46 protein-coding genes, 7 tRNA genes and 2 pseudogenes are annotated in these 56,169 nt (G+C 72.0%); 16 read left to right on the top strand and 39 right to left on the bottom strand.

Annotated features, from left to right (window positions below; translation table 11 throughout):
* Positions 1 to 305: 305 nt before the first annotated feature.
* Together C3492_RS33315 and C3492_RS33310 are read left to right on the top strand one after the other, a co-directional pair.
* Complete coding sequence (locus C3492_RS33315) at positions 306 to 2,507, top strand: elongation factor G-like protein EF-G2 (protein WP_103816376.1); 2,202 nt, start codon at positions 306 to 308, stop codon at positions 2,505 to 2,507.
* A gap of 223 nt (positions 2,508 to 2,730) precedes the next feature.
* Entirely contained in the window at positions 2,731 to 4,377 is a 1,647-nt protein-coding gene (locus C3492_RS33310; protein ID WP_103816375.1) for a hypothetical protein, read from the top strand.
* Between the two features lie 112 nt (positions 4,378 to 4,489).
* On the opposite strand, the gene C3492_RS33305 is transcribed toward C3492_RS33310, so the two are convergent.
* The 4 genes from C3492_RS33305 to C3492_RS33290 all read right to left on the bottom strand — a co-directional run bounded on the left by C3492_RS33305 (position 4,490) and on the right by C3492_RS33290 (position 9,078).
* Entirely contained in the window at positions 4,490 to 5,053 is a 564-nt protein-coding gene (locus C3492_RS33305; protein ID WP_103816374.1) for an HIT domain-containing protein, read from the bottom strand.
* A 153-nt stretch (positions 5,054 to 5,206) separates the two neighbouring features.
* Entirely contained in the window at positions 5,207 to 7,183 is a 1,977-nt protein-coding gene (gene thrS, locus C3492_RS33300; RefSeq protein WP_103816373.1) for a threonine--tRNA ligase, read from the bottom strand.
* Positions 7,184 to 7,297: 114 nt separating this feature from the next.
* A complete protein-coding gene (locus tag C3492_RS33295; RefSeq protein ID WP_103816372.1) occupies positions 7,298 to 8,515 on the bottom strand; it encodes a hypothetical protein in 1,218 nt (405 codons plus the stop codon).
* Positions 8,512 to 9,078, bottom strand: a complete 567-nt coding sequence (locus C3492_RS33290; RefSeq protein WP_103816371.1) for a DUF4365 domain-containing protein — start codon at positions 9,076 to 9,078, stop codon at positions 8,512 to 8,514. Before C3492_RS33290 ends, C3492_RS33295 begins: the two co-directional genes overlap by 4 nt.
* Positions 9,079 to 9,245: 167 nt before the next feature.
* On the opposite strand from C3492_RS33290, the gene C3492_RS33285 reads away from it, so the two are divergent.
* Entirely contained in the window at positions 9,246 to 9,971 is a 726-nt protein-coding gene (locus C3492_RS33285; RefSeq protein WP_103816370.1) for a 3'-5' exonuclease, read from the top strand.
* 55 nt (positions 9,972 to 10,026) lie between these two features.
* Here the strand turns inward: C3492_RS33285 and C3492_RS33280 are convergent.
* From C3492_RS33280 to C3492_RS33235, 10 genes and pseudogenes are all read right to left on the bottom strand, one after another.
* Positions 10,027 to 10,098: transfer RNA gene (locus C3492_RS33280), tRNA-Val, on the bottom strand.
* 39 nt (positions 10,099 to 10,137) lie between these two features.
* Entirely contained in the window at positions 10,138 to 10,584 is a 447-nt protein-coding gene (locus C3492_RS33275) for an SRPBCC family protein (RefSeq protein ID WP_103816369.1), read from the bottom strand.
* 137 nt (positions 10,585 to 10,721) lie between these two features.
* Positions 10,722 to 13,460: a Tat pathway signal sequence domain protein gene (locus tag C3492_RS33270; RefSeq protein WP_103816368.1), complete on the bottom strand. Its 2,739-nt coding sequence runs from the start codon at positions 13,458 to 13,460 to the stop codon at positions 10,722 to 10,724.
* A gap of 154 nt (positions 13,461 to 13,614) precedes the next feature.
* Complete coding sequence (locus tag C3492_RS33265; protein ID WP_103816367.1) at positions 13,615 to 14,205, bottom strand: hypothetical protein; 591 nt, start codon at positions 14,203 to 14,205, stop codon at positions 13,615 to 13,617.
* 3 nt (positions 14,206 to 14,208) lie between these two features.
* Entirely contained in the window at positions 14,209 to 15,087 is an 879-nt protein-coding gene (locus C3492_RS33260) for a carbohydrate ABC transporter permease (RefSeq protein WP_103816366.1), read from the bottom strand.
* A complete protein-coding gene (locus tag C3492_RS33255) occupies positions 15,084 to 16,043 on the bottom strand; it encodes a carbohydrate ABC transporter permease (RefSeq protein WP_103816365.1) in 960 nt (319 codons plus the stop codon). Before C3492_RS33255 ends, C3492_RS33260 begins: the two co-directional genes overlap by 4 nt.
* An 11-nt stretch (positions 16,044 to 16,054) precedes the next feature.
* Positions 16,055 to 17,338 (bottom strand): ABC transporter substrate-binding protein, encoded by a 1,284-nt coding sequence (locus tag C3492_RS33250; RefSeq protein WP_103816364.1) that lies wholly within the window; start codon positions 17,336 to 17,338, stop codon positions 16,055 to 16,057.
* A 511-nt stretch (positions 17,339 to 17,849) separates the two neighbouring features.
* Positions 17,850 to 18,387 (bottom strand): annotated as a pseudogene (locus C3492_RS46205) (alpha/beta fold hydrolase); the annotation flags it as partial.
* Positions 18,388 to 18,941: 554 nt separating this feature from the next.
* A tRNA-Val gene (locus C3492_RS33240) sits at positions 18,942 to 19,013 on the bottom strand.
* A gap of 84 nt (positions 19,014 to 19,097) precedes the next feature.
* Positions 19,098 to 19,574 carry a TIGR02611 family protein gene (locus C3492_RS33235; protein WP_103816362.1) on the bottom strand — a complete coding sequence of 159 codons (477 nt, stop codon included), beginning with the start codon at positions 19,572 to 19,574 and terminating at the stop codon, positions 19,098 to 19,100.
* A gap of 191 nt (positions 19,575 to 19,765) precedes the next feature.
* Between C3492_RS33235 and C3492_RS33230 the strand changes: the two genes are divergently transcribed.
* Together C3492_RS33230 and C3492_RS33225 are read left to right on the top strand one after the other, a co-directional pair.
* Entirely contained in the window at positions 19,766 to 20,179 is a 414-nt protein-coding gene (locus C3492_RS33230) for an SsgA family sporulation/cell division regulator (RefSeq protein ID WP_004002642.1), read from the top strand.
* A 318-nt stretch (positions 20,180 to 20,497) separates the two neighbouring features.
* Positions 20,498 to 21,058: a CGNR zinc finger domain-containing protein gene (locus C3492_RS33225; RefSeq protein ID WP_103816361.1), complete on the top strand. Its 561-nt coding sequence runs from the start codon at positions 20,498 to 20,500 to the stop codon at positions 21,056 to 21,058.
* An 82-nt stretch (positions 21,059 to 21,140) separates the two neighbouring features.
* On the opposite strand, the gene C3492_RS44885 is transcribed toward C3492_RS33225, so the two are convergent.
* Positions 21,141 to 21,293, bottom strand: a complete 153-nt coding sequence (locus tag C3492_RS44885) for a hypothetical protein (protein WP_014671572.1) — start codon at positions 21,291 to 21,293, stop codon at positions 21,141 to 21,143.
* A 154-nt stretch (positions 21,294 to 21,447) separates the two neighbouring features.
* Entirely contained in the window at positions 21,448 to 21,900 is a 453-nt protein-coding gene (locus C3492_RS33220) for a hypothetical protein (protein ID WP_103816360.1), read from the bottom strand.
* 209 nt (positions 21,901 to 22,109) lie between these two features.
* Between C3492_RS33220 and C3492_RS33215 the strand changes: the two genes are divergently transcribed.
* Entirely contained in the window at positions 22,110 to 22,631 is a 522-nt protein-coding gene (locus tag C3492_RS33215) for a DsbA family protein (protein ID WP_103816417.1), read from the top strand.
* 93 nt (positions 22,632 to 22,724) lie between these two features.
* On the opposite strand, the pseudogene C3492_RS33210 reads toward C3492_RS33215, so the two are convergent.
* The 3 genes and pseudogenes from C3492_RS33210 to C3492_RS33200 all read right to left on the bottom strand — a co-directional run bounded on the left by C3492_RS33210 (position 22,725) and on the right by C3492_RS33200 (position 25,471).
* Positions 22,725 to 23,547 (bottom strand): annotated as a pseudogene (locus tag C3492_RS33210) (GNAT family N-acetyltransferase).
* 50 nt (positions 23,548 to 23,597) lie between these two features.
* Positions 23,598 to 24,419: an aminotransferase class IV gene (locus C3492_RS33205; protein ID WP_103816359.1), complete on the bottom strand. Its 822-nt coding sequence runs from the start codon at positions 24,417 to 24,419 to the stop codon at positions 23,598 to 23,600.
* On the bottom strand, positions 24,416 to 25,471 hold the full coding sequence (locus tag C3492_RS33200) for a chorismate-binding protein (RefSeq protein ID WP_103816358.1): 1,056 nt from the start codon (positions 25,469 to 25,471) through the stop codon (positions 24,416 to 24,418). The genes C3492_RS33205 and C3492_RS33200 overlap by 4 nt, the downstream gene beginning before the upstream one ends.
* 178 nt (positions 25,472 to 25,649) lie before the next feature.
* Here C3492_RS33200 and C3492_RS33195 point away from each other — a divergent pair.
* From C3492_RS33195 to C3492_RS33175, 5 genes are all read left to right on the top strand, one after another.
* Positions 25,650 to 25,722, top strand: a tRNA-Gly gene (locus tag C3492_RS33195).
* A gap of 38 nt (positions 25,723 to 25,760) precedes the next feature.
* Positions 25,761 to 25,834: transfer RNA gene (locus C3492_RS33190), tRNA-Cys, on the top strand.
* 1 nt (position 25,835) lies between these two features.
* Positions 25,836 to 25,907, top strand: a tRNA-Val gene (locus tag C3492_RS33185).
* 40 nt (positions 25,908 to 25,947) lie between these two features.
* Positions 25,948 to 26,019: transfer RNA gene (locus C3492_RS33180), tRNA-Val, on the top strand.
* 29 nt (positions 26,020 to 26,048) lie between these two features.
* Positions 26,049 to 26,120: transfer RNA gene (locus tag C3492_RS33175), tRNA-Val, on the top strand.
* Between the two features lie 62 nt (positions 26,121 to 26,182).
* Here C3492_RS33175 and C3492_RS33170 read toward each other — a convergent pair.
* The 3 genes from C3492_RS33170 to C3492_RS44880 all read right to left on the bottom strand — a co-directional run bounded on the left by C3492_RS33170 (position 26,183) and on the right by C3492_RS44880 (position 28,233).
* Entirely contained in the window at positions 26,183 to 26,479 is a 297-nt protein-coding gene (locus C3492_RS33170) for a zf-TFIIB domain-containing protein (protein WP_078864800.1), read from the bottom strand.
* An 80-nt stretch (positions 26,480 to 26,559) separates the two neighbouring features.
* Positions 26,560 to 27,588 carry a phosphotransferase family protein gene (locus tag C3492_RS33165; RefSeq protein ID WP_374938401.1) on the bottom strand — a complete coding sequence of 343 codons (1,029 nt, stop codon included), beginning with the start codon at positions 27,586 to 27,588 and terminating at the stop codon, positions 26,560 to 26,562.
* A gap of 468 nt (positions 27,589 to 28,056) precedes the next feature.
* A complete protein-coding gene (locus C3492_RS44880; RefSeq protein ID WP_030654904.1) occupies positions 28,057 to 28,233 on the bottom strand; it encodes a hypothetical protein in 177 nt (58 codons plus the stop codon).
* A 603-nt stretch (positions 28,234 to 28,836) separates the two neighbouring features.
* Here C3492_RS44880 and C3492_RS33160 point away from each other — a divergent pair.
* Complete coding sequence (locus tag C3492_RS33160) at positions 28,837 to 30,312, top strand: serine/threonine-protein kinase (protein ID WP_103816357.1); 1,476 nt, start codon at positions 28,837 to 28,839, stop codon at positions 30,310 to 30,312.
* A gap of 41 nt (positions 30,313 to 30,353) precedes the next feature.
* Here the strand turns inward: C3492_RS33160 and C3492_RS33155 are convergent, their stop codons facing one another.
* The 9 genes from C3492_RS33155 to C3492_RS33115 form a co-directional block, all read right to left on the bottom strand.
* Entirely contained in the window at positions 30,354 to 31,172 is an 819-nt protein-coding gene (locus C3492_RS33155) for an RNA methyltransferase (protein ID WP_103816356.1), read from the bottom strand.
* 85 nt (positions 31,173 to 31,257) lie between these two features.
* The gene (gene cobA, locus C3492_RS33150) at positions 31,258 to 32,490 is read right to left on the bottom strand and encodes a uroporphyrinogen-III C-methyltransferase (protein ID WP_103816355.1); all 1,233 of its coding nucleotides are present in this window, start codon (positions 32,488 to 32,490) and stop codon (positions 31,258 to 31,260) included.
* Between the two features lie 140 nt (positions 32,491 to 32,630).
* Positions 32,631 to 37,247, bottom strand: a complete 4,617-nt coding sequence (gene cobT, locus C3492_RS46200; protein WP_103816354.1) for a nicotinate-nucleotide--dimethylbenzimidazole phosphoribosyltransferase — start codon at positions 37,245 to 37,247, stop codon at positions 32,631 to 32,633.
* Positions 37,248 to 37,589: 342 nt separating this feature from the next.
* On the bottom strand, positions 37,590 to 38,813 hold the full coding sequence (gene cbiE / locus C3492_RS33140) for a precorrin-6y C5,15-methyltransferase (decarboxylating) subunit CbiE (protein WP_103816353.1): 1,224 nt from the start codon (positions 38,811 to 38,813) through the stop codon (positions 37,590 to 37,592).
* Between the two features lie 91 nt (positions 38,814 to 38,904).
* Entirely contained in the window at positions 38,905 to 39,543 is a 639-nt protein-coding gene (locus C3492_RS33135; protein WP_103816352.1) for a GNAT family N-acetyltransferase, read from the bottom strand.
* Between the two features lie 161 nt (positions 39,544 to 39,704).
* On the bottom strand, positions 39,705 to 40,526 hold the full coding sequence (locus C3492_RS33130; RefSeq protein WP_103816351.1) for a MetQ/NlpA family ABC transporter substrate-binding protein: 822 nt from the start codon (positions 40,524 to 40,526) through the stop codon (positions 39,705 to 39,707).
* 20 nt (positions 40,527 to 40,546) lie between these two features.
* Positions 40,547 to 41,377: a MetQ/NlpA family ABC transporter substrate-binding protein gene (locus tag C3492_RS33125; RefSeq protein WP_103816350.1), complete on the bottom strand. Its 831-nt coding sequence runs from the start codon at positions 41,375 to 41,377 to the stop codon at positions 40,547 to 40,549.
* 119 nt (positions 41,378 to 41,496) lie between these two features.
* Positions 41,497 to 42,234: a methionine ABC transporter permease gene (locus C3492_RS33120; protein WP_181140680.1), complete on the bottom strand. Its 738-nt coding sequence runs from the start codon at positions 42,232 to 42,234 to the stop codon at positions 41,497 to 41,499.
* Positions 42,231 to 43,265, bottom strand: coding sequence for a methionine ABC transporter ATP-binding protein (locus C3492_RS33115; RefSeq protein ID WP_165951661.1), 1,035 nt, complete (start codon positions 43,263 to 43,265; stop codon positions 42,231 to 42,233). The genes C3492_RS33120 and C3492_RS33115 overlap by 4 nt, the downstream gene beginning before the upstream one ends.
* Positions 43,266 to 43,794: 529 nt before the next feature.
* On the opposite strand from C3492_RS33115, the gene C3492_RS33110 reads away from it, so the two are divergent.
* Positions 43,795 to 44,154, top strand: coding sequence for a hypothetical protein (locus C3492_RS33110; RefSeq protein WP_103816348.1), 360 nt, complete (start codon positions 43,795 to 43,797; stop codon positions 44,152 to 44,154).
* 1 nt (position 44,155) lies between these two features.
* Positions 44,156 to 44,575, top strand: a complete 420-nt coding sequence (locus C3492_RS33105; RefSeq protein ID WP_103816347.1) for a hypothetical protein — start codon at positions 44,156 to 44,158, stop codon at positions 44,573 to 44,575.
* Positions 44,576 to 44,618: 43 nt separating this feature from the next.
* On the opposite strand, the gene C3492_RS33100 is transcribed toward C3492_RS33105, so the two are convergent.
* The 3 genes from C3492_RS33100 to C3492_RS33090 form a co-directional block, all read right to left on the bottom strand.
* The gene (locus C3492_RS33100; protein WP_103816346.1) at positions 44,619 to 45,116 is read right to left on the bottom strand and encodes a GNAT family N-acetyltransferase; all 498 of its coding nucleotides are present in this window, start codon (positions 45,114 to 45,116) and stop codon (positions 44,619 to 44,621) included.
* A 45-nt stretch (positions 45,117 to 45,161) separates the two neighbouring features.
* Positions 45,162 to 45,668 (bottom strand): sigma-70 family RNA polymerase sigma factor, encoded by a 507-nt coding sequence (locus C3492_RS33095; protein WP_103816345.1) that lies wholly within the window; start codon positions 45,666 to 45,668, stop codon positions 45,162 to 45,164.
* Between the two features lie 119 nt (positions 45,669 to 45,787).
* Positions 45,788 to 46,963, bottom strand: a complete 1,176-nt coding sequence (locus C3492_RS33090) for a glycerophosphodiester phosphodiesterase (RefSeq protein WP_103816344.1) — start codon at positions 46,961 to 46,963, stop codon at positions 45,788 to 45,790.
* Between the two features lie 328 nt (positions 46,964 to 47,291).
* Here C3492_RS33090 and C3492_RS33085 point away from each other — a divergent pair, with 328 nt between their 5' ends.
* Both C3492_RS33085 and C3492_RS33080 read left to right on the top strand, forming a co-directional pair.
* Positions 47,292 to 47,981: a 1-acyl-sn-glycerol-3-phosphate acyltransferase gene (locus C3492_RS33085; protein ID WP_103816343.1), complete on the top strand. Its 690-nt coding sequence runs from the start codon at positions 47,292 to 47,294 to the stop codon at positions 47,979 to 47,981.
* A 154-nt stretch (positions 47,982 to 48,135) separates the two neighbouring features.
* A complete protein-coding gene (locus tag C3492_RS33080) occupies positions 48,136 to 49,773 on the top strand; it encodes a multicopper oxidase family protein (RefSeq protein WP_103816342.1) in 1,638 nt (545 codons plus the stop codon).
* 82 nt (positions 49,774 to 49,855) lie between these two features.
* Here C3492_RS33080 and C3492_RS33075 read toward each other — a convergent pair whose 3' ends face one another.
* From C3492_RS33075 to C3492_RS33055, 5 genes are all read right to left on the bottom strand, one after another.
* Positions 49,856 to 51,379 (bottom strand): MFS transporter, encoded by a 1,524-nt coding sequence (locus C3492_RS33075; protein ID WP_103816341.1) that lies wholly within the window; start codon positions 51,377 to 51,379, stop codon positions 49,856 to 49,858.
* Entirely contained in the window at positions 51,376 to 51,927 is a 552-nt protein-coding gene (locus C3492_RS33070) for a TetR/AcrR family transcriptional regulator (protein ID WP_103816340.1), read from the bottom strand. The genes C3492_RS33075 and C3492_RS33070 overlap by 4 nt, the downstream gene beginning before the upstream one ends.
* Positions 51,928 to 52,009: 82 nt before the next feature.
* Positions 52,010 to 52,981, bottom strand: coding sequence for an aldo/keto reductase (locus C3492_RS33065; RefSeq protein WP_103816339.1), 972 nt, complete (start codon positions 52,979 to 52,981; stop codon positions 52,010 to 52,012).
* Positions 52,982 to 53,073: 92 nt separating this feature from the next.
* Positions 53,074 to 54,507 carry an argininosuccinate lyase gene (gene argH / locus C3492_RS33060; RefSeq protein ID WP_103816338.1) on the bottom strand — a complete coding sequence of 478 codons (1,434 nt, stop codon included), beginning with the start codon at positions 54,505 to 54,507 and terminating at the stop codon, positions 53,074 to 53,076.
* 138 nt (positions 54,508 to 54,645) lie between these two features.
* Positions 54,646 to 55,839, bottom strand: coding sequence for an argininosuccinate synthase (locus C3492_RS33055; protein WP_103816337.1), 1,194 nt, complete (start codon positions 55,837 to 55,839; stop codon positions 54,646 to 54,648).
* Between the last annotated feature and the right edge of the window lie 330 nt (positions 55,840 to 56,169).

Here is a 56,169-nt window from a genome sequence, read left to right as displayed (position 1 = left end):
TTCCCGACGGTCGGTGTCGCCGCGGCCCCTGGTGGCCGCCGGCTGGCCCATCGTAGCCACGCGCGCGTGGGCGTGACGGCCGGGCACCCACAGCCGCGCCGGGAACCGGCGCCTGCCGTCGCGCGCGGGGCGTGCGTGACGTGGTCGGTGCCGCACAGGCACCCTGCGCACCCTTCGCGGTCCTTCGTATGGACGCGACGTGACGGGAGTGGAAAGCTCGAATAACCGCGGGCGTCGCCGGAGCCGCCGCACACGCGGATCCCGCGTGTCCGCGCCCACCCTCACCGTGCACGGGAGGCAGGATCATGGGCGACAAGGCACAGACACACCACCCTGGGGCCGCCGGCAGGGCTCTGGCGGCCGACCGACCCGCGTCCGTACGGAATGTGGTGCTGGTCGGCCACTCCGGCTCGGGAAAGACGACCCTCGTGGAGGCCCTCGCGCTGACCGCGGGGGCGGTGAACCGGGCGGGGCGCGTCGAGGACGGCGGCACCGTCTCCGACCACGACGACATCGAGCACCGGCAGCAGCGCTCGGTACAGCTCTCCCTGGTGCCGGTCGAGTGGGACGGCATCAAGGTCAACCTCCTCGACACCCCGGGCTACGCCGACTTCGTCGGTGAGCTCAGGGCCGGCCTGCGGGCGGCGGACGCGGCCCTGTTCGTCGTCTCGGCCTCCGACGGCGTGGACGGCTCGACCAGGATGGTGTGGGAGGAGTGCGCGGCGGTGGGCATGCCCCGCGCGATCGTGATCACGCACCTGGAGGCCGCGCGCGCGGACTTCGAGGAGATGACACGGATCTGCGCCGAGGCCTTCGGCGGTGACGACCCCGACGCCGTCCTGCCCCTGTACCTGCCGCTGCGCGGCCCCGAGGGCCCCGACGGGCACGCGCCCGTGACCGGGCTCATCGGACTGCTGTCACAGAAGCTGTTCGACTACTCGACCGGGGAGCGCAAGGAGTCCGAGCCCGGCGAGGACCAGCTTCCGGACATCGAGGAGGCCCGCAACCGGCTCATCGAGGGAATCATCGCGGAGAGCGAGGACGAGACCCTCATGGACCGCTATCTGGGCGGCGAGCAGGTCGAGGTCAAGACGCTGATCGAGGACCTTGAGCGGGCCGTGGCACGTGGTGCGTTCTTCCCCGTGCTGGCCGCCGCCCCCGCCGCCGAGGGCGCCAGGCAGGGCCTCGGCACGGTGGAGCTGCTGGAGCTGGTCACGCGCGGCTTCCCGACCCCGTTCGAGCACCCGCTGCCCGGCGTCACCACCATCGACGGCGAGCCGCGCGAGCTGAAGCCGTGCGACACGGACGGCCCGCTGGTCGCCGAGGTCGTCAAGACCTCCTCCGACCCCTACGTCGGCCGGCTCTCGCTGGTCCGCCTCTTCTCCGGGACCCTGCGCCCGGACCAGACCGTGCACGTCTCCGGGCACGGCCTCACCGACCGCGGGCACGAGGACCACGACGTGGACGAGAAGGTCGGCGCCCTGTCCATGCCCTTCGGCAAACAGCAGCGCCCGGTCACCCACGCCGTCGCCGGCGACCTGGTCTGCGTGGCCAAGCTCAGCCGCGCCGAGACCGGCGACACCCTCTCCGCCAAGGACGACCCGCTCCTGATGGAGCCCTGGCAGATGCCCGACCCGCTGCTGCCGCTCGCCATCCACGCGCACAGCAAGGCCGACGAGGACAAGCTCTCCCAGGGGTTGTCCCGGCTGGTCGCCGAGGACCCGACCATGCGCCTGGAACAGAACCAGGACACCCACCAGGTCGTCCTGTGGTGTCTGGGCGAGGCCCACGCCGACGTCGCCCTGGAACGGCTGCGCAGCCGCTACGGCGTCCAGGTCGACGTCGTCCCGCACCGGGTCTCCCTCCGGGAGACGTTCGCGAACCGGGCCAGCGGGCGCGGCCGGCACGTCAAGCAGTCCGGCGGCCACGGCCAGTACGCCATCTGCGAGATCGAGGTCGAACCGCTGCCGGGCGGTTCGGGCATCGAGTTCGTGGACAAGGTGGTCGGCGGCGCGGTGCCCCGCCAGTTCATCCCCTCCGTCGAGAAGGGGGTGCGCGCCCAGGCCGCCAAGGGCGTCGCCGCCGGCTACCCCCTGGTCGACGTGCGGGTCACGCTGGTGGACGGCAAGGCCCACTCGGTGGACTCCTCCGACGCCGCCTTCCAGACGGCGGGCGCGCTCGCGCTGCGCGAGGCCGCGGCGGACGCGAAGATCCATCTGCTGGAGCCGGTCGCCGAGGTGACCGTCCTGGTCGGCGACGACTACGTGGGCGCCGTGATGAGCGACCTCTCCGGCCGTCGCGGCCGGCTGCTCGGCACCGAACAGGTGGGCACGGGGCGGACGTTGATCCGCGCCGAGGTGCCCGAGTTCGAGATCGGGCGGTATGCCGTCGACCTGCGCTCGCTCTCGCACGGCACGGCCCGCTTCGACCGGAGTTACGCCCGGCACGAGCCGATGCCGCCGCAGATCGCCGAACGCCTCCGCGAACAGGCCGGGGACGAGGCGTAGTCCAAGGCGTAGTACACCGGCGCACGACCGGCGCACGGGCGGGCGGCTTCGGCCGTCCGCCCACGCGCTGTCGGTGCAGGCGGATACGCTGATCACCTGGTGTCGTCGTGCCGCAACCGACCGGCAGCCGACCGGTGTCGGCACGACGGCCGGTCCAACAGGTGTGCGGAGCAGGGAAGTCGGGAAGGCCGCAGGAACGGCACCGGCGGCGATGGGGGCGGGAATGTCGTTTGGAACGGAGTGGGACGGGCCCCAGGTACCCGTCTCGGGCGACGAGGGGCAGGCGGCGACCTCCGCGCTGGCCTCCGCGGCGTACCGGGACAGCCCGATCGAGGAGATCAAGAAGGCCGACAACGAGTGGCACCAGTCGACCGTGAAGCCCGGCCGGATCAAGCTGTTCCGGCCCAATCTCGGTGAGGCGTTCTCCCGGGCGCTCGTCGACCGGATGCTGGCCCCCGGCCGCAAGCCGCTCATCCAGTCCTTCGGCTCCGAGCCGCAGTTCGTCGTGGAACACGCCCTGGCCGCCAACAACATCCGCCGGGAGCGCGACAACCGCCTGACCGCCATCACCGTCGTCTGCGGTCTGCTCTTCCTGCCCGGGATGATCGGCTGGCTGCTCGTCTTCCAGCTCCGCACCTTCGTCGCCAGGCGCGACGACAAGCGGGCCGGGGCACTGGCCACCGCGCTCCTGCTGGGCGTCGGTGTGCTCGCCGCGCTGTTCCTGATCAAGATGCCGTTCTCCGGCTTCTGGGCGTGGTACGCCCGCGCGGCCGTGATCGTCCCCGTGCTCGGCTGGTTCTGGGCCAAGCAGATCTGCGAGCGCACCGCCAAGGACCTGCGGGCGCGCTGGGACGGCCTGCTCTCCGGCACCAGCGTCGGCGCCAAGGTCCCGGAGGCCGTGCCGCGCGGCCCCGGCCAGACCGCCGCGGAGGAGCTGCGCCAGTCACTGGCCCGGCTGAGCGCCGAACAGCAGTCGAACTCGGTCTTCTACGCCGGCCCCAAGGGCATACTCGGCATGGGCACCCGCTGGGGCGCCTGGCAGCTCGCCGAGGACCTCGTGCCCGCCGACCCCGGACGGGAGATCCACCCCTTCCGCAGCTGGGACGTCGTCCGCGCGATCCACGACCAGCTGGCCCTCCTGGAGCGCGGCCCGCTGAACACCGGCGGCTTCCCCAAGCCGTCGATACGGCACTGGATCGTCACCCCGATCGGCGAGAAGGCCACGGCGGTGTCCCGGCCCGAGGGCACCGACGTCGAGGCCTTCCAGGTCAAGCCGCACGCCATACAGGACATCTGCAACAAGCAGCAGTTCGGCAGCGGCGACCGGCACTACCTGGGCGTGCAGTGGACCCTCTGGGACGGACAGCTGGTCATCACCATGCTGATCACCGTCACCGTGCTGCACGAGACGCTGCGCATCGAGGTCACCGGGCATGCGCTGGGACCGGTGAACTCGCTGTTCACCAGCAAGCCGGAGGCGCCGACCAAGGAGGTCGCCAAGTCCCTCAAGCCCTGGGAGAACCGCACGATCAAGCTGCCGCTGGTCACCACCGACGAGGTGGTACGGCTCGCGGTGCGCGCCCCGCTGACCTGGTACCCGCCGCTGCTGAACTGGCTCGGCGGCTCGCTCGGCCTGCCCGAGCCGTTCGGCCTGCGGCACGCCTGGGCGGACCAGCCGTGGCGCCACCGCTTCATGGCCGACGACGCGCTGCGCGCGGCCACACCGGTGCTGCGGGTGGTCCACTCCGCCGCGATCAAGCTGTTGGAGGAGAACGGCGTGAACACGGAGAAGTTCGGCGCCCGCTCCGCCTTCCTCAGCGGCAACGTCCAGGACCCGATGCCGAAGAAGGCCGACGTCTACGACGCGTAGGCCGCCGGCGGTTCGGCCGGTGCGGGTGCGTGGGGGCGCCGGCCACCGGCGGCTGCCGCCCGTGGGTCCCGCATCGGCCGTGAACGGCCTCGTCCTCGAACGCCGGACGGGCTCACGTCGCCGTCGGCCACGCCTCCGCCAGCATCTTCCGGGTGTCCGCCAGGAGCTGCGGCAGCACCCGCGTGTGGCCCACGACCGGCATGAAGTTCGTGTCGCCGCCCCAGCGCGGGACGATGTGCTGGTGCAGATGCGCGGCGATACCGGCCCCGGCGACCGCGCCCTGGTTCATGCCGATGTTGAAACCCTGGGCGCCGGACGCGGTCCGCAGGGCGGTCATCGCCTGCTTGGTCAGCTCCGCCAGCTCGGCGGTCTCCGGCCCGGTCAGATCCGTGTAGTCGGCCACATGGCGGTAGGGCACGGTCATCAGGTGGCCGCCGTTGTACGGGTACAGGTTGAGCACCGCGTACACATGCTCACCGCGCCGGACGATCAGTCCGTCCTCGTCCGACTTGGCCGGAATCGAGCAGAAGGGGCAGCCGTCGCCGGCACCCGGGCCGGTCGGCTTGTTCTCGCCCTGGATGTAGGCCATCCGGTGGGGCGTCCACAGGCGCTGGAACGCGTCCTGCGTCCCCACTCCGATCTGCTGCTCCGGCTCACTCGTCATGCTAGGCAGCATATGGCTTCACCCCTTCCCGGCGTGTCGCCGGGGCGGCCGGTCGACGTTCCCCGGCCAACCTTGGCCGGTGGACGACGACAGCCGTACGCGGCCGGGGAAGGCGGGAAAGGCCCCCGGGACCGTGATCCCGGGGGCCCTCGGGGCTCAGGCGGTTCAGACCTGGGTCCGCTCCTCGACCACCTTGGCGATCTTCGCGATGGCCTCGTCGAACGGGATGCCGTTCTCCTGCGAGCCGTCGCGGTAGCGGAAGGACACCGAGCCGTTCGACATGTCCTCGTCGCCCGCGATGACCATGAAGGGAACCTTCTGCTTCTGGGCGTTGCGGATCTTCTTCTGCATGCGGTCCGAGGAGGAGTCCACCTCCACGCGCAGGCCCTGCTTCCTGGCCGCGGTCGCGAACTTCTGCAGATACTCCACGTGCGCGTCGCCGATCGGGATGCCGATCGCCTGGACCGGGGCAAGCCACGCCGGGAAGGCGCCGGCGTAGTGCTCCAGCAGGACGGCGAAGAAGCGCTCGATGGAGCCGAACAGCGCGCGGTGGATCATGACCGGGCGCTGCTTGGAGCCGTCCGGGCCGGTGTACTCCAGGTTGAACCGCTCGGGCAGGTTGAAGTCGAGCTGGATGGTCGACATCTGCCAGGTCCGGCCGATCGCGTCCTTGGCCTGGACGGAGATCTTCGGGCCGTAGAAGGCGGCGCCGCCCGGGTCGGGCACGAGGGGCAGGCCCTGCTTCTCGGCGACCTGGCGCAGGGTCTCGGTCGCCTCCTCCCAGACCTCGTCGGAGCCGACGAACTTCTCCGGGTCCTTGGTCGACAGCTCCAGGTAGAAGTCGGTCAGACCGTAGTCGCGCAGCAGGCCGAGGACGAAGGTGAGCGTCTTGTCCAGCTCGTCGGACATCTGCTCACGGGTGCAGTAGATGTGCGCGTCGTCCTGCGTGAAGCCCCGCGCGCGGGTCAGGCCGTGCACGACGCCCGACTTCTCGTACCGGTACACGGTCCCGAACTCGAAGAGACGCAGCGGCAGTTCGCGGTACGACCGGCCGCGCGCGTCGAAGATCAGGTTGTGCATCGGGCAGTTCATGGGCTTGAGGTAGTAGTCCACGCCCTCGTCGAGCTGCATGGGCGGGTACATGCCGTCGGCGTACCAGTCCAGGTGCCCGGACGTCTCGAAGAGCTTCCCCTTCGTCGCGTGCGGGGTGTAGACGAACTCGTAGCCCTCCTCCTCGTGCCGGCGGCGCGAGTAGTCCTCCATGACCCGGCGGACGATGCCGCCCTTGGGGTGGAAGACGGCGAGGCCGGAGCCGATCTGCTCGGGGATGGAGAACAGGTCCAGCTCGGAGCCGAGCTTGCGATGGTCGCGCTTCTCGGCCTCGGCGAGGAAGTCCAGGTACGCCTTCAGCTCGTCCTTGGACGGCCAGGCGGTGCCGTAGATGCGCTGGAGCATCGGGTTCTTCTCGCTGCCGCGCCAGTAGGCGGCCGCGTTGCGCATCAGCTTGAACGCCGGGATCAGCCGGGTCGAGGGCAGGTGCGGACCGCGGCACAGGTCCTTCCAGCACAGCTCACCGGTCTTGGCGTCCAGGTTGTCGTAGATCGTCAGCTCGCCGGCGCCGACCTCGACGTCCGCGCCGTCGTCGTGCGACGCCGAACCCTTGAGGCCGATCAGCTCCAGCTTGTACGGCTCGTCCGCCAGCTCCTCGCGGGCGGCCTCGTCGGTGACGACACGGCGGGAGAACTTCTGCCCGCGCTTCTGGATCTCCTGCATCTTCTTCTCGATGGCCTTGAGATCCTCGGGCGTGAACGGCTTCTCGACGTCGAAGTCGTAGTAGAAGCCGTCCTTGACGGGCGGGCCGATGCCCAGCTTGGCCTCGGGGAAGAGTTCCTGCACGGCCTGCGCCATGACGTGCGCGGTGGAGTGGCGCAGGATGTTCAGGCCGTCCTCGGACGAGATCTCGACGCCCTCGACCTCGTCGCCGTCGGACAGTGCGTACGCGAGGTCCTTCAGCTCGCCGCCCACGCGCGCGGCGATGATCGAGCGCTCGCCCGCGAAGAGGTCGGCGGCCGTAGTGCCCGTCGTCACCACGCGTTCTTCCCGCTCGGAATCGCGTTGGATGATCACACGGACGTCTGACACCGGTCTCTCCTGACTGAAGGTGGGGTGCGGCGCCATACCAGGAGCGCGCGCACAGGCGATCGTACCGACCCGACGGCACCGACCGCGAAACGGTCACCCTCCGTCGCCCTTCCCTCACGCTTCCCCGCACGCCTCCTCGAAGAAGTCGAGGTTCTCCTGGAGGGACTTCAGCAGCCGGTCCCGCTCGGCCTCGTCCACCTGCACGGGAACCACTCCGGATGCGCCGGTGAGCCTGCGGAAGCCGCCCCGGCGCTCCAGCCGGCCGTGCACGCGGACGGGGAGGCCGACGAGGTGGGCGTGGCCGGCGATGCGGTAGTCCTCCTCGTCGAGGGTGACGCGGACGTGCGGGACGTCGGCGCCGGCGAGGACGCGCAGGCGTACGGTGCCCTCGCCGCCGGGACCGGAGCGGCGCATGCGGACGACGGCGCCGGTGACGCTGACCGGGACGGAGGGTTCGGCACGCAGGTAGCGGGCGGCGGCCTCGCGGAGCGCGGGCAGGTCGCCGGGTGAGAACTCGACGGGTTCGGCGGACGGGGCGCACCCTTCGGGGACGCCGGTGCCGGGGGCCCAGGCGACGGCGACCCGGGCTCCCTCGGTGCCGCGGACCAGGCCGGCGAGCGCCTCGGTGAGTTCCCGGCTGACGCCGGCCTCGACGGCGCCGTCGAAGGCGTCCATGCCGCCGGTGGCCCGCCGGTAGTCGATGGCCTCGCGGGCGGCGTGGAGGGCCTGGTGGAGGCGGACGGCGAGGGGGCGGCCGGCGGTCACGGGGACGAAGGCGGTGAGGGTGCGGCCCTCGGCGGCGGGGCCGACGAGGACGTCGTCCAGGAGGGCGGTGGCGGAGCGGCGGTGGCGGGCGCCGTAGTAGCCGGCACGCGCGCGCGTGGCGAGTGCGGCGGCGAGCAGCATGTGCCGGGCGGCGCCGCGCAGCAGGTCGTCCGCGGTCCAGGGGGCGGCACCGGCGGGTCCGCTCGGGGGGTCGCGCCACCAGCGGATCTCGTCGCTGGGGACGGCGAGGGAGATCAGGACCTCGCGCGCGGAGGGGGTGTGGCTGCGGGCGAGGGCGTCGAGGGCCTCGGCGAGCAGGTCGTCGCTGTCGGGGAAGGCGCGGCTCTCGGGGACGAGCAGACTGGTTGCGCCGCCGGCCGGGCCGGGCGGAGTCCAGCGGCCGTACCGGCCGGGTGCTCCGCCGCGCCGCTGCCAGCCGTGCCGGCGCAGCAGGGCGCCGAGCACGGCGGGGTCGACGTCGGCGGGCTCGGGCGGCCGGTCCCAGGGAAGGTCGTCGGGGTGCGGCCGGAGCTGCCGTACCGGCTCGTCGGAGGGACGGTTCCTCATGGTCTGCCTCCCGTCCCGACCCGCGTCATGATCTCGCAGAGCGCCCGGTCGTCGAAGATGCGCGAGGTCGGTATCCGCACGGTGGTCCGGTTCCGGCCGGTGATGGGATGGCCCGCGAGGTTGATCCAGTAGCAGCAGTGCCTCAGGTCGAGGCGGTCGTGGCTGGCGCGCAGCCAGTCGCCCTGGGAGCGCGGCACGAGCATGACGACCAGGATCTTGTGCACCGAGACGGGGGTGCGGGCGAGCTTGCGCAGGTGGTCGTTGTCGAGGGTGAAGGAGAAGGAGCGCCCCGGGGGGTTCGGCGGGACCTGGTAGGTGGCTTTGAGCTGCACCTTGATCGTGACCTCGTCGTCGACGGTGTGTGCGGGCGCGCTGTGGCTGACGTGCCAGTCGATGCCGTTGTCCGGGAAGGGCTGGGACAGCGAGCAGCCGGCCGCGGCGGCGACCGCGTGCAGATAGCCGACCTGCAGTGTCTCCATGCAGGCGGTGGTGGCGAGCGAGCCGCGAAGGTGACCCGGACGTTCGGGCAGCAGCCCGCCCCGCTCGGGCTGCGCTATGGCCATGACCAACAGCCTTCCAAGGCAAGGGTTTCCCCAGTCGGGCCGCTGAACTGCAAAGACCCGTACTCCTGTTGTCTCCTCCCGGCGTACGGCGCAAACGGCCCGGGTATCACCAAACGGGCAGAAGACGGAACGTCACCTGCCGTGGGTGAACGAGGAGTTGGGTTGGGATGACGACCTGGTACGAGGGGCCGCTGGCCGCCTTCGACACGGAGACGACGGGCGTGGACGTCGAGACCGACCGGATCGTGTCGGCCGCCGTCGTCGTCCAGGACGCGCCGGGGACCCGGCCCCGGATCACCCGGTGGCTGGTGAACCCGGGCGTGCCGGTGCCGGAGGCGGCGACCGCGGTGCACGGGCTGACGGAGGAGCACCTGCAGCACAACGGGCGCTGGCCGGCCCCGGTGATGTACGAGATAGCCGAGCAGCTGGCCGAGCACGCGGCGCTGGGCCGGCCGCTGGTGGTGATGAACGCGCCGTTCGATCTGACGCTGCTGGACCGGGAGTTGCGCCGGCACCGGGCGTCGTCGCTGCACCGCTGGTTCGAGTCGGTGCCGCTCAGGGTGCTGGACCCGCGGGTGCTGGACAAGCATCTGGACCGGTACCGCAAGGGCCGGCGCACGCTGACGGACCTGTGCGCGCACTACGAGGTGACGCTGCAGGACGCGCACGACGCGGCGGCGGACGCGCTGGCCGCGATGGATGTCGTCCGGGCGCTGGGCCGCAGGTTCGCGGCCCGGCTGGAGCGGCTGTCCCCCGCCGACCTGCACACACTGCAGGCGAACTGGCACGCGGCGCAGGCACGGGGCTTGCAGGCGTGGTTCGCCCGCAGCGGCTCGGAGGAGGTCGTCAGCACGGAGTGGCCGCTCAGGCCGGAGCTGCCTGCGGCGGCGTGACGGGGTCGGTGGCATGAAGAAGGCCGGTCCGCGACGGCGGACCGGCCTTTCCCGGTGGGCGATACTGGGTTCGAACCAGTGACCTCTTCGGTGTGAACGAAGCGCTCTCCCACTGAGCTAATCGCCCGGGAACGCACTGAACAATACAGGTCCCGGCGGGGTTCCTTCAAACCGCTTCCAGGTGGCGCCGCAGTCCGCGCCGTCCGGCCCGCATCATCAGCCGGTGGTTGAGGCGGAAGAGCGGCCGTCCCGGTACGGCGAGCCGCCTGAGCAGGGGCTTGCGGACGCGGACCTCCTGGTCGTAGCGGGCGAGGGTGCCGGGGCCGGCGGGGGTGACCGTCCAGCGGGCCCAGCCGTCGATGTCGCCGGACAGGGTGACCTCCAGGACGCCGGCGGCCGGGTCCCGGCGGGTCTCCCGCACGGTGGACGTGAGGGCGTACGGCAGCGCGGACCGGATGGTGATCACACCGGTGCCGTCGTCCCGCCGGGTCACCGCCCGCACCTGCGGCCACCAGCGGGGATAGTCCTCGGCCCGCTCCAGTGCCGCGTACACGGCGGCCGGCGGGGCGGGCAGGGGCCACTCGCTGCGGAAGCGGTAGTGGTTCCAGTCCATGGGTCGAGTGTGCGCGACGACGTACGGGGATCTGAGTACGGGTACTCATGCGGCGGGCGGTGGCCGGCGTCACACTGGGGGGCGCGAGCGCCGCCGCCCGTGCAGCGGCGCTCCCCCAGCCCGGTCGGCGGTCCCGGTCAGGCCGGTATCTCGTCGCCGAGCAGGGCCAGGTTCTCGATGGCGGCGAGGCCGTAGAGGGCGGTGTCGTTGGTGGACACCCAGGCCGCCTCGCTCCCTTCGACCAGGGTGGCCGGTCCGGTCAGCTTCTCGGTCTTCCAGGGGGAGGACTCGGTGTAGCCGTCGGAGCCGTAGAACTTGGCCCAGGCCCGCTTGGCGAGGGCAGCGTCGCCGGTCTGTACGGCGGCGTAGGCGTCGAGGCGCGAGTGGCCCTGGAAGAGCAGCAGGCTGCCGAAGTCGGAGCCGTAGCGGGCCTTCTGCTCGGCCTTGGTGGCGTTGAAGTAGCGGCAGTAGTCCAGGTAGGCGTCCTTGAACTCCGGCATGTCGACGAGGTGGATCAGCTCGGCGCACAGCTCGTTCAGCCCGAAGACGGCCGAGAGGTGGGAGACGGAGACCACCGGCTTGTCGGCGACGGCGAACTTCCCGGTGTCGAGGTCGTACAGGCCGCCGCCCTGGACGAAGCCGTTGGGCTGGGCGGCGATGCCCTCCATGGTGGACAGGACGCGTGCCTTGGCCTTCTCCCACTGGGGGCCCTTGCGTTCCCACTCGGTCAGCCAGGCCGACACCAGGCCGCTCCAGTCGGTGCCGAAGCCGATCGACAGGGCGTGCCGGTCGGGCGTGTAGGGGTCGGTGCGGACCTTGCGCTGCGGGTCGAGGACGAGGAAGGTCTCGTCGGAGCCGACGTTGGCGTGCATGAGGTCGCCGACGCGTTCGTCGGCCGTGAGGAAGTAGTAGAAGCGCCGGTACGTCGTGTTGGCGATGCGCTGCTGCTTGGCGCTGTCGGCGTAGTGCTGGACGCCGTGCCGGGTGCCGAGGCCCGCCCATTTCCCGAGGTGGTAGACGTCGACCTCGCCGGTGTGCCGGGTCATCGCCTCGGCGAAGCGGAAGATGTCGGACCGGCCGCTTCTGAGGTACGCGTACCAGAGCCACAGGTCGGGTGAGAGCTCGGAGTTGTCCCAGGCGTAGCCGCCGATGTCGTAGCGCCACACGTGCCGGGCGGAGTCGTAGGTGTGCATGATGTCGCCGTAGTCCCAGAAGCCGTACCAGCGGCGCATCTCCACCTGGTCCCTGTAGTAGGTGAAGAGGAAGTCGAGGTGGTCCTCGATCTTCGCCTTGGCCGGGGTGGAGCGGTCCGGCTCGGCGTACAGGCCGGGGCCGAAGACCTTGGCCTGGATGAGCTGCCGGGGCGGGGCGGCGAGCTGGGGCAGCACCCGGACGGCCCGGGCCTGCCGGGCGAGGGTCTCGGCGGCCGGGGTGGAGTCGTTGGCCCAGAAGAGGAGTTCGGAGGTGCGGGCGATGCCGTAGGGGGTGCCGAACCCGGGTTCGTAGTCCTCGTAGGTGATGTTGAGGCCTTCGAGCTGCTCGGCGTAGGTGTCCTGGGCCATGCCGTCGTGGTAGAAGCGCAGGTCCATGGGCTGGGCCTCGGGTGACCAGAGCCAGAGGGTGACGGTGGCCTCGTCGGTGTGGGCGTCGCGGATGTCGAGCTGGGCGGGGAACTTCTCCCAGAAGTCCCGCAGGCCGAAGGAGAGGCCGCCGCTCGTCCCGCCGACGTAGCCGAAGCCGGAGGCCCGCCCGCCGCTGCCGGCGGCGATCCAGCCGTGGCCCTTCTTGGTGCGCTTGCGGACGGTGAAGCCGTCGGCCGAGAGCTGGGAGAGGGTGTGGTCGCCCCAGTGCGGGATGTACTGCAGGCGGGTCGTCACCCGCTGGTCCCAGGTGGCCGGGTCGGGCAGCTTCCTCCCCTCGTACTGCGCGGCCTGCACGGCGGCGCCGGGGTCGCGGCGCAGTCCGGTGATGCCCTGGACGGCCTCGCGGAGCAGGCCGGTGCCCTCGCCGCCGAGGCGGATGTGCCGGTCGTAGGGCGCGTCGCGCATCGGGACGGTGAAGCGGACGCCGAGGCCGCGGATGAAGTCGCCGGATGCCTTGCCGGGTTCCTGGGTGCCGTCGTAGGTGAGGGTGTGCACCATGCGGAAGGAGTCCGAGCCGGCGTGGAAGTAGAGGCGGAGGGAGAACGGCAGCCAGCCGCGGTCGCCCTTGCGGTGCTTGCCGTCGACGCGGACGACGGCCCGGACCGGTCCGTCCTGTTCGACGGCGACCCCGGAGATCGTGCCGTCGAACCGCTCGGTCCTGACCGTGCCCTGGTCCTCGTCCTCGATCTCGGGCTGCCGGATCAGGACGAGTCTGCCGTTGCTGGCGATCTCCGTGGACCCGCGGGTGACGGACTTGACGATCGTGGACCCGTTCGTGCCGATCTTGGCGGTGATGACGCCGGTGGAGACGTCGACGGTGCCGCCGCTTCTGTCGACGGTCACCTTCCTGGCGGGTTCGGCGGGGGTGCCCGGGGTGAGCGTGAGCCTGCCGTTGCCCGAACTGACGGCGTGAGCCGTCCACTTGAGGGAGCCGTCGGGCCAGTAGGCGAGCGGCCAGGTCTGGACGGGGACGGCCTTGCCGTCGGCGTCCGTGACGGCGAAGGTCTGGTCCTCCTGGTGGGCGCCCATGGGCCAGGGCACGCCCACGGTCGCGCCGGGGGCCGCGCCGAGGCCGCCGTCCTCCAGCCAGTCCAGGGTCACCGGGTCGACGCCGTCACCGGCGGCTCCGGGCGCGGCCTCGGCACTCCTGGTCCCGAGGGCCCAGCTGAACTGGGCGGCGGCTCCGGCGACGGCGGCGGCCTTGAGGAGGGACCTGCGGGGGATGGGAGACATGAGAGTGGCGGCCTTCCTTCCGTACGGTTCTAGTCAGGGGCATGACAGAGAAGGGCGCGGTGCTCGGGGCACCGGCCTTGAGTGACGGGCACCGGTGGTCCAGAGGTGCCGGGAACCTCCGGCGGGCTCAGCGGTTCCGGAACCTCCGGCGGGCTCAGCGGCGCCGGTACCGCTGCTCGACGGCGACGGCCGCCGCGGCGACGGCTCCCAGCACGGGGACCGCCAGCGGGGCGATGAGCAGGGCGGACGTGCAGGTCAGGACGGCTCCGCCGACGAGCAGGAAGGAGCCGGCGGGGTCCTGGACGGTCCGCCGTCCGGCGTCGGCGAGCAGCACCCGCCAGCGCTGCCCCGGCGTCCAGACCGCCGCCGCCCGCAGCCCGGCCACGGCCAGCCCGAGCAGCGCGAACAGTCCCACGGCCCCGATCAGCGGCCCGCCGGGCAGCCCGGCCCGCACGGCCTGGACGTCCACCCAGCCGAGCAGCGCGGCGACCCACCCGGCGACACCGACCGCCCATCCCCCGCGCAGCGCGGACCGGAAGTCGGCGGTGAACTCCCGCCATCCACCACCCCGCTGGGCGATGCGCCGGCGCAGGTGCCGGGCACCGGCGGCGAACGCGGCCGGGTAGGTGACGACCCCGAGGGAGGCGACCGCGATCCACACCCCGGTCAGCAGGCACTCGGCGAAGAGCCCGAAGCGCTCGGCGAACAGGGACTCCCGGCGCGGCTTCACCCGTGCTTCGGCCATCGCTCAGCCCTTCAGTCCGGAGGTCGCCATGCCGTCGATGAGGTAGCGCTGGAAGGCGAGGAAGAACAGCAGCACGGGCAGCAGCGCGACGAGCGACATCGCGATCATGCCGCCGTAGTTGGCGGCCACGCCGTCGGAGTCGCGGAACATCATCAGGCCCAGCGAGACGGTGTACTTGCCGGGCTCGTTGAGGTAGATCAGCGGGCCCATGAAGTCGTTCCAGGCGTTGATGAAGGTGAAGATCGCGCTGGTGATGAGCGCGGGCCGGCACAGCGGCAGCACGACCGACCAGTAGATGCGCAGGTGTCCGCAGCCGTCGAGGCGGGCGGCCTCGTCCAGTTCACGGGGCAGGTTCCGCATGAACTGCACCATGAGGAAGACGAAGAAGGCCTCGGTGGCGAGGTACTTGCCGATCAGCAGCGGCACATAGGTGTTGACCAGCTCCAGCTTCTGGAACATCACGTACTGCGGGATCAGCAGCACGTGGTACGGCAGCAGGAGCGTGCCGATCATGAGGGAGAACAGCAGGTTGCGCCCGGCGAACCTGATGCGCGCGAAGGCGTACGCGGTCAGCGAGCAGGACACCAGGACGCCGACGACCGCTCCGCCCGCGTAGAAGAGGGAGTTCTGGAAGAACGTCCAGATCGAGATGTCCGCGATGCCGTCGGCGAGGCCCTTGAAGTTGGACAGGATCGGCCGGGACGGGAACAGCGTCAGGCTGTTGATGATGTCCTTGCTCGGCTTGAAGGAGGCGCCGATCACCCAGACGACCGGGTAGAGGATGACGGCCAGGATCAGCAGGGCGCCGAGGTGCCAGGCGAGGGAGCCGGTGCGCTTGCGGGCGAGTCCGCCGCCGAGGGGTTTGGTGGTGGTCGCGCTCATCGGGCGTCCTCCTCGTAGTGCACCCACTTCTTCTGCGACCAGAAGAGGACGGCCGTCACCAGGGCCACGGCGAGCAGCAGCATCCAGGCCATGGCGGAGGCGAAGCCCATCTGGGAGTTCTTGAAGCCCTGCTGGTAGAGGTAGCAGGTGTAGACGAGCGTGGCGTCGGCCGGTCCGCAGTAGGTGTTGGAGACGACGTAGGCCGACCCGAAGATCTGGAAGGAGTGGATGGTCTCCAGCAGCACGTTGAAGAAGAGCACCGGGGAGATCATCGGCAGCGTGATGTTCCAGAACTTCCGGAAGGGCCCGGCGCCGTCCATCTCGGCCGCCTCGTACAGCGCCCTGGGCACCTGCTTGAGCCCTGCCAGGAAGATGACCATGGGCGCCCCGAACTGCCACACGGTCAGCGCGACCAGGCAGTACAGCACCCAGTCGGCGTTGCCGACCCAGCCGCCGACGTGGAAGCCGAGGAAGGTCTGCGTACGGTCCACGACCGCGCCGTCGGAGAACAGCGACCGCCAGACGAAGCCGACCGAGACGCTCGCGCCGATGAGCGAGGGGGCGTAGAAGGCGGCCCGGTAGAAGGCCTGTCCGCGGCGGCTCTGGGCGAGGAGCAGGGCGACGCCGAGGGCGAGCAGCAGCTTCAGCGGGGTGCCGATGACGACGTACTTGGCCGTCACCTCGACCGACTTCTGCCATCTCGGGTCGTCGAACATCTTGGTGAAGTTGTCGAACCCGACCCACTTCGGGGTGGTGAAGAGGTTGTAGTCGGTGAACGCGAAGTACAGCGATGCGATCATCGGGCCCGCGGTCAGCAGCAGGAAGCCGGCGATCCACGGGGACATGAAGAGGTAGCCGGCGAGGTTCTCCCGCCGCCGGCCCGGCCGCCGCGTCCTCGGGGTGGCGGCCGAGCGTGCCGCGCGGGTCGCGGGCACCGAGTCCTTGACGAGCGTCACGGCGGTCCCCCTCAGGCCTGGAAGGCGGCCTCGGCCTCGGTGAAGAACTGCTTCACCGCGTCCGCGACCTTCGCCTTGCCCTGTCCGAGGTCGCCGCCGATGCGCAGGAAGGCGGCCTCGATGGTGTCGGCACCGGACGGGTGCGGGGTGATCGTGCCGAGGACGCCGGACTTGGCGGTGTCCTCCTCGTACTGCGCGATCTCCTTGTTGACCGCGTCGGTCGGCTTGTAGGCCTCGTACTGCTCGGTGCCGGCGAGGATGCCCCGGTCGTAGCCCATGACCTTGCCGACCCGGGGGTCATGGACCATGAAGTCGATGAACTGCGCGACTTCCTCGGGGTGGGAGGTGCGGGCGGAGGCGCTGAGCATCAGGGAGGCGAGGTACTGGCCGGTCTGCTTGCCGTCCGTGGTGGGGATCGGCGCCAGGCCGTACTCGCTGTCACCCTCCGCGGAGTAGCGGACCGTGAAGTTGTCCCAGGTGAACTCCGAGGCGCCGTGACCGGCGGACAGCGAGGACTTGGGCTGGTCCTGGGAGACGACCTTCGGGTCGGTGACGTGGCCGGCCTTGACCCGGTTGTAGCCGTCGGTCCACCACTCCGTCAGGTCGGCCTTGTCGTAGCCGAGTCCGTCGTCGGTGAAGAACGCCTTGCCGTTCTGGCGGAGGTAGAGGTCGTACAGGTACATGATGGTGAAGTAGCCGGTGTCCCCGGGGACCTTCGTCCGGTCGTGGATGGTCTTCAGGGCCTTGAAGTACTCGTCCCAGGTCCAGCCCGGCCGCGGCTCGACGCCCGCCTTCCGGAAGACCTTCTTGTCGATGACGAGCGCCATGGTGTTGGAGCCGACGGGAACGCCGAGCTGTTTGCCGTCGACCTCGCCGACCTTCGTGACGCCCTCGCGGAAGTGATCCAGGCTCAGATTTCCGGCCTGCACCTGTGACTTCAGATCGAGGAGAATTCCTCGCTTGTCGTACTTCCTAAGGAATGTGACGGCGTTTTGGAAAACGTCCGGGGGATTTCCGCCGGCGGCCTGCGTCTGGAACTTCTCCCAGAACGACTGGTACGTCTGGAAGTCCGTCTTGACCTTGATCTTCGGGTACTTCTCCTCGAAGAGCGCGATGCTCTGGTTGATCTTCTTCGCCCGCTCCTCGGCACCCCACCAGGAGTAACGGATCGTCACCGTCCCGTTCCCGGATCCGCTGTCGCCCCCGCACCCGGTCGTCGCGGCGAGCCCCAGCGTGGCCGCCGACGCCCCGGCCGCCTTCAGGATCGTACGCCTGTCAAGATTCCTGGTTCCCACAGTCGGGCCCTCCCCGCAGCATCGTCGCCGCGCGCCGCATGAATCGTTTCAAGTAAGCGCTTGCTGGCACAAGTTACGGAGGGGTCCGGGGTGCGTCAATGATTCGGACAGGAATTTCTTCCGGCCGACCGGGGCGACGGGTCAGCCTGCCGGCCGTTCCGCCTGGTGAGGCTGGGGGTGGCCAACAGGCCGAACGCGGGGGGCCGACGGGGTGGGGGTGATTGGGCCGGGGGTGGGGGGCGAGCTGGGCGTGGGGTGGGGTGGGAGCCGTGGGGGTCCGTGGGGTGGGGGCGGGTCGGCAGGCCGCGGGTCCGTGAAGTGGGGGCGGAGGCGGGCCGGCAGAGCGCAGGCCCGTGAGGCGAGGCCGGAGACAGGCCGGCTGACTCGTGGCGCCGGGACCTCGTCACCCAGCAGCCCGCAGATCCGCGAGGTCGGGCGGGGCGGGCCGGTCGGCCGGTCAGGTCCGTCAGGTCCGTCAGATCCGTCAAATCCGTCAGGTCGGTCACGTCGGTCAGGTCGGCAGGCACGCTAGCCAGTCGAGCAGGATTCGGTTCGTCTCGTCCGGCGTTCCGGCTGGACGAAGTGCCCGCATCCGGTCCAGGACGTGCGAGCCGAACAGCCCCGGCAGGGTGTCGGGGACTGCCTTCAGGGCGTCGGCCAGCCAGGCGAGGGAGGCGTCCCGCTCGCCCCGGTGAACAGCGAGGGCTGCGTGATCGGGGCGCCCGCCTGATCGGCCAGGTCCGCCCAGTACCGGTCCACGTTCCGGTACCGGTGCAGGGCCCCGGTCATTCCGGCCCGCTCGAACGCCCCGGCGTACACGTCGAGGTCCCGCTCCCGCAGCCAGGACGGCAGAACACCGGTGGGGAAGCGGTCACGCAGAGTGCCGCCGGGGCTGACGGAGTACGGGGCCGGGCGTCCGGCCCGGGCATGGTGTCGGCGGACAGGGCCGCGTAGAGACCGGCCGGCCACCCGCGCACACCGGGCTCGATCTCGGCCTCCGCGCGGACCGGAGCTGCGGTGTCAGTGGTGCCGGCGGGGCGGGGGCCGGGGGCTGGGTGCAGGTGAGGTCGTGAGGGCCGGGTAGGCCGTCGAGGGTTGAGCGGGCCGGTGAAGGACGGGTGGGCCGGTGAGGGCCGAGCGGGGCGGTGAGGGCCTGGTGGGGCGGTGAGGGCCGGATGGGTCGGCGGAGGGTCTTCAGGTTTGCGGAGCCGGGGAGGCGCAGGCGGTCAGGACGCTCGATCGGGTGACGGGGGACGATCTTCGGTCGGGACGTACGGTCGGTGCCGGAGCCGGGCGAGGCGTCGGCGCCAGGCGGGGCGTCGGCGCCGGGCGACGTGGTCCCCGGGCTGCGGTCGCGTCTCGTGACGGTAGGGGCGCGGGCGGGCCGGTGTTCGGCGGCCTGTGCCGGCGCTGCCGGGTCGGGCCCGCGTCACGGTGATCCGGTGGGTGGCCCGGCGGGCACGGGAGTTGTTGCCGTTCGGCAAGGCGCGCGAGTGGCCGCGAGTGGCCGAGACCAGGGCCCACCTGCCTCGCACCCGCCGCCGACAGGGCGGGCGAACGCCGACGGCCCACCTGCTGGTCGCAGATGGGCCGTCGGTCCGGGTGGGCGATACTGGGTTCGAACCAGTGACCTCTTCGGTGTGAACGAAGCGCTCTCCCACTGAGCTAATCGCCCCGGCGCAGGAAGAACATTACCCCATGTCAGGGGGTGCTTCCGACCGGGGCCGGGCCGCGGGGGCGGTCCGCCCCCGGAGCCGCGTCACTGGTCCTTGATCTTCCACGGCATGACGAGGCCGAACTTCCACAGGTAGATCCCGGCGAGCACGCCGATGATCACCAGGCCGATCACGGTCAGTGTGATGTTGCGGCGGCGCACCTTGGGGTCGAGGGCCCGATGGGCCGCCTCGGTGACCTTGCGTTTGGTCCAGCGGAGCACGAGCTGGGCCCAGACGAACTCGGTCGCCCAGATGGCCATGCCCCCGAAGATCACCACCCAGCCGGGCCCGGGCAGCGGCAGCATGACGATCCCCGCGCCGACCACCGCGAGGCCGACCACGAAGACCCCGACCTGCCAGCTCAGGTGCAGGAGCCGGCGGGACTTGATGAACTCCGGCGCCCGTGAGCCGAGCCCGCGCTCGGCATCGTGCCCGGCCTCCTGCCCGGCCTCGGGCCGGTCCGTCCCCGCCTTGTCCGCTGCCACGGCGACCTCGCCCGGCTCGTCACTCCCCGTATTCATACAGACAAACCCTACCCGAGTGAATCCAGTCACCGGAATGGCCGTAGGACTGGTACGAGTTCTCCGCCGGAAGAGTTACGTAAACACACGCAAAACCCTCAGAGGGGTTTACAACGGCACCGTAGGTGGCATGTCGATTTCGCCGACGTGCGAATCCCCGAGCGCACACTGAGCGAAAGGCCCTGGCGCTTATGAACACCACGGTCAGCTGCGAGCTGCACCTGCGCCTCGTTGTGTCGAGCGAGTCCTCCCTGCCTGTCCCCGCAGGCCTGCGGTACGACACGGCCGACCCCTACGCCGTGCACGCCACCTTCCACACCGGAGCCGAGGAGACCGTCGAGTGGGTGTTCGCCCGCGACCTCCTCGCCGAGGGGCTGCACCGGCCCACCGGCACCGGCGACGTCCGCGTCTGGCCATCCCGCAGCCATGGTCAGGGCGTCGTCTGCATCGCCCTCAGCTCCCCGGAGGGGGAGGCGCTGCTTGAGGCCCCGGCGCGGGCCCTGGAGTCCTTCCTGAAGCGAACCGACGCCGCCGTGCCGCCCGGCACGGAACACCGGCACTTCGACCTCGATCAGGAGCTCTCGCACATCCTGGCGGAGAGTTAGGTCGCGGCCCTTCCGAGCAGCCCGGCGCCGTCCACTCGGGGAGACGGCTCGGGCCAAGACAACCGCATACGGCACAGGCCGGCGCCGTCACCGTGAGCCTCACGGAGGCGGCGTAGGGCTGTGCGCGGCCGGCTGCGTTCCGTGTGCGGCCGACCGCGCTGCGTCCAGGCGGCCCGGCCCGGGAACCCCGGGAGGATCGGCGGCGTCCTACCGGCAGGCGAGAGGTCGGGCACACACGGGTGCGGTGGGCGCTGTTGTCGCTACCATCGGCCAGCATCGGCGGGCGTCCGCCCGACCCCCCAGGCCAGGGAGCGAAACGTGCTGATCACCCACGACACCCGGTGCGCCCTCGACACCGTGGTGGATCTGGTGAACACCGCGCCGGAGGACGACGCGACGGCGGACGGACTGCCCGATGTCCCGGCTCTTGCGGATTTCGTACGAAACCACAAGATGAGCGATGTCGGCGTGCTCTCGGAGTTCGACCTCTCCGCGGTGCGCAGGGTCCGGACGCGGTTCGCGGCGATCTTCGCGGCCCCGGACGCCCGGTCCGCCGCCATGATGATCAACGAACTGGTCGCCGCGGCGGGCACCACGCCCCGGCTGACCGACCATGACGGCTACGACTGGCATGTGCACTACTTCGCACCGGGCGCCTCCGTGGCCGACCATCTCGCCGCGGACTGCGGGATGGCACTCGCCTTCTTCGTGGTCGCCGGTGAGCAGGAACGGCTGCGGCGCTGCGAGGCGCCGGACTGCCGGCGCGCCTTCGTGGATCTGTCCCGCAACCGCTCGCGCCGCTACTGCGACAGCCGCACCTGCGGCAACCGGCTGCACGTCGCCGCCTACCGGGCCCGGCGCAAGGAGGCGACGGGCTGAGGGGACGGCGCGCCGAGGTGACTCCGCCCGGTCCGGTGCGACGTCGGTCCCGGCGGGTGGCGCCGGGACGGACGTGTACGGCTCACAGCAGCAGCAGGTCGTGCAGCGCAGCCATGAGCAGCAGACACCCGATCACCGCAAGGAAGATCATCAGCGGTGGCTGGGAAAGGGCGAAGAGGCATCCGCGCGGCTCGTCCTTCGGCGGCGCGGCCTCGCTCTGTTGCGTGTCCAGCATCTCGCGGCCGATGATGGCGCACGCGACGGGTCATACGCGATCAACGCTCAGGGATCTTGCGGGACTTCGCCAATAGCGCGAGGTCTCGTTCGGCTCGTGAACGATTCCGGACGTCCAGGGACCTACTGTGTCGTTTCAGCGAGTCATGTGACTGTCATATGCCGTGCTTCTTCAAGATGGCCTCGATGTCGCTGAAGTCCTCGGCCGGATCGGCGGCCCGGGGCGCGCCGGTCCGCGGTCCGGCCGTGGGGCGCGCGGTGGACCGGGGTGCCTCGCCCAGGGACGGGGCGGAGGCCGTGGGCGCCACCGCGTCCCGCTCGGCCCGCCCGGCCGCCTTGCGCCCGGCACCTCCGCGCCGTCGCTCCACGGCGCGCGTACCGGCGAACAGCAGCCAGGCCGCGCCCAGCACTCCGAAGCCCGCCCAGGCGGTGGGGCTCAGGGCGGTGTCGGCGAGCCAGCCGACGACCCCGGTCATGACCAGGCCGACCGGCACCAGCGAGTAGGCCGCGAGGCGGGCCGCCGCCAGGAAGCGCTTGCGGTAGGCCGTGACCACCGCGATACCCAGGCCCGCCGCCGACACGGCGGAGCAGACTGTCTCGGCAATCATCCGTCCTCCTGGCGGGCTCGTTCGTCGCTTCCATCGTGCACCGCCAGGCCCCCGCGGTGCCATGCCCGGGCCAGACATCAGGGACATCTCCGGGTCGCCTCCTCCTGGAGTGCCGGTCCGGGTCCGGTGCCCGGAGCGCCGGTCCCCGCCCCCGGCCGGCCCCAGGTCCCGATTGGGTCGCCCGGTCCCGGCCTGGAAGACTGGTGGTCATGAGCGACTCCTCCCCCGCACGCACCGAAGCCCCCGTCCTCGAGGTCTGGTGCGAACTGCAGTGCCCCGACTGCCGCACCGCCCTGGACGACGTCCGCGCCCTGCGCGCCCGCTACGGCGACCGGCTGGAGCTGCGGCTGCGGCACTTCCCGCTGGAGAAGCACAAGCACGCCTTCGCCGCCGCCCAGGCCGCCGAGGAGGCGCTGGAGCAGGGCAAGGGCTGGCCGTACGTGGAGGCCGTGCTGGAGCGGGTGGCGGAGCTGGACCGTCAGGGAGAACCCTTCCTGGTCGAGGTGGCCCGGGAACTCGGCCTGGACGCGGAGGAGTTCGACACCGCGTTGATCGACGGCCGGCACATCCTCGCCGTCGACGCCGACCAGGCCGAGGGCAAGGCGATCGGCGTGACGGGTACCCCGACGTACGTCATCGGCGGCGAGCGCCTCGACGGCGGCAAGAGCCAGGAGGGTCTGCGCGAGCGCATCGAGGAGATCGCGGACCGGCTGCTCGCCGACCAGGCCTGACCGAGCGAGGGCGAGGGTCCGGGGCGGCGGCTCCGGGGCTCAGCGGCGCGGGCGCCGTCGCGCCATGGCACGCGGCACAGGCCCGGCGCCGTCCTACAGCAGGGGCTTGCTCAGGGAGTGGGTCACCGTCTCGTATCCGAGCGACGCGTACAGCCGCTCGGCCGGGGTGTTGCCCGCGAACACGTTGAGGCCGACGACCGTCCGGCCGGTCTCGATCGCCTGGCGTTCCGCCAGCAGCATGAGCGTACGGCCGTGGCCTCGCCCGCGGTGGGCGGCGTCGGTCTCCACGTCGAAGACGAACGCCTTGGCGTCCTCCAGGGCCAGCCAGAGGGTGCCCACCCGGACGCCCTCGTGCTGCAGCACGCTGAAGAGCACGCCCTCGGTCGCGAGTCCGTGCGGCAGCAGCCGCGCGTGGTCGTCGCGGGCCTTGGCCCTGGCCGCGGCCTCGGGGATGCCCCGCCCGATCCACCCGCGCGCGTACCGCTCGCTCTCCGCCTCGCGCCAGGCGGCGAACTCGGCCTCGGTCATGGGGCGCGCGTGGCTGCCCGGCGGCAGCGCGGGCGGGGTGGCGCCGAGGCGTTTCTCCATGCCGCGGTTGCGCACCGTGTAACCGAGGGCACCGAACAGGCGCAGCGCGGCGCCCGCCGTGGCGGGCACCACCGCCTCCATCTGCACGCAGCCCCAGCCCCGGGCCACCTCCTCCGCGGCGAGCGCGGCCACGGTGCCCCGGCCGCGCCGCCGGTCGGGCTCGGCGATCCGCAGGTCGACGACGCGGGCCACCGAGGCGCCGAGGGACGGCGAGGTGCCGAGGTGGATCTCACCGACGGGGCGGCTGTTCACGCACACCGTAGCGGCGGGAACGCGATCCGTCGGGGTGCTGCTGGAGCGGCTCGGCCGGCCGCAGGGTCGTGGTCATCACAGGTGTTCTACCCACGACGACCGCCGGACGTCAGCCCGTTTTCCGGCTCAGGGGTCCAGGTCCCGCCCGGCGTGCTCGTCGAAGATCCGCATGGCCTCGGCGGTCACCGGGCCGCCGGTGCCGGGCAGTTCGCGGTCGTCGATCTGGTGCAGGGCCTGTACGTCCCGCAGGGTCGAGGTCAGGAAGACCTCGTCGGCGCTCCGGAGGACGTCCAGCGGCAGGTCGGTCTCCTTGGCGCCGACCCACTCGACGACCAGGGCCCGGGTGATGCCGGACAGGCAGCCCGAGGTGACCGGCGGGGTGTGGATCTCGCCGTCCAGGACGACGAAGACGTTGGACCCGGTGCCCTCGCAGAGCTGTCCGACCGTGTTGCCGAACAGTGCCTCGGAGGCGCCGTGTTGATGGGCGCGGGCCAGGGCGACGACGTTCTCCGCGTACGAGGTGCTCTTCACGCCGGCGAGGGCGCCGCGTTCGTTGCGGGTCCAGGGGACGGTGATCGCGGCCGTGGAGTCGGGGCGGCGGCTGGTCTCACCGACGGCGACGACGAGCGTCGGGCCCTGTTCGCCGCGGTCGGAGCCGAGCGGGCCGTGGCCTCCGGTGTAGGTGATCCGCAGCCGGCCCAGCGGCACCGGGTCGGCCTCCAGGACGGCCGTACACGCGCGGCGCACCTCGTCGTGGTCCGGGTCGGGCAGGCCGAGGCTGCGGGCCGAGCGGGTCAGCCGGTCCAGGTGCCGGGTCAGCGCGAACGGCGTGCCGTGGACCGCCTTGACGGTCTCGAAGACGCCGTCGCCGACGGTCAGCCCGTGGTCGAGGACGGAGATCCTGGCGGATTCCGGGTCCCGCAGCTCGCCGTCCAGCCAGATCTTCACAGGAGCGTCCCCTCTGTCTCGTCGTACGCCCCCGACGCTACCGCGAGCAGCCGGGACGCCTTCAGCTCGGTCTCGCGCCACTCCCCCTCCGGGTCGGATCCCCAGGTGATGCCGGCCCCGGTGCCGAAGCGCAGGGCGCCCGCGGCGCGGTCGATCCAGAAGGTGCGGATGCCCACGGCCAGCTCGGCGGTGCCCCGGTCGGCGTCCACCCAGCCGATGCCGCCGCAGTACGGGCCGCGCGGTGCCGTCTCCAGCGCCTCGATGATCGTCAGGGCGCTGGGCTTGGGGGCGCCGGTGACCGAGCCGGGCGGAAAGGCCGCGGACAGCAGCTCCGGCCAGCCGGCGTCCGCCCGCAGCTCGCCGCGCACGGTCGAGACGAGGTGGACGAGTCCCGGGTGCTTCTCCACGGCGCACAGGTCGGGGACGGTCACGCTGCCGGTCGCGCAGACGCGGCCGATGTCGTTGCGGACCAGGTCCACGATCATCACGTTCTCGGCGTAGTCCTTCTCCAGGAGGTCCGCCTCGGTGCGCCCGGTGCCCTTGATCGGTCCTGATTCGACCGTACGGCCGTCCCGGCGCAGGAACAGCTCGGGGGAGGCGGTGGCGATCTCCACACCGTGCTCCGGCAGCCGGACCGTTCCCGCGTACGGCGCCGGGTTGCCGCGGGCCAGCAGGGCGGTCAGGGCGTCCACGTCGGCGCCGGGGCCGACCGGCGCGCTGAGCACGCGGCAGAGGTTGGCCTGGTAGACCTCGCCGGCCGCGATGTGCTCGCGGATGCGGTGGACGGCCGCCGTGTACGCGGCGCGGTCCAGGGAAGAGGTCCAGTCGCCCGGCCGCGGGCCCCGCCATCCGCCGGGCACGGGCGCGGGCACCGGCTCCTCGCGTACGTCAGCGAAGCGCGCGCAGGTCAGGCGGCCCTCGAAGTCCGCGCAGACGGCCCAGAAACCGGTGGAGTCCAGGGCGGCCGGATCGCTGGTGACGTCGAGGAGGCCGGTGGCGACGCGGTCGCCGAAACGGGCCAGCGGGGGGAGTCCGGATGGGTGGTGGAGCACGTGGTCGAGTCTAGGGCGGGTGTCCGGAAGGCGGCTCCGGGATGTCGCGGAGGGGGCCCTGACCACGGGGTCCGTCGGGTGCACCGCAGCACGCTGGGCAAACGCGTTTTTGTACTGGCCCGGGAATCCGCTAGAGTTCAACACGTCGCCGGGACGCGGAAGCGGACCGAAACGACAGGCGGACGTAGCTCAGTTGGTAGAGCGCAACCTTGCCAAGGTTGAGGTCGCGAGTTCGAGCCTCGTCGTCCGCTCGAAGGAGAAGGGGTCGTCCCGATCCCCTTACACTCCTGGTGGAGTGGCCGAGAGGCGAGGCAACGGCCTGCAAAGCCGTCTACACGGGTTCAAATCCCGTCTCCACCTCCAAGGACGATTAGCTCAGCGGGAGAGCGCTTCCCTGACACGGAAGAGGTCACTGGTTCAATCCCAGTATCGTCCACTGGATCTTCGGATCCTGGGTCTTCTCGAAGATCCCACCCGCGCGATTAGCTCAGCGGGAGAGCGCTTCCCTGACACGGAAGAGGTCACTGGTTCAATCCCAGTATCGCGCACTGTCTGTGACTCACGAGTCACAGCCCGCGGACGATTAGCTCAGCGGGAGAGCGCTTCCCTGACACGGAAGAGGTCACTGGTTCAATCCCAGTATCGTCCACACAGCAAGGAGCCCCCGGCCGTCTCGTACGGCCGGGGGCTTCTGCGTGTGCTCGGCCGGGATCAGCTGGAGAAGAGCATGTGGCCGAAGCTCTTGTGGCGCTGGTGGCCGTAGTGACCGTGACCGCCGTGGCCGCCGTGCGGGGCGCCCCAGGCGGGCGCGGGCGGAGCCGCCGGGTAGGCCTGCGGGGCGGCGGGCGGGGGCGGCGGGGCCGGCTGCGACCACTGGGCCTCCAGGCGGGTCAGCGCCTCCAGCTCGCCGTAGTCGAGGAATATGCCGCGACAGCCGCTGCACTGCTCGATCTGGACGCCGTTGCGGTTGTAGGTGTGCATCGGCGCATGGCACTTCGGACACTGCATGGTCGGCTCAACTCCTCGCCGGTCGGTCCTGCTTCGTGTTTCCCCAGGACAGACTCCCTCCGGCCCCGGGCGGTTGCAGCCTAGTCCGGGAATCCGGGCGCGGGCCGAGGGGGGCGCGGGAGGCCGGCGGGGACGGACGGCATGCGCGCGCACGCGTCCACCACGGCCTGTTCCACCTCGTCCAGCGGGCGGTCCGCGGCGAGCGCCTTCGTGACCGCCAGGGCCGCCGTCTGCACGGTGAGCGCGCGGGCCGGGACGTCCAGGGCGGTCCACGGGGCGCCGTCCGCGGGTACGGCCGGGCCACCCGCCCGCCGGTAGGCGGTCAGGAAGCGGGTCCACTCGTCGGGCGGGAGCAGTCCGCAGGCGTACCAGGCGGCGGGGCGGGCGAGGTCCCAGGCCGGGACACCGGCACCGAGGTCGTCCACGTCGATCAGCTTCCACGGGCCGTCCGGCGCCGGGTGCCGGACGAGCTGGCCGAGGTGCAGGTCGCCGTGGCAGAGGGCCGGCGGGCCGGGCATCGGCGCCTGCGCGCGCGCCCAGGCGGGCAGGGCGGCCCAGGCGTCCAGGACGGGACGGGCGGCTGCGCGCGCGGCCCGGCCGGGCGAGGCGCGCAGGGTCGCCCGGAGGCGGTCGAGCGCGCGGACGGCTTTGTCGGGGCCGCGCATCGGGGGGAGGCCGGCGGGGACGGGTGCGCGGTGCAGACGGGCGAGGAGGGTGGCGGCGGCCTCCCAGGGAGCGGCGTCCGGGTCGTCCGGGTCCACGGGGACGCCGTACGGCCAGAAGGTGACCAGGCGGTCGTGCAGGGTCGCCGCGTCCGGGGTGAGTGGGGGCAGGAGCACGTCGGGGAGGCGCGCGGCCGTGGCGACGCGGAGGGTGAGTGCGGCGGGGTCCGTGTCCGGGGCGTGGGCCTTGGCGACGGTGACGTCGTGACGGACGACGGTGGCGTCCCGGCGGTCGGCGAGGGGGGTGCTGGGGCAGGAGCAGGGGGTGGTCGGGGTACGGGGGTGAGCGGCGGCCTTGGCTCGGCCGGCCAGCGCGGACATGAGGACGGCGGGGTTGTCGGTTCCGGCGGCTTCGGGGTGGGTGTCGGTGGCGGTGTCTTCGGTCAAGGGGGCCTCGGGCGGGGTGGGGTGTCGGAGCGAGCGTACTGGGGCGGGGCGGCGAGGTTGCGGCCGCTGTGCAGCGCAGCCCGCGCCGATCCCCCAGGGGCGCGGGGAACTGCGCGACCAGCCCCCGCTCAGCCGCAGCCGGCACACGACCCGACTGAACGGCAACCACGCGCCCGCAGCCGACACACGACTCCACATCGAACGGCAACCACGCCCCCGCAGCCGACACACGACTCCACATCGAACGGCCCCGCACGCCCGCAGCCGACACGCACCCGCACCGAACGACCCCCACGCGCCCGCGGCCCGCCCACGACCAGCGCGGTGACGGTGCTGGTGAAACGGCCAATGCCGGCGCAGCTCCCCAGCTGCGCCGGCATTTGTGCCGTCCGCCGTACCCCCGTCCCCACGGGGTTTCATGGATCGATGTCCCCGCCCGGACCGCTCTTCCGGGCCTGGGGTCGCCGCTCAGCGCCCCAGCATCGCACCCACGGACGACGCCTGTGTGGCCACCGTCTCCCAGCCGTCGAAGACGAGCAGGAGCAGGGCCGCCAGGGGAAGGGCCATGAGCGTCGCCACCAGGGGGTGGCGACGGCCCGTCCGGCGGGGGGCGAACGCCGTGCGTCGCGGTGCCGTGTAGGCCATGGTCCCTCTCCTGACCGTTTCGGTTGTCGTCGGCAGCGGCGGGTGTCTGACCTCGGGGGACGAGTGCTGCACCCGCCGCTTGACCTCAAATCTAGGCGCGCGGTGCCCACCGGGCGTCATGCCCGCGTACCGATTGCCGGGCCTCCATGAGGATGAGCCATGACCTGCGACGTACTCCCCTGGGTGGAGACGCGGGCCGGTGTCTCGGGGTCTTCCCGGAGGGGTAGCCCGTTCCGTCCCGTTTTTTCCGACGTGCTCTATGGGGTGAGTTGAGTGACTTCGATCACTCCCGTCCGGGTCGGAGGGAGTGTCGGGGGTGGATCGGGATCCGGGGCGCGGGCGCGGCCACGGGTCGCCGCCGACCACGGGCCGGTGGGCGTACGGACCCCTGCACCGCAGCCCAGTGGGATGCCAACCTCCCTGCCACGCCGACCGGTTGAGGTCACGGGTGGCTGGAAGTCGCCGCCGGCCGGAGCTTCCTGACCGCGTTTCACCTCCCCCGGACGGCCGACACAATCCATCCGGCCCAGAGGGCGCGGCCTCTGCGCGCAGGCGGCCGTGGAAACGTAAGCTGTGCCACGTCACAGGGACCGGGCAGCGGGGATGAACATGGCGATGATGCGCCTGAGGCGCGAGGACCCGCGCGTCGTCGGCTCGTTCAGGCTTCACCGACGGCTCGGCGCGGGCGGGATGGGCGTGGTCTATCTCGGCTCCGACAAGAAGGGGCAGCGGGTCGCCCTGAAGGTGATCCGGCCGGATCTGGCGGAGGACCAGGAGTTCCGGTCGCGGTTCGCGCGCGAGGTGTCGGCGGCCCGGCGGATCCGGGGCGGGTGCACGGCCCGGCTGGTCGCCGCGGACCTGGAGGCCGAGCGGCCCTGGTTCGCCACCCAGTACGTACCGGGCCCGTCGCTGCACGACAAGATCGCCGAGGAGGGCGCCCTCGGCGCGGCGGACACCGCGGCGATCGGCGCGGCCCTGTCCGAGGGACTGGTCGCCGTGCACGAGGCCGGGGTCGTCCACCGTGACCTGAAGCCCTCCAACATCCTGCTGTCCCCGAAGGGGCCGCGGATCATCGACTTCGGCATCGCCTGGGCCACCGGCGCCTCCACGCTCACCCACGTGGGCACCGCGGTCGGCTCCCCCGGCTTCCTCGCCCCGGAGCAGGTGCGCGGCGCGGCGGTCACGCCGGCCACCGACGTGTTCTCGCTGGGCGCGACCCTGGCGTACGCCTCGACCGGCGACTCGCCCTTCGGCCACGGCAGTTCCGAGGTGATGCTGTACCGGGTGGTGCACGAGGAGCCGCAACTGTACGGCGTACCGGACGCGCTGGCCCCGCTGATCCGGGCGTGCCTGGCGAAGGACCCCGACGAGCGGCCCAGCACGCTCCAGCTCTCGCTGCGGCTGAAGGAGATCGCCGCCCGGGAGGCGCAGGGCCTGGACGGCGTACGGCCGCCCTCGCCGCGGGCCGCCGAGGCGGACCGGCCCACCGGACGGCTCGCCGACACCTATCCCGAGCAGCAGCGCACCCAGCGGCGCGCCTCGCCCGGTACGCCGCTGCCGCGCGGCGGCACTCCCGCCCGGGGCGGTGCGCCCTCCGTGTCCTCCAGGGGCGGGGTGTCCTCGCGCGGCGAGGTGCCGTCCCGTGGCGGGGCGTCCTCGCGCGGCGAGGTGCCCTCACGCGGTGGCAGCGGTGCGCGCGGTGGCGGTGCCGGGTCCTCCGCCCGGCCGGGTACGGCGCGTCCCACCCCGGTGCCGCGCGGCGGCGGCCCGCGCTCCGGTGGCGGCCGGCCCGCTCAGCGCGGGGGTTCCGGCCGGCCGGGGCAGCGCCCGGCGGGCAGCCTGCGGCGGCCGGCCAATCCGCGGCTGCTGCGGCAGCGGCTGTTCGTGTTCGTGGTGGTGACGCTGCTCGTGGCGCTCGGGATCGCGGTGGCCCAGGGCTGCCAGGGGCCGGCGCGCGGGCTCGGCGACGACGGCGTCCCCCGGCAGCAGCACACCCAGCCGGGCCACTCGCCGCTGGGCGACGCGACGTTCGTACCGAACCCGAACCAGACGGCTGTGAGTCGCGACGCCGGTAACTGAGGGCCGCGTCCGGAAGGCTCCACCGGGCGGGGTGTGCCGGGTCAGGACTCCGGCCGGCCCGTGGCCACCGCGTAGAAGGCCACCGCGGCCGCCGCGCCCACGTTGAGCGAGTCGACGCCGTGGGACATCGGGATGCGGACCCACTCGTCGGCGGCGACCAGCGCCTGCCTGGACAGCCCGTCGCCCTCGGCGCCGAGCATGAGCGCCACCCGCTCCATCCGGTGCGGGGCGGCCTCGTCGAGGGTGCGGGCCTTCTCGTCCGGGGTGAGCGCGAGCAGGGTGAAACCGGCCTCGCGCACCGAGTCCAGGCCCTTGGGCCAGGTCTCCAGCCGGGCGTACGGCACCGAGAACACCGCTCCCATGGAGACCTTGACGCTCCGCCGGTACAGCGGGTCGGCGCAGTCGGGCGACAGCAGGACGGCGTCCATGCCGAGGGCCGCCGCCGAGCGGAAGATCGCGCCGATGTTGGTGTGGTCGTTCACCGACTCCATGACCACCACCCGGCGGGCGGAGCTGAGCAGTTCGCCGGCCGTCGGCAGCGGTCTGCGCTGCATGGAGGCGAGGGCGCCGCGGTGCACGTGGTATCCGGTGACCCGTTCGGCGAGTTCGGGGCTGACGGCGTAGACGGGGGCCGGGGATTCGTCGATGACGTCGCGCATGGCGTCGATCCACTTGGCCGAGAGCAGCATCGACCGCATCTCGTAGCCGGCTTCCCTGGCCCTGCGGATGACCTTCTCGCCCTCGGCGATGAACAGGCCCTCGGCGGGCTCGCGCTTGCGGCGCAGCTCGACGTCGGTCAGGCCCGTGTAGTCGGCCAGGCGCGGGTCGTCGGGATCCTCGACGGTGATGAGATCGGCCACGGGGTGATACTGCCTTGTCCTGGGTGTGGTGCCAACGGCTGGAAAGGGGTGAGGTTGCCCCGGGTTACGTGTGATCAGGCCAAGGTCACGCCGAAGGCGCGGGACCGACCCGCACCACCTCGCCGATGACGATGACCGCCGGGGGCTTCACGTCCTCGGCGCGGACCGTCTCGGCGACCGTGGCGAGGGTGGCGTCCACGCGCCGCTGCGCGGCCGTCGTCCCCTCCTGCACCAGGGCGACCGGCGTCTCGGGCGACCTGCCGTGCGCGACGAGCGTCTCGGCGATCTTCCCGATCTTGTCGACGCCCATCAGGACCACCAGGGTGCCGGTGAGCCTGGCCAGCGAGGGCCAGTCGACCAGGGAGCGCTCGTCGTCGGGCGCCACATGGCCGCTGACCACGGTGAACTCATGGGCGACGCCCCGGTGCGTGACCGGGATGCCGGCCGCGCCCGGCACCGAGATCGAGCTGGAGATGCCCGGGACCACCGTGCACGGGATGCCGGCCTCGGCGAGCGCCTGGACCTCCTCCATGCCCCGGCCGAAGACGAACGGATCACCGCCCTTGAGCCGGACGACCGCCTTGCCCTGCTTGGCGTGCTCGACGAGCGCGTTGTTGATGGCCTCCTGGGCCATGTACCGGCCGTAGGGGATCTTCGCCGCGTCGATCACCTCGACGTGCGGCGGGAGTTCGGCGAGCAGGTCCCGCGGACCGAGCCGGTCGGCGATGACGACGTCCGCCTCGGCGAGCAGGCGCCGGCCGCGGACCGTGATCAGGTCGGGGTCGCCCGGGCCGCCGCCGACCAGGGCCACGCCGGGGGTGCGGGTGCGGTGGTGCGGGGCGACGAGGGTGCCGTCGCGCAGCCCCTCGACGACCGCGTCCCGGATGGCCGCGGTGTGCCGGGGGTCGCGGCCCCGCGCGTGCGTGGTGAGTACGGCGACGGTGACGCCCTCGCTGTGCCCGGTCGCCGGGGTCCACGCGGTCGCCTGGTCGGCGTCGTCGGACCGGACGCACCAGACGCGGTGGCGCTCCGCCTCGGCGGAGGCGGCCGTGTTCGCCGCGGGATCGCTGGTGGCGATGAGGGCGTACCACGCCTCGGCGAGGTCGCCGTCCTCGTACCCGCGCCGCACCCAGGTGATCTCGCCCGCGTCCGCCATGGCCTCGACCGACGGGGTGGCCTCCGGGGAGACGAGGACGATGTCCGCGCCGGCCGCGATGAGCGCCGGGAGGCGGCGCTGGGCGACCTGGCCGCCGCCGAGGACGACCACGCGACGGCCGGAGAGGCGGAGACCTACGGGGTAGGCGGGGTGTTCGGCCATGAGGGACGGCTCCTCGTGCAGCTGTGCGATGGGCGCGCTGCACCTTCGGAGCGGCCCTGACGTGCAGATTTTAAGCGGTGGGCGGGGTACGGGACACGGGTGGTCCGACAGCTGAACACCGGACCACCCGTGCCGCGGGCCTACTTCTCCGTGACTCCCGCCGAATCGAATGTGGCCACCTCGTGCATGGCGCGCGCCGTGCTCTGCACCAGCGGCAGGGCGAGCAGGGCGCCCGTGCCCTCACCGAGGCGCAGGTCCAGGTCGACCAGGGGGCGCAGACCCAGCTTGTTCAGGGCCGCCACGTGGCCCGGCTCGGCGCTGCGGTGGCCGGCGATGCAGGCCGCGAGGACCTCCGGGGCGATGGCGCGGGCCACGAGGGCCGCCGCGCCGGCGCTGACGCCGTCCAGGATCACCGGCGTACGCAGCGAGGCACCGCCGAGCAGCAGGCCCACCATGGCCGCGTGCTCGAAGCCGCCGATCGCCGCGAGGACCCCGATCGGGTCGGCCGGGTCCGGCTGGTGGAGCTCCAGGGCGCGGCGGACGACCTCCGTCTTGCGGGCGAGCGTCTCGTCGTTGATGCCCGTGCCGCGCCCGGTCACCTCGGCCGGGTCGGCTCCGGTGAACACGGAGATCAGCGCGGCGGACGCGGTGGTGTTGGCGATGCCCATCTCACCGGTGAGCAGCGCCTTGTTGCCGGCCGCCACCAGGTCGCGGGCGGTCTCGATACCGACCTCGATGGCCGCCCGGGCCTCCTCGCGGGTCATCGCGGGGCCGGTGGTCATGTCGGACGTGCCGCCGCGGATCTTGCGGGGCAGCAGGCCGGGGGTGGCCGGCAGGTCGGCGGCGACGCCCACGTCGACGACGCACACCTCGGCGCCGACCTGGCCGGCGAAGGCGTTGCAGACGGCGCCCCCGCCGAGGAAGTTGGCCACCATCTGGGCGGTGACCTCCTGTGGCCAGGGGGTGACGCCCTGGGCGTGCACGCCGTGGTCACCGGCGAAGATGGCGACGGCGGCGGGCTCCGGGATCGGCGGCGGGCACTGCCGGGACAGCCCGCACAGCTGTGCGGAGATGATCTCCAGCATGCCGAGCGCGCCGGCCGGCTTGGTCATGCGCTTCTGGCGCTCCCACGCCTCGCCGAGCGCCTTGGCGTCGAGCGGGCGGATCTGTGCGACGGTCTCGGCAAGCAGGTCGTGGGGTTCCTCTCCGGGCAGGGCGCGGCGGCCGTACGTCTCCTCGTGCACCACCCAGGACAGGGGGCGTCGCTTGGACCAGCCGGCCTGCATCAGCTCGGGCTCGTCCGGGAACTCGTCGACGTACCCGACACACAGGTAGGCGACGACCTCCAGGTGCTCGGGCAGGCCGAGCGCGCGGACCATCTCCCGCTCGTCGAAGAAGCTGACCCAGCCGACGCCGAGGCCTTCGGCGCGGGCGGCGAGCCAGAGGTTCTCCACCGCGAGCGCCGAGGAGTAGGGCGCCATCTGCGGCTGGGTGTGACGGCCGAGCGTGTGCCGGCCGCCGCGGGTGGGGTCGGCGGTGACGACGATGTTGACCGGGGTGTCGAGGATGGCCTCGATCTTCAGTTCCTTGAACTGCTTGGCCCGGCCCTTCGGCAGCGACTTGGCGTACGCCTCGCGCTGCCGCATCGCCAGTTCGTGCATCGTCCGCCGGGTCTCGGCGGACCGGATGACGACGAAGTCCCAGGGCTGCGAGTGGCCCACGGACGGCGCGGTGTGCGCGGCCTCCAGGACTCTGAGCAGCACCTCGTGCGGGATGGGGTCGCTGCGGAAGCCGTTGCGGATGTCGCGGCGCTCGCGCATCACCTTCAGGACGGCCTCGCGTTCGGCGTCCGCGTAGCCCGGCGCGGCGGGGCCGGTGGACTGTCGTGCTTCCGCCACCTCGGCCGTGCTCTCTTCCTGGTCGGCGGCCCTGGTCCGCAGGTCCTCCGCGTGCTGGACGACATCGGGGGTGGGCGCCCCGGCCGGCTCGCCGTCGTGGGGTGCCGGCACGACGAGGGGGTGCGGCGGGGTGGGCGCCAGGTGCGGGGTGGTGGGCACCTGACCCTCCACCGGCACGAACTCACCGAGCGGCCGCGGCTCCGCCCCCACGGGGAGCCCGGAGGGCAGCGGCTGCTCCGGGTTCTGCGCGGGGCCCTGCGGCCGAGGGGCCTCGGGTACGGCGGCGGTACCCTGCGCCGCGTCCGGCTGCGGGGCGGTCTGCGCGGCCGGGGCGCCGGTGGCCTGCGGGACGCTCTCGGCGAGCTGCGGGCCCTGGAGCACGACCGGCTCCGCCACCTCCACGGCCTCGGCGGTGCCGTCAGCGGCGGGCGGGACGGGTACGGCGGTCTGCGACGCGTCGGCCGGGGCCGCGGGCTGCGGAGCCTGGAAGTCGACGGTGGTCAGGGGGGCGGTCGGCTGTGCGGCCTGGGCGGCGACGGTGGGCTCAGCGGCCTGGGCAGCGACGGTGGGCTCAGGGGCCTGGACGGCGCCGTCGACCGTTGCCTGGGCGGGTGCCGGGGCGGCGCCGTCGACCATTACCTGGGCGGTGGCCGCGTCGGGCGCCGGGGCCGCGTTCTGGGCGACAACCGTTTCGGAAGCTGGGGCCGCGTTCTGAGCGACAACGGCGTCGGTGGCTTCGCCCACCCCGTGGGGGGCGACCGCATCGGCCGACTCGACCGCTCCCTGGGCCACGGCGGACGCCTGCGCCTCGGCGGGAGGCTGGGGCTGTGCGGCGTCGGCAGCGTGCACGACGGCAACCTGCTGCGCTCCGGCGTGCTGCGGCTCGTCGGCCATCTGCTCGGCGCCGGTCGGCTGCGCCGGGTCGCCGGGCTGCACCGCGTCTACGGCCTGCGACGCCTCGGGAATCTGAGCGCCGCCGTTGACCGGCGCATGCCCCTCGGGAACCTGAGCACCGCTGTCGGCCGGCACATGCCCCTCGGGCTGTCCGGCTCCGGCGATCTGCTCGACGCCGGCCGGCTGCGCCGCGTCGACGGACTGCGGCGCGTCGACGGCCTGTCCAGCAGCGGCGGTCTGTCCAGCGGCGGCGGCTTGCGGAACCTCCGCGATCTGTCCGCCGTCGGTGACCTGCGCCGCGTCGGCAGCCTGCGCGGCACCCTCGGGCTGCCCAGCCGCGGCGATCTGCACGGCGTCGGCGGCATGCAGGTCAGGAGCGGTCTGAGGAGCTTCGGCGATCGGCGCGCCATCGGCGGACTGCACCGCGTCGGCAACCCGCGCGGCACCCTCGGGCTGCCCGGCTCCGGCGATCTGCTCGGCGCCGGCCGGCTGCGCCAGGTCGGCGGGCTGCACCGCGTCGGCGGCATTCCCGGCAACGTCGGCCTGAGCAGCGTCAGCAGTCTGCGACTGGTCGGCAGCCTGAGAAGCCTCGACAGCCCGCGCACCGTCGGCGGACTGCACCGCGTCGGGAGCCTGCGCACCGTCGGCAACCTGCGCAACCGCAGCAGCCTGCGCGGGGTCGGCGAGAGGGGCCGGGTCGGCGGGCTGTGCGGTGGCCTGCGCCGCAGCGACTACGTCCCCGGCGCCGGGGTTCTGTCCGGCATCCGCGGCCTGCACGGCCGCAGTGGCATCGGTGGGCTGCGCCGTTTCGTCCGGCTGCACGCCATCGGCCGGTTCCGCCGGTGCCGTCGGCTGAGGCGCCGCCTCGGCCGGCGTACCGGCGACCGGAGCCGCGTCCGCAGCCCCCTCGGCGCCGGTGGCCTCCGAAGGCAGCGCGCCGGTCGGCACGGCCTGTCCCGGCGCGGCCTGGGCCGGAACGCTCTGGTCCGCCGGGTCCGGGCCGGGGGCCTCCGGCATCGGGGGCACCTGGCCCGTCCCGGCCTGCTCAGCGCCTCCTTCAGCTCCCTGCACACCGACGTGCGCCGGCTCTGGCGCTCCGTCAACGGCCTGTACGGCCGGGGATGCCGCGTCGGCGACGGCCCCGCCCTCACCGGAAGCCACGTCCGCCCTGGCCACGTCCGCCTGCGCGTCCTCGGCGGCCTGCGCGTCTTCAGCACCCGGCTCCGCCGGACCCTGCACGCCCTCGGCACCCGGAGTCACCGGTGCCGTGTACACCCCGTCGTGCGCGTGGACCGGCTGGACCCCGTCATGGCCGTGGACGACCTGAACGTGGCCGGTGTCGGTCGGGGACGACGCCTGGCCGGTGAGGCGGGCCACCGCCGCCTGGGCCGGGTCGGACGGGCCAACCGTTTCGGCAGCCGGGGCCTGTGCCGCGCCCCAGGGGGCCGCGCTCTGCGGAGCCGCCTGCGACTGGGCGTCGAGGTATTCGGGGCCGCTCGCCGCCGGTCCGAGCTGCCGTACCGGCGCTCCGGCGGGGCCGCGGTCGGCGAGGGAACGGACCGGGCTGGCGGAGGCGTCGGGAATCGGCGGGCCGAGGTGCAGCGGGCGGCGCGGGGGCTGCGGGGCGGCCGCCGGGTCGTGCGGCGCCGAGAGGATGGGCGACGGCGGCACCGACGCCGGGCCCGGGTCGGGCAGGCGGACACCGCTGAGGTCGACCGAGCCGCTGTCACGGCCGGACGTCTCGTGCGGGCCCGGCTCGTGGACGGCTTCCACCACCGGTTCCGGAGCGGGTGGCGGCACCTCGTTGCCCCACGCGCCCTGGGCACCCGGCAGCAGCAGGTCTTCGTCCTCGGCGGGAGCCTCGGAGAGGTAGGTGTACGCACCGTGCGCGGGGACGCCCGGCTGCTCCACCATGCCTGCGCTCTCCGGCTGCCCCTCGCCCGGGACCTGGCCGGTGTCGGTCATGCGTACCCCTCGCCCATCGGTTAGTGCTCCTACGACCAGCTCACCCGGAACGGCGCACCGACCGCCCGCAGTGAAGAACGAGCGTCCGTGCCCAGCGGCACGAACGACCCGCCGGAAAAGGCGACAAAGCCATTCAGTGGCATTGTCCCGGTCGTCGTGCCGTCGCGACAGCAAGATCCGCGACAGCACGCTGTGGACTGCGCCACGTTGCGCGTCCTCCGGTTCCGCCGTACCACACCCACCCCAAAACGGGCGTGCGTTCCGGACATTGGTGAACGAAGTTCGGCCCACCGGTGCGGTACAACGATCGGCCAGCCTACCGCGCGCGGTACGACAACAGGATCACGGGGCGCGGTCCGGCAATACCCCGCTGAGCAGGAACGCCACGTTCCGCTCGGTCTCCGTCCAGGCCCGGGTGTCGAGTTCGACGGACTGGAGCAGGGCGCACTCGACCCGGTACCCGTGCTCGGTCAGGTCGCGGCCGACGCGTTCGGCGACGTCCCGGGTGGCGGCGTGCGTGACGATGCGCTGCGGGCGCCGGTCGGCGACCGCGGAGACGACGGCCGGTCCCCCGCCGCCGACCCGTACGACGTCCGGTTCGTGCAGGTTTTCGAGGACGTGCGGGGCGCTGCCGTGCACGATCTGGAGCTGGACGCCGAAACGGCGCGCGGCGCTCTCGGTGCGGGCGCAGGCGGCCGGGTCGTGGTCGACGGCGATGACGGCCGCGCCGGCGCGCGCCGCTTCGGTGGCGAACGCGCCGCTGCCGCAGCCGATGTCCCAGACGAGGTCGCCGACCCGGGGCCCGAGGCGGGCGAGTTGGGCGGCGCGCAGCAGCTGGGTCTCGCCCTCGCCGAGACCGCCGGCCGGGCCGGCGCCGTAGCTCTCGTCGGGCTGCACCCAGCCGCGCGGGCCGGCGCCCGGGTCGCGTCCGGCGATCCAGCCGCCGCCCTCCTGCGCGGCGGCCGGTCCGCCGATGACGATGACGACGTTGGGGTCGCGCCAGGTGTGGTCGGCGGCCTTGTCGGAGGTGACGACGCTGACCTGTTCGCGTTCGGTGCCCAGTTCCTCGCAGATGACGAAGGTGCGGTGCACGCCCTCCAGGAGGAGGCCGAGTTCGGCGGGGCCGGCGCCCGGCGAGGTGAGGACGGCGACCTTGGTGTGGGCGCGGCAGACGTTCACGGCCCGGCGCAGGGTGCGCGGGTGGGCGACGACGACCTGGGCGTCGTCCCAGGGCATGCCGGCGCGGGCGAAGGCGGCGGCGACGGAGGAGACGGCGGGGACGACCTCGACCTCCAGGCCGAATTCCGGTGCGCGCAGGGTACGGACGACACCGAAGAAGCCGGGGTCGCCGTCGGCGAGCACGACCGCGGTGCCGCGATGGGCGGCGATGCGGCGGGCGGCCAGGGCGAGGCTGCCCAGGCGGACGCGTTCGGCGGTGGGCGGGACCTCGGGCAGCGCCAGGTGGTGGGCGGCGCCGGCCACGAGGGTGGCGGCGCCGAGGGCGGCCCGTGCCGCGTCGGTCAGCGGCGAGCCGTCCCAGCCGATCACCGTGACCCGGTCGGCCATCGTCGTCAGTCTCCAGTGGTTCTGCGCGGGTCTTCGAGGGGGGAATGCCCGGGGTGGGCTCCGTGAGAGTACCTGGTGAAGCTCGGAAGGCTCAGTTCCAGTCCGAGTACGAGGTGAAACCCCCCGTGTCGGCCTGCTGCTCGCCGGCCCCGGCGAGGTCCTCCGGAAGCAGGCTCCAGACGATGACGTCCGTGCGCACCTCGGTCCAGGCACCGTCCTCGGTCCTGGCGCGGGCTGTCCAGGCGTTGCGCAGGACGCCCTCGCTGATGCAGCCGATCTTCTGGGCCACCTGCTGGGAGGCGGTGTTGTCGGCGGCGGTGCGCAGTTCGAGCCGTTCGAACTTCTGGTCGTGGAAGAGCCACTGGGCGGTGGCGAGGACGGCTTCGGAGGCGTAGCCCTCGCCGCGGGCCCAGGGCGCGATGACGTACGCGATCTGGCAGGAGCGGACGCGCCAGTCCGTGTTCCTCAGGTGGACGATGCCGACGAGCCGCTGGGTGAGGAACTCGGTGACGGCGAGGACTATGCCGCGGCCCTCGGTGCGCTCGTCCGGGGCGCGGCGGGTGATCCACCGGTGGGCGTCGGCCTCGGTGTAGGGGTGCGGGACGGTGGTCCAGGCGACGACCTGTTCGTCGTTCATCATGTCGGCGAGGGCGGGCACGTCGTCCTCGTCGAGGGGACGCAGCACCAACCGCTCCGTGCTGATGGAGATGTTGGGGAAGGTGCTCGTCATGCGCCGCTCCGTAACCTTCGGAAGTTCCTCGAAAGACCGTCAGGACCGTCAGGTCTGCTGAACTGCCCAGCATGCAGCATGGAACCACCGAACCGCACGACGGGGTCCACACCCGGTGAGGGAGTGGACCCCGTGCGTCGCGAAACGCCGTGTACGCGCCGTCAGCCGCCGGTCGTCGGCAGGACGGACCCGTGGTACTTGTCCTGGATGAACGTCCGCACCTCGGGCGAGACGAGCAGCTTCGCGAGCTTCTTCACCCGTGGGTCGTCCTCGTGGCCGCGCTTGACGGCGAGGAGGTTGGCGTAGGGGTTGTCCTTCGCCGACTCAAGGAGGATCGCGTCCTCGGTGGGGCTGAGGCCCGCGTCCTGGGCGTAGTTGTTGTTGATGACCGCGGCGTCCACGTCACCGAGCGAGCGGGGCAGCTGGGCGGCCTCCAGCTCGCGGATCTTCAGGTGGCGGGGGTTGGACGTGATGTCCGCGGGGGACGCGTCGGTGCCGGCGCCGGCCTTCAGCCCGATGACGCCGCCCGCGGCCAGCAGCTTCAGGGCGCGGCCCTCGTTGGTGATGTCGTTCGGCACGGCGACGGTGGCTCCGTCGGCGAGCTCGGTGACCTTCTTCACCTTGTGGGAGTAGACGCCCATGGGCGGCAGGTAGGGCTTGACCACGGAGACGAGGTCGGTGCCCTTGGACTTGTTGAAGTCGTCCAGGTAGGGCTGGTTCTGGTAGAGGTTCGCGTCCAGCTCGCCCTCCTGGAGGGCGGTGTTCGGCAGGACGTAGTCCGTGAACTCCTTGATCTCCAGCTTCAGGCCGGCCTCGGCGGCGAGGTGGTCCCTGACGTAGGTGAGCACCTCGCCGGCCGGGACGGCGGTGGCGCCGACGACGAGGGTGTCGTCCGTGCCACCGCCCTTGCCGGAGTCCGTGCCGGAGCCGCAGGCGGTCAGGCCGAGGGCCAGGGCCGCCACGGCGATGACGGACATGCGCATGGGTCGGTCCTCCTCGCGGCTCAGAAGGACGGGATGACCGAGCCCTGGTACTTGTCCTCGATGAACTTCTTGACCTCGGGCGAGGTGAGGAGCTTGGCGAGCTTCTTCACCCGCGGGTCCTTCTCGTTGCCCTCCTTGACCGCGAGGAAGTTGCCGTACGGGCTGTTCTTCGCGGACTCCAGGACCAGGGCGTCCTTGGCGGGCTTGATGCCGGCGGAGATGGCGTAGTTGCCGTTGATCACGGCCGCGTCCACGTCGTCCAGGGAGCGCGCGGTCTGGGCCGCCTCGACCTCCTTGAACTTGAGGTCCTTGGGGTTCTTGGTGATGTCCTGCGGGGTCGCCTCGGTGCCGACGCCGTCCTTGAGGGCGATGAGCCCGTTGGCGGCGAGCAGCTTGAGGGCGCGCGCCTCGTTGACGGCGTCGTTCGGGACGGCGATGGTCGCACCGCTCTTGAGGGCGTCGGCCTTCTCGACCTTGTGGGAGTACAGGCCGAGCGGCTCCAGGTGCACCGTGACGACGGGCGCGATGTGGGTGCCGCGCTTCTTGTTGAAGTCGTCCAGGTACGGCTGGTTCTGGAAGTAGTTGGCGTCCACCGAACCGTCCTCGGTCGCCGTGTTCGGCGTGATGTAGTCGGTGAACTCCTTGACCTCCAGGTCGAGGCCCGCCTTCTTCGCCAGCTTGTCCTTGACGAAGTTCAGGATCTCGGCGTGCGGGGTCGGGCTCGCGGCGACGACCAGCGGGCCGCTGTAGTCGGAGGAGCCGGAGTCCTTGTCCGATCCGCAGGCGGTGAGCCCGAGGGTGAGGGCTCCGGCGGCGAGGACGGCGGTGGTGAACTTGGCGGTGTTACGCACGAAAAGTGCCTTTCCTTAAGGGTGGTGCGACCCCGGATCAGGGGCTGTCGGCGCGAAGCGCCGTCGTTGAGGGGTGGTGGTCGGGTGACGGGTGGGCGGACGGGGAACTCTGCGGAAGCTCAGGCGACCTTGCTGACGTCGGCCGCCGCCGGCTCCTTGGCCTTCAGCAGGCGGAGCTTGGGCGCCGGGCCCGAGCGGCCGCCCCGACGGTGCAGGGAGCGGGCCGCGAAGTCGCCGGCGAACTGGATGAGGGAGATGACGACGGCGAGGATCGCGACGGTGATCCACATGAGCTCGGTCTCGAAGCGCTGGTAGCCGTAGCGGACGGCGAGGTCGCCGAGGCCGCCGCCGCCGACGGTGCCGGCCATGGCGGAGTAGCCGATGAGGGCGATGAGCGTGGTCGTGGTGGAGGCGATCAGCGAGGGCAGGGCCTCGGGGATCAGGACCTTGCGGACGATCGTCCAGGTGTTGCCGCCCATGGACTGCACGGCCTCGACCAGGCCGTGGTCCACTTCGCGGACGGCCGTCTCGACCAGGCGGGCGAAGAACGGGATGCCGCCGATGGCGAGCGGCACGATCGCGGCGGTCGTGCCGATGGTCGTGCCGGTGACCCAGCGGGTGAAGCTCATCAGCGCGACCATCAGGATGATGAACGGCATGGACCGGCCGATGTTCACGACCTGGCCGACCACCTTGTTGGCGACGACGTTCTGGAGCAGGCCGCCCCGGTCGGTGACGACGAGGAGGAGGCCGAGCGGGAGGCCGGCCGCGACGGCGATCAGGGTGGACCAGAGCACCATCGTGAACGTCTCGGAACACGCCTGGGACAGCAGCGGCTGCATCTCGGACCAGGTCACTTGGCACCTTCCTTCACCAGCAGGGCCTCCTGGCCCACCACGTCGATCTGCAGGCCCTGTTCGCGCAGGAAGCCGACCGGCACCACGTTGTCCTCGTAGCGGCCGGGCAGTTCGATGCGCATGCGGCCGATCTGGAGGCCGCCGACGGTGTCGATGGCGGCGCCGAGGATCGATATGTCGATGTTGTAGGTGCGCGAGAGCTGGGAGATGACGGGCTGGGTGGCGGCCTCGCCGTGGAAGGTGATGTCGAGGACGGTCCGGTCGGTGCCGGTGGCCTCGCCGCCGACGGGGAACAGCGCGGCGGCCAGCTCCGAGCCCGGGGTGGCCAGCAGCTCGCTGACCGTGCCGGACTCCACGATCCGGCCCTTCTCCATCAGGGCGGCGGAGTCGCAGATCGACTTCACGACGTCCATCTCGTGGGTGATGAGCAGGACGGTCAGGCCGAGCTGCCGGTTCAGGTCGCGCAGCAGCTGGAGGATGGAGCGGGTGGTCTCCGGGTCGAGGGCGCTGGTGGCCTCGTCGGAGAGCAGCACCTTGGGGTCGCCGGCGAGGGCGCGGGCGATGCCGACGCGCTGCTTCTGGCCGCCGGAGAGCTGGGCGGGGTAGGCCTTGGCCTTGTCGGCGAGGCCGACCAGGTCGAGCAGCTCCAGCGCCTTGCGGGAGCGGGCCCGGCCGGACTGGCCGAGGATCTCCAGCGGCAGTTCGACGTTGTCCTGCACGGTCCGCGAGGACAGCAGGTTGAAGTGCTGGAAGACCATGCCGATCCGGCTGCGGGCCCGGCGCAGTTCCCGGCCGGCGCGCGGGCCGCGCCCGGCCAGGGCGGTGAGGTCCTGCCCGGCGACGGTCACGGTGCCGGAGGTGGGGCGCTCCAGCAGGTTGACGCAGCGGATGAGCGAGGACTTTCCGGCGCCGGACTGGCCGATGACGCCGTAGACCTCGCCTTCGCGGACGTGCAGATCGACGCCGTCGAGGGCGGTGACCTCACGGCCGCGGGAGCGGTAGACCTTGGTCAGGCCCGAGGTGGTGATCACGTGGGTTTCCGTCACTGTCGAGTGCGCGGGCGTGGGTGTGCCCGGGCACGGGTGCATGCGGTTCCGGCATGGAGGAAGGGATGTGCGTCCCGTACGGCCTACGGCGCACGGACATGCCACGGGTCTCGCTTCGGGGCGCGAGGCTCAGCTGATGCGGGGGCCCTCTAGAAGGCGCACATTCGACACATCAGGCGACACATACAACGAGCACCGGGCGTCAGGGTCGCCTCGGTCGCAAGGGTGCGGCAGCTCGTCGTGGTCATGCGAGAAGTAAAGCAGACGAACGGTCCTGACCGGCCGCCGCTGTCCGTATGGTGGACAGCCGCGGACAGGGGCGGTGGGATGCCCGGCCACGCGCGGTGACCTCCGCTCCCCCGTCCTTCACCAGTGCGGACAAGGCCGACGGCGCCCGCCCCGCCGGGCCGGCGCCCGGCTCGGCCGACGGCGGGTTGTGGCCAATGCCACGGTGGTCGCGCCGGACTGCGGGGGCGGCGGCGATGGGCTGTTTCCGCCGTAATAAGGTCACGGCATGCTCAATGCCCTGACGCTGGTGACCGGGGTCGCCGCGCTGTTGCTCGCCGCCTGGTGCGGCTGGGCCGCCTACCGCGACCAGCCGACCAAGGACTGGCACTTCATCGGCATGGCCGTGGTGTCGCTGCTGGCCCTGGTCCAGCTGGTCGTCGGGATCGTGCTGCTGGCGCGGGGCGAGAAGCCGGAGCAGGGCACGACGATCTTCGTGGCGTATCTGCTGGGCGCGTTCGCGTGCGTTCCGGCGGCGGGCTTCATGTCGCTGGCCGAGCGGACCCGCTGGGGCTCCGTGACGGTGGCCGCCGGCGGTGTGGTGCTGGCCGTGCTGGAAGTGCGGCTCTTCGACATCTGGGGAGGCTGAGGTGACGGCGGTGCAGGAGAAGCCGGCCCGCTTGATCGGCGGGCCGGGCATGCTGCTCGTCTGGTTCTACGGCGTGATGGTGGTCGGCGCGGTGTCGCGGTCCGCGTACCAGATCTCCACGGAGTTCGACCGGGCGCCGCTCGCGTACTCCCTGTCCGCCGTGGCCGGCGTGGTGTACGGGTTCATCACGTACACGCTGGTGCGCGGCGGGGAGACGGCTCGCCGGGCGGCACTGGTGTGCTGTGCGGCGGAGCTCGCGGGCGTGCTGATCGTCGGCACGTGGACCCTGGTCGAGCCGTCCGCGTTCCCGGATGCGACGGTGTGGTCGAAGTACGGGATGGGGTACGTCTTCATCCCCGTGCTCCTGCCGCTTTCCGCGATGTACTGGCTGCGGAAGGCTTCTGTCCGCAGGGGTGCCTGAGGGGCGTGGGCCGTTCCCCGCGCCCCTTCCGGGGCGCTTGCCCTCACGCCGTCTGCGCGTACGCGCCCGCCTGCTTCTCCAGGATGATCATCTCTACGCCGTCGGCGCCCCTGGCCCTGCCGACCGTCTCGTAGCCGGACCGGCGGTACAGGCGGAGATTGCCCTCGCTGCGGTGGCCGGTGAAGAGGCGGAAGCGGGTGGCGCCACGCTCGTCCGCCAGCGCGGCCTCGGCCGTGCGCAGCAGCCTCGCGCCGATGCCGTGACCCTGGAGGCGGGGGTGGACGCAGAGCTTGCCGATGGCCGCCGCGCCGTCCTCGGTGACCCTGCCGCGCACCGAGCCGACCACCTCGTCGCCGAGCCGGGCGACGAAGACGCAGTCGGAGGCGACCTCCTGACGGACGGACTCCAGGGTCTGCACGAGCGGGTCGATGCGGTAGTTGCCGTACAGCGCCGCCTCGCTCTGGAAGCACAGGTACTGGAGCCGGAAGATCTGCTCCGCGTCCTGTTCGGTCGCCACCGAGATGGTCACGCTCATGCCCATGTGCGCATGCCTCCCGCTCACCTGATCACCTGTCGTCCCCCACTCCTATCCCCGCGGTTCGCGCGCCGCAACCTCCGGTGTGAGCAATCGACGCAGACATCCAAGACATCTGGAGCGTTCCGGGCCGAGACTGCCCTGTGAGATACCCAACTCGCCCGCGATCTCCCGGTAGGTGAGGTCCTTCGGCGAGAGCAGCGCCTCGATGAGACGGGGGCAGCGGCCGGGCAGGCGGCGGACCGCGTCCCGCAGCGCGCGGTACCGGGCGGTGGTCAGGACGTGCTGCTCCGGCCCGGGGCGCAGGTCGTCGGCCGGGTCGGTGCCGTACGGACGTTCACGGCGGGTGGTGCGACGGGTGCGGCGCGCCTCGGCCCGGACGGCCCTGCGCAGCCAGCCGTGCGGGTCCGGCGGCGGTCCGTCGGTCTCCAGCCGCTCCAGGAGCCGGAGCCAGACGGCCTGCTCCAGGTCGCCCGGTTCGCCTCCCCCGGCATATGCCTCGGCGGATGCCTCGGCGGTGAGCAGGGGGCGCAGGGTGGCGACCAGGTCGTGCGTCATATGCGGAACGACGAGCCGCCCCGGCGGCGGGTTGCCGGGGCGGCGCACAGTCAGCCGAACGGAGTGCCGAGCGGCGGGCGGTTGACGCCCGGGGGCCGCCGGTCGTCCGGAGAGGGCCGTCAGTCCTTCAGGAAGTCGGCGCGGGCGAGCAGTCCGGTGTCGGCGTTGTCGGTGAAGACGCCGTCGATCCCGGTCGCGAAGTACGTCTTGAAGGCGCCGAAGACATCGCCGTAGGCGTCGGCCGCGGTGCCCTTGCGGTACTCGGCCGGCAGGAAGGGGTTCTCGTTCCGCATGGTGTAGGGGTGCAGGATCAGGCCGACCTTGTGCGCGTCGGAGACCAGCGTGGTCGGCTCGGCCAGGGTGCCGTCCGCCTTCTTCGGGATGATCAGGTCCAGGGTCGGACCGATGCCCTGGGCGTAACCGGCGATCTCGCGCAGACCCTTGGGCGTGACGAGGTCGGCGACCGTACGCGGGTCGTTCGCCTCGACGAAGTCGTACGGGCGGCTGTTCGCCGAGGAGAGCAGGACGACGAGCGGGTTGTCGACCAGCCGGTTCAGCCGCTGGATGCTGCTGGGCTCGAAGGACTGGAGGATGACCGGGGAGTTCCGGCCGTCCTTGCCGTACGTGCGCAGCAACTTGGCCACCCGCTCCTCCAGGCCGAGGCCCAGCTTGCGGAAGTAGGTGGGGTGCTTGGTCTCGGGGTAGATCCAGACCTGCTTGCCGCGCTTGCGGGTCTGCTCGTCCTGCCACCGCAGGACCTCTTCGAAGGTGGGGATCTCCCAGCGGCCGTTGTAGAGGGTGTTGTGCGGGCGGTTGGCCGGGATGCGCTCGACGGCGCGCAGCGTCTTCAGCTCGGCGAGCGTGAAGTCCTCGGTGAACCAGCCGGTGGTGGGGACCCCGTCGAGCACCTTGGTGGTCCTGCGGTCGGCGAACTCGGGGTGGGAGGCGACGTCCGTCGTGCCGCCGATCTCCGGCTCGTGCCGGCAGACCAGGTGACCGTCCTTGGTGGGCACCAGGTCGCCCGCCTCGACCACGTCGGCACCCAGGTCCAGGGCCAGCTCGTACGAGCCGAAGGTGTGTTCGGGGCGGTAGCCGCTGGCACCCCGGTGGCCGATGATCGTCGGCACCGGCAGGCTCTTCAGTCCGCGGCCGCCGTGTCCGGCCGTGCGGGCCTCGGCGGCCCGGGCCGTGCCGGACAGTCCGAGGACCGCTCCGCCCGCGCCGAGCACCGCGGCGCCGAGGAGCGCCCGCCGTCCCGTTCCCTGCGTCTGCTCGTTCGCCTGGTCGCTGTCCATGAGCGCCCTCCTGCCGCTTTCGTCCATCGGTGCGGCCCGATCGTAGGGGCGTGCACATGACGAGAGGGAGGCTCCGGCCCGAACACCCGGGTGCTGTCGGATGTCCTGCGAACGGCGGTAGGTGACGGGCCATCGGGGGCGGCGGCCCCCGGCCGGCGCGATGTCCGTCACATCGGCGCAAGACGGTTACGCGCCGTCTCATGCACGCCACCGCAGGTAAACCCGCGTCAACACTTCGTAAGACCTCGGTGAACCGGACGTCCCCGATGTGCGCGCGGCCCGGCGCCGCGAGTAATGTCCTCACCTGCACAGACTCATATCGCCCCCTTTGACATCGGAGGACCCGTTGTCCCGCTTCGCGCTCATCAAGGCAGTGCTCGGACCGATCATGCGCCTGATGTTCCGCCCACAGGTGGAGGGCGTGGAGAACATCCCCGGCGACGGTCCGGTGATTCTGGCCGGTAATCACCTCACGTTCATCGACTCGATGGTGCTGCCGCTGGTCAGCAAGCGGCAGGTGTTCTTCATCGGCAAGGACGAGTACGTCACCGGCAAGGGCGTCAAGGGCCGGCTGATGGCGTGGTTCTTCACCGGCGTCGGCATGATCCCGGTGGACCGGGACGGGGCGAGCGGCGGGGTGGCCGCGCTGATGACCGGACGGCGCATCCTGGAGGAGGGCAGGATCTTCGGGATCTACCCGGAGGGCACGCGGTCGCCCGACGGACGCCTGTACCGGGGCCGTACCGGTATCGCCCGCCTCACCCTGATGACCGGCGCGCCGGTGGTGCCGTTCGCCATGATCGGCACGGACAAGCTCCAGCCGGGGGGCCGGGGCATCCCGCGGCCCGGCCGGGTCACCGTCCGGTTCGGCGAGCCCATGGAGTTCTCGCGGTACGACGGCATGGACCGGGACCGGTACGTGCTGCGGGCGGTGACGGACTCGGTGATGGCCGAGGTGATGCGGCTGTCCGGGCAGGAGTACGTGGACATGTACGCCACGAAGGCGAAGGCCGCCTGAGGCCGCCTACGGCTCGTCAGACGGTTTCCGGACCCCTCGGCGGACCGGTGTTGGACCGGCTGCCGTCCGCCTGCCGGTGGAATCTGCCGCCGACACATAGGGCATTCGGCCGTATCAGACGGCCATATGACCACACAACATGTCTGATTCAGACATGTCCAAACCTTCTCGGCGTACTCTGCTCCGTACCCCGATCGCCGTCGCCGGCGCGGGATTCCTGGCAGCCTGCACCAGCTCCGGTTCCGAGCCCAGTTCCGGCCCTCGACACATGAACGGCGGGGAGAAGTTCGTCCCTGCCGGACCCCGGGGGTACGTCAACCCTTCGGATCCCGAGGTCCTGGCCGCCGAGCGGAGACGCGGGTCCGGCCGCGAACGCACCTTCAGCTTCACCGCCGCCGAGGCCAAGCTGGACCTGGGCGGGCGTTCGGTGCGCACGTGGGCGTACAACGAGGAGGTACCCGGCCCGCTGGTACGGGTCACGGCCGGTGACGTGCTCGACCTGACGCTCACCAACCGGCTGCCCGCCACGACCACGCTGCACTCCCACGGGGTGCGGCTGCGCTGCGACATGGACGGCGTGCCGGACCTGACCCAGCGGGCCATCCACCCCGGGAGCGACTTCCGCTACCGCTTCGTCGCCGAGCACCCGGGCACCTACCTGCTCCACTCCCACGTGGGGATGCAGCCCGACCGGGCCCTGTACGCGCCGCTCATCGTGGACGACCCCAAGGAGCCCCTCTCCTACGACAAGGAGTGGGTCGTGGTCCTGGACGACTGGCTCGACGGCGTGCAGGGCTCCACCCCGGAGGGCGTCCTGGAACAGCTCAAGCCCGGCGGCGCCATGGACATGGGGGGCATGGCCATGGGCCCCGGCCACGGCGGCCCGAGCGCGCACCGGTCGGACGCCCATCCGTCGGGGTCCAAGAAGTCCGCGGGGAAGTCCACGGGCCCCAACCGGGTGCTGCACGACTCCCACAGCCGCATGCTGCACGGGGAGGGCGGCAGCGTCGCCTACCCGTACTACCTCGTCAACGGGCGCCTGCCCGACAATCCGTCGGTGTTCCGCTGCCGCCCCGGCGACCGCGTGCGACTGCGCATCATCAACGCCGGTTCGGAGACCGCCTTCCGGGTGGCGCTGGGCGACCACACGATGACCGTCACCCACACCGACGGCTACCCCGTGAAGCACAAGCGGACCGACGCGCTCCTCGTCGGCATGGCGGAGCGGTACGACGTGCTGATCACCGCCCGGGACGGGGTCTTCCCCCTGGTGGCGCTGCCCGAGGGCAAGAAGGGCAGGGCCGTCGCCGTCCTGCGCACCGGCAAGGGGAGCGGAAACCTTCCCCCGGCCGACGTCCACCCGGACGAACTCGACGGCAACACCGTCCCCGCGCGCCGTCTGCTGCCCGCCGACTCGGTGGCCCTCACCGACCGGGACCCCGACCGGGAGATCCGCATCAGGATCACCGGCACCATGCAGAAGTTCGACTGGGGGTTCGACCACAAGCCCTACTCCCCGCAGCAGCGCCACCCCGTCCGCGCCGGTGAGCGGGTACGGCTCACCCTCATCAACGCCACGGGCATGTGGCATCCGATGCACCTGCACGGACACACGTTCTCGTTGACGGGGCTGGATTCCGTCGGGGCGCGCAAGGACACCGCGCTGGTGCTGCCGCACCGGAAGCTGGTGCTCGACTTCGACGCCGACAACCCCGGACTGTGGATGCTGCACTGTCACAACCAGTACCACTCGGAGAGCGGGATGATGACGGTGCTGGGTTACAAGCGCTGAGTTCCGGGGTGGTTCGGACGTGTTGCGGGCGCGGCCGCGTCGTGGCTCGTCGCGCAGTTCATCGCGCCCCCCGGGGGCCTGATCACCCGGCGCCTTCCAGCGTCTGGTCCTTCAGCAGGAACCACGCCGCCGCCGACGCCGTCAGGAGGACCGCCGCTCCTGCTCCGGAGGCCAGGTGGAGGCCGTGGACGAAGCTGTCGCGGGCCGCGTCCAGCAGGGCCTCCGCCCGGTGCGGGGACAGCTGCGCCGCCGCCTGCACCGCCGCGCCCAGGGACTCGTGGGCGCCGGCCGGGGTACCGGACGGCCCCGTGAAACCGCGGTAGACGCCGGTCACGATGGAGCCCAGCAGGGCGATGCCCAGTGCGGCGCCCAGTTCGTACGCCGTCTCGGACACCGCCGAGGCCGCGCCCGCCTGGTCCTTGGGGACGCCGGAGAGGATGACGTCGGCGGTCACCGTGAAGGAGAAGCCCGCTCCCACGCCCACGACCAGCAGGGCGGCACCGAGGACCGGGTAGCCGGTGGACTCGCCGAGCGTGGTCAGCGCGGCCAGGGCGACGCCGACCGCGGCCAGGCCGCCGGAGACCACCGCGCGGACCGAGAAGCGCCGGGCGGCCCGGCCCGCGACCAGACCGGCGGTCACCGCGCCGACCGCGGCGGGCAGTTCGGCCAGGCCCGCCTCGAAGGGGCGCCGGTCCTGGACGAGTTGCAGGTACTGGGAGAGGAAGAACACCAGGCCCGACATGCCGAGGACGGTCAGCAGGTCGGCGAGGACCGCTCCGCTGAAGCCACGGCGCCGGAAGAGCCGCATGTCCAGCAGCGGGACCGGCATGGTCAGCTGGCGGTGGACGAAGCCGTAGAGGGCCGCGGCGCCCACCAGGCCGGTGCCGAGGGTCATACCGGTGGGGCCGTGGGTGGCGGCCTCCTTGACCGCGTAGACCAGGGCGATCACGCCGACCAGCGAGAGCAGGACGCTGCCGAGGTCCCAGGGGCCCGGGTGCGGGTTGCGGGACTCGGGCAGGGTGCGGATGCCGACCAGGACCAGGACCGCCATCACCGGCAGGTTGATCAGGAAGACCGAGCCCCACCAGAAGTGTTCGAGGAGGAATCCGCCGGCGACCGGACCGACGGCCGTACCCGCGGAGGCGGTGGCGCCCCAGATGCCGACGGCGAGGCTGCGCTCGCGCGGGTCGTGGAAGATGTTCCGGATCAGGGCCAGGGTGGCGGGCATCAGGGTCGCGCCCGCGACACCGAGCAGCGCCCGGGCCAGGATCATCAGTCCGGGTGTCGTCGCGTAGGCGTTGAGCACGGACAGCGCGCCGAACGCCGTGGCCCCGCCCAGCAGGATCCGCTTGCGGCCGATGCGGTCACCGAGGCTGCCCATGGAGACCAGCAGACCGGCGATGACGAAGGAGTAGACGTCGCCGATCCACAGCAGCTGGGTGCCGGAGGGGTTCAGGTCCTCGCTGATGTAGGGGGTCGCCAGGCCGAGGACGGTGGCGTCGACGGCCACCAGCAGCACGGCCAGGACGAGGACGGAGAGCGCGAGCCAGCGGCCCGGGCGCTTCACCGCCTCGGTCGACTGTGCCGGCCGCACGGTGCTGGTCATGATTCCTCTCTTCGCAGAGCGCCGCCGAGCAGCAACTCGGCGATCATGGTCGGGAAGTCCCGGGAGGCCACGCGGCCGTCCAGGGTGGCCCAGGCGCAGGAGGCGATCAGGCCGTACAGCGCCTCGGTGAGCCAGACCGGGCTGAGGTCGATGCGGAACTCGCCGGCGCGCTGTCCGCGCTGGAACAGGGCGCCCATCCGGGCGTCCAGGCGCTGCCAGCCCTCGTTCTGCCGGTCGCCCTCCCACAGCTGGTTCTCGCCGTAGAGGAACGCGAGCAGCCCGGCGGCCGGCTGGATCTCGCGGACGAGCCTGCGGACGGCCTCGGCGGCGGATCCCTCCTCCGGCCGGGCCCGGTCCAGCGCCCCCTCGCACTCCGCGATGCCGAGCTGTTCCAGCGCCCGGACGAGCGCGTCCCGGCCGGCGAAGTGGCGGTGCAGCGTGGCCCGGCTGATCCCCGCGGCCTTGGCGACCTCGTCCATGGTCGCGGTGGATCTGCGGGTCAGCAGGGCGGCGGCGCTGCGCAGCACGTGGTCACGATCGAGGGCCATGAGACAAGCGTAGCCCAGGTGAGACAATGATGTCTCACACTGGGCACGGATGACTCATGAAGGGTGGTGGGTCGGGCGCTCGTCAGTGCCAGGGCAGCTGTCCGCGCCGCTCCCAGTAGGCGCGCGGGTCCTCCGCCAGCGCGTCGAGGCGGGTGAGCTGGTCCTCGTCGAGGTCGACGGCGGGGGCGTGGAGGTTGGAGACGAGCTGCGGGACGGTCACGGCGCCGGAGAGGACGACTCCGACCCAGGGCCGGCGCAGGATCCAGGCGAGGGCGACCGCGTCACAGCCCATTCCGGTCGCGGCGGCCACGGCCTTCAGCGCGTCCGGGGCGTGCGGCTCGGCCAGCCGGCCGTTCGCCATGCCCTCCTTGACGATCACGGTGAGCCCGGCGTCGTGCGCCTCGGCGAGGGCCGGACCGGCCGACGTCTCCAGGGCGTTGTAGGTCGACTGCACGGTACGGAAGAGGGGTTCGCCGTCGACCGTGACCGCGAGGGCGGCGCGGATGGCGTCGGCCTGGGCGGGGCCGCTGGTGGAGAAGCCGACGGTGAGGCCCTGAGCGGCGGCTTCCGCCAGCCTGGCGTGCAGGTCCTTGTCGGTGAGGGCCGGGCTGTCCGGGGTCACCGAGTGGATCTGGTAGAGGTCGAGCCGGTCGCCGAGCAGGGCGTCGGTCTCGGCGCGCTGCCGTTCGTAGGTGGCGAGGCTGTGGTCCTTGACCTCGTGCCGCTCGGCGTCGGTGGACCAGCCGGCCGTGTAGGTGTAGCCCCACTTGCTGCCCACGACCACGTCGTCGATCCCCGGGTGGGCGTTCAGCCAGTCGGCGAGGAACTCCTCGGAGCGGCCGTAGGAGCGGGCGGCGTCGACGTAGCGGACGCCCTGGGCGTAGGCGGCGTCGAGGAGTTCGTGGGTCCGGGCGCGCAGTGCTTCGACGCTGCGGTCCTCCCCGAGGTCTTCGTCGCGGCCGAGGTTGATGTAGCCGGGGCGACCCACTGCGGCGAGGCCCAGGCCGATGTGACAGGTGGGGGTCGTCGCTGTGGCCAGTCGCGCGAAGGGCATCGCGGGCTCCGTTCGGTCGGCTCGGTGGGGCTCGCGACCAACGTAACCCGCGATGCCCTGGTGATCGCGGTCGAGAGGCGGGGGGCTGTCCCTCAGCTCTGCTTCTTCGCCGCCGCCCACTGGTGCTGGGCCGCCACGTCCGCCTTGACCTCCGCCAGCTGGACGGCGACCGCGCTCGGGGCCGTACCGCCACGCCCGTTGCGGGAGGCGAGGGCGCCCGGGACGTTGAGGACGGAGCGGACCTCCGGGGTGAGGTGCGCGGAGATCTTCGCGAACTGCTCGTCCGTGAGGTCGTCCAGCTCCTTGCCCTCCGCCTCGGCGACCTTGACGCACTCCCCCGCGACCTCGTGCGCGACGCGGAACGGCACGCCCTGCTTGACCAGCCACTCGGCGATGTCGGTGGCGAGGGAGAAGCCGGCCGGGGCCAGTTCCTCCATGCGCTCGCGGTGGACGGTGAGGGTGGCGACCATGCCGGTGAAGGCCGGGAGCAGCACCTCCAGCTGGTCGCAGGAGTCGAAGACCGGCTCCTTGTCCTCCTGGAGGTCGCGGTTGTAGGCGAGGGGCAGGGCCTTGAGGGTGGCGAGGAGTCCGGTGAGGTTGCCGATCAGCCGGCCGGACTTGCCCCGGGCCAGCTCGGCGATGTCCGGGTTCTTCTTCTGCGGCATGATCGACGAGCCCGTGGAGAACGCGTCGTGCAGGGTGACGAAGGAGAACTCCTTCGTGTTCCAGATGATGATCTCCTCGGCGATCCGGGAGAGGTTCACGCCGATCATCGCGGTGATGAAGGCGAACTCGGCGACGAAGTCCCGGGAGGCCGTGCCGTCGATGGAGTTGGCGGCGCTGCCGTGCTCGAAGCCGAGGTCGCGCGCGACCGCCTCCGGGTCCAGGCCCAGGGAGGAGCCGGCGAGGGCGCCGGAGCCGTACGGCGACACGGCCGTCCGCTCGTCCCACTGGCGCAGCCGCTCGGCGTCCCGGGACAGGGACTGGACGTGGGCCAGGACATGGTGGGCGAAGAGCACCGGCTGGGCGTGCTGGAGGTGGGTGCGGCCGGGCATCGCCACGTCGGGGTGGGCCTCGGCGAGGCCGATCAGGGCGTCCTGGAGGTCGGCGATCAGGCCGCCGATGATCCGGGCGTGGTCGCGCAGGTACATCCGGAAGAGGGTGGCGACCTGGTCGTTGCGGGACCGGCCGGCGCGGAGCTTGCCGCCGAGGTCGGGGCCGAGGCGTTCCAGCAGGCCGCGTTCCAGGGCGGTGTGCACGTCCTCGTCGGCGATCGTGCCGACGAAGGTGCCGGCGGCCACGTCGGCCTCCAGCTCGTCGAGCCCGGCGAGCATGCGCTGGAGTTCGTCCTCGGTGAGGAGTCCCGCCGTGTGCAGCACGCGCGCGTGGGCACGCGAGCCGGCGATGTCGTAGGGGGCGAGCCGCCAGTCGAAGTGGACGGACGCCGACAGCTTCGCCAGGGCCTCGGCCGGACCGTCGGCGAAACGGCCGCCCCAGAGCCGTACGTCACCGCTGTTGCTGCTCACTTGCGTTGCTCCTCGAAGCTCTAGGTGTGGCTCTGGGTATGGCTCTAGGTGTGCCACCGCCTCCCCACCTTTCCAGGCGAGGAGGCGGCTGTCAGGCTGATGCGTGTGAGGTGAACCCGTGCGTGTGACCGGTCGCGGCTACGCCAGGTCCCGCTTGGCCGCGATCTTCGACGACAGGCTGTAGATGTCGATGAAGCCCTTCGCCGCCGACTGGTCGAAGGTGTCGCCGGTGTCGTAGGTGGCGAGGTTGAAGTCGTACAGGGACTCCGTCGAGCGCCGGCCGGTGACGACGGCACGGCCGCCGTGCAGGGTCATCCGGACGTCGCCGGTGACGTGCTGGTTGGCCTCGTTGATGAAGCCGTCCAGGGCGCGCTTGAGCGGGGAGAACCACTGGCCGTCGTAGACCAGTTCGCCCCAGCGCTGCTCGACCTGCCGCTTGTAGCGGGCGAGTTCGCGCTCGACGGTGACGTTCTCCAGCTCCTGGTGGGCGGTGATCAGGGCGATCGCGCCCGGGGCCTCGTACACCTCGCGGGACTTGATGCCGACGAGGCGGTCCTCGACCATGTCGATCCGGCCGATGCCCTGGGCGCCGGCGCGCTCGTTGAGCTGCTGGATGGCCTGGAGGACGGTGACGGGCTTGCCGTCGATGGCGACCGGGACGCCCTCCTTGAAGCTGATGACCACCTCGTCGGCCTCGCGCGGGACGGCCGGGTTGGAGGTGTACTCGTAGATGTCCTCGATCGGGGCGTTCCAGATGTCCTCCAGGAAGCCCGTCTCGACCGCGCGTCCGAAGACGTTCTGGTCGATGGAGTACGGGGACTTCTTGGTGGTGGCGATCGGGAGCTGCTTCTCCTCGCAGAAGGCGATCGCCTTGTCCCGGGTCATGGCGTAGTCACGGACCGGTGCGATGCACTTGAGGTCGGGGGCGAGGGCGACGATGCCGGCCTCGAAGCGGACCTGGTCGTTGCCCTTGCCGGTGCAGCCGTGGGCGACCGTGGTGGCGCCGTGCTTCTCGGCGGCGGCCACGAGGTGCTTGACGATCGTGGGCCGGGACAGCGCGGAGACCAGCGGGTAGCGGTCCATGTAGAGGGCGTTGGCCTTGATCGCCGGGAGGCAGTACTCGTCGGCGAACTCGTCCTTGGCGTCCGCGACCTCGGCCTCGACGGCGCCGCACGCGAGGGCGCGCTTGCGGATGACGTCCAGGTCCTCGCCGCCCTGGCCGACGTCGACCGCAACGGCGATGACCTCGGCGCCCGTCTCCTCGGCGATCCAGCCGATGGCGACGGAGGTGTCCAGACCGCCTGAGTAGGCGAGTACGACGCGCTCGGTCACGGGTTTCTCCTCACAGTACATTCGCTGACATGCATGAGTATGCAGAACTCTGCATGATTCGTCAATCTCCTCTGGGGCTGAACGCGTGCAACCGCTTTCTCGTACTCCTCGCCGAACGCAGGCGCCGCGTTCGTCCGACGACGACACCTCCGATCCGAGTGAGGCATTCGCATGTCCAGGGCTCTTCCGAAGTACAACAAGCGTCGTGTGGCGGTCATCGGCGGCGCCGCCGCCGTGGTGCTGTCCGGCGCGGTGATCGCCGGCTCCGCCCTCGCCGGCACCCCCGCCAAGAGCGACGGCGCGACCGGTGCCCGAACCCTGGCGAGCCCC

The sequence above is a fragment of the Streptomyces sp. Ru62 genome (genome assembly GCF_002920615.1).
In the GTDB taxonomy this organism is placed as follows: Bacteria; Actinomycetota; Actinomycetes; order Streptomycetales; family Streptomycetaceae; genus Streptomyces.
This window is presented reverse-complemented; position numbering and strand designations above follow the sequence as displayed.

Excerpts from the sequence above, each read along its gene's own strand:
- C3492_RS33315 (WP_103816376.1), top strand. The coding sequence starts at position 306 with ATGGGCGACAAGGCACAGACACACCACCCTGGGGCCGCCGGCAGGGCT.
- C3492_RS33310 (WP_103816375.1), top strand. The coding sequence starts at position 2,731 with ATGTCGTTTGGAACGGAGTGGGACGGGCCCCAGGTACCCGTCTCGGGC.
- C3492_RS33305 (WP_103816374.1), bottom strand. The coding sequence starts at position 5,053 with ATGCTGCCTAGCATGACGAGTGAGCCGGAGCAGCAGATCGGAGTGGGG.
- C3492_RS33295 (WP_103816372.1), bottom strand. The coding sequence starts at position 8,515 with ATGAGGAACCGTCCCTCCGACGAGCCGGTACGGCAGCTCCGGCCGCAC.
- C3492_RS33290 (WP_103816371.1), bottom strand. The coding sequence starts at position 9,078 with ATGGCCATAGCGCAGCCCGAGCGGGGCGGGCTGCTGCCCGAACGTCCG.
- C3492_RS33285 (WP_103816370.1), top strand. The coding sequence starts at position 9,246 with ATGACGACCTGGTACGAGGGGCCGCTGGCCGCCTTCGACACGGAGACG.
- C3492_RS33275 (WP_103816369.1), bottom strand. The coding sequence starts at position 10,584 with ATGGACTGGAACCACTACCGCTTCCGCAGCGAGTGGCCCCTGCCCGCC.
- C3492_RS33270 (WP_103816368.1), bottom strand. The coding sequence starts at position 13,460 with ATGTCTCCCATCCCCCGCAGGTCCCTCCTCAAGGCCGCCGCCGTCGCC.
- C3492_RS33265 (WP_103816367.1), bottom strand. The coding sequence starts at position 14,205 with ATGGCCGAAGCACGGGTGAAGCCGCGCCGGGAGTCCCTGTTCGCCGAG.
- C3492_RS33260 (WP_103816366.1), bottom strand. The coding sequence starts at position 15,087 with ATGAGCGCGACCACCACCAAACCCCTCGGCGGCGGACTCGCCCGCAAG.
- C3492_RS33235 (WP_103816362.1), bottom strand. The coding sequence starts at position 19,574 with ATGAATACGGGGAGTGACGAGCCGGGCGAGGTCGCCGTGGCAGCGGAC.
- C3492_RS33230 (WP_004002642.1), top strand. The coding sequence starts at position 19,766 with ATGAACACCACGGTCAGCTGCGAGCTGCACCTGCGCCTCGTTGTGTCG.
- C3492_RS44885 (WP_014671572.1), bottom strand. The coding sequence starts at position 21,293 with ATGCTGGACACGCAACAGAGCGAGGCCGCGCCGCCGAAGGACGAGCCG.
- C3492_RS33220 (WP_103816360.1), bottom strand. The coding sequence starts at position 21,900 with ATGATTGCCGAGACAGTCTGCTCCGCCGTGTCGGCGGCGGGCCTGGGT.
- C3492_RS33215 (WP_103816417.1), top strand. The coding sequence starts at position 22,110 with ATGAGCGACTCCTCCCCCGCACGCACCGAAGCCCCCGTCCTCGAGGTC.
- C3492_RS33170 (WP_078864800.1), bottom strand. The coding sequence starts at position 26,479 with ATGCAGTGTCCGAAGTGCCATGCGCCGATGCACACCTACAACCGCAAC.
- C3492_RS44880 (WP_030654904.1), bottom strand. The coding sequence starts at position 28,233 with ATGGCCTACACGGCACCGCGACGCACGGCGTTCGCCCCCCGCCGGACG.
- C3492_RS33160 (WP_103816357.1), top strand. The coding sequence starts at position 28,837 with ATGAACATGGCGATGATGCGCCTGAGGCGCGAGGACCCGCGCGTCGTC.
- cobA (WP_103816355.1), bottom strand. The coding sequence starts at position 32,490 with ATGGCCGAACACCCCGCCTACCCCGTAGGTCTCCGCCTCTCCGGCCGT.
- cobT (WP_103816354.1), bottom strand. The coding sequence starts at position 37,247 with ATGACCGACACCGGCCAGGTCCCGGGCGAGGGGCAGCCGGAGAGCGCA.
- cbiE (WP_103816353.1), bottom strand. The coding sequence starts at position 38,813 with ATGGCCGACCGGGTCACGGTGATCGGCTGGGACGGCTCGCCGCTGACC.
- C3492_RS33135 (WP_103816352.1), bottom strand. The coding sequence starts at position 39,543 with ATGACGAGCACCTTCCCCAACATCTCCATCAGCACGGAGCGGTTGGTG.
- C3492_RS33130 (WP_103816351.1), bottom strand. The coding sequence starts at position 40,526 with ATGCGCATGTCCGTCATCGCCGTGGCGGCCCTGGCCCTCGGCCTGACC.
- C3492_RS33110 (WP_103816348.1), top strand. The coding sequence starts at position 43,795 with ATGCTCAATGCCCTGACGCTGGTGACCGGGGTCGCCGCGCTGTTGCTC.
- C3492_RS33100 (WP_103816346.1), bottom strand. The coding sequence starts at position 45,116 with ATGGGCATGAGCGTGACCATCTCGGTGGCGACCGAACAGGACGCGGAG.
- C3492_RS33095 (WP_103816345.1), bottom strand. The coding sequence starts at position 45,668 with ATGACGCACGACCTGGTCGCCACCCTGCGCCCCCTGCTCACCGCCGAG.
- C3492_RS33090 (WP_103816344.1), bottom strand. The coding sequence starts at position 46,963 with ATGGACAGCGACCAGGCGAACGAGCAGACGCAGGGAACGGGACGGCGG.
- C3492_RS33080 (WP_103816342.1), top strand. The coding sequence starts at position 48,136 with ATGTCCAAACCTTCTCGGCGTACTCTGCTCCGTACCCCGATCGCCGTC.
- C3492_RS33075 (WP_103816341.1), bottom strand. The coding sequence starts at position 51,379 with ATGACCAGCACCGTGCGGCCGGCACAGTCGACCGAGGCGGTGAAGCGC.
- C3492_RS33070 (WP_103816340.1), bottom strand. The coding sequence starts at position 51,927 with ATGGCCCTCGATCGTGACCACGTGCTGCGCAGCGCCGCCGCCCTGCTG.
- C3492_RS33065 (WP_103816339.1), bottom strand. The coding sequence starts at position 52,981 with ATGCCCTTCGCGCGACTGGCCACAGCGACGACCCCCACCTGTCACATC.